Genomic DNA, 57,671 nt, shown 5'->3' with positions numbered 1-57,671 from the left:
TCCTTTTTTGGCTCACTATGCTTTTTATAATCTTAACTGTCACTGTAAGACCATCAATCATAGCAAATCGGATAAAAAGAGTTTTGGGGAGTGGGTTCATCCGGATATGGTAGGTTGTGTTTTTCCAATTGATGAGTGGGATAACGAAGTTTTAGAATTAAGTTCGGCTGTTGGTAATACATCCGTGAAATTCATCTCTTTTGAATTAAAAAGGGAATTGAACCTTTCAACTTTAAGAGAGAAATTTTTCCAGACAGTTTCAAATTCATCTTGGGCAAATGAAAGTTATATCGTTGCTGCCGAAATTTCAAAGAATGAAGACTTCCTTGCAGAACTTGCCCGACTGTCATCATCTTTTGGCGTTGGTGTAATTGAACTAGATGTAAACGACCCAAATTCAACTTCCATCAGATTCCCGGCACGATCAAGGGGAGACCTAGACTGGGAGACAATGAACAAGTTGACAGTTATGAATAAGGACTTCAAACAGTTTGTAAAAAGAGTTCGTATAGATTTAAAAAGCAACGAAATAAGGAAAGAGAAGTACGACCCAATTTTAGACGAAGATCAATTGGAGAAAACAATCAAAAATTAGCCGGAACAATCGGTACAACTTGCCGTTTTGTTTCTATTTCCGCCGAACCGCCGGGGGGCTCAATATGACAGTCCCATATTATTTGGATTTTGGTTAACACCAAGGAAGATAACAATTAGAAAAATGACCTATAAAAACGTATTTAAACAGGGCGCCATCTCGTCGGAATTCATTGCGGAGTCCATCGCCAAGCACCAATCCAAGACCAACATTGGGGCCCACAATATCTTTTTGGGCCAGGTGCGGGCAGATCACATTGACGGGAAAGCGGTCACGGCCATTGAGTACACGGCCTACGAGGACATGGCCAACAAAAAATTCCACGAGATCCGGGAGGCCACCTTTGCCAAGTTCAACCTCACCTGCATGCACATTTACCACAGTCTGGGAGCGGTGAAAACCGGTGAGATCTGTCTGTTTGTCTTTGTGTCATCGCCCCGAAGAAAAGAAGTCTTCAAAGCCTTGGAACACGTGGTGGAGGCCATTAAGGCCGATGTGCCGGTTTTTGGAAAGGAACTTTTTGAGGACGATTCGCACCAATGGAAGGTGAATACGTGACCGGGGTGGGGCGATTGGCAATTTGCAAGAACCAAGAGGTAGGATTTAGGAGGTAAGACATAAGATGTAGGACGGAAGAATTTTTGAGAAGTACCTAGGCCGTAAGAGGTAAGACAAAAAATAGAGGATGCAAGTAGAAAAGTAAAAAGAGGAAGGTAAAAGTGGGAAGAAGTAAAAAAGTTCCTCCCCTTTTTTCAAGGGGAGGTGGCTTCCGACCTTTTTCGGGAGGAAGACGGAGGGGTAAAACGCAAACCATCACCCTAAGCACCAAAACCAAGAACAAATCGCTTTTTTACCGCATCCTTAAAAGAAAAACGAAAAACACAGATGCCCCGCAAGGAGCCCACAATGACATTATGGTAGATATTACACACAAAAGCAACACCCTGAGAACGGCAACGGCCCAGGCCATTGTAAAGGTCGGTACGGAAGACACCATTGCCGCCATCCGCAACAACACCGTGCCCAAGGGCGATGTCTTTGCCATGAGCAAGGCGGCCGGGTTGTTGGGCGTTAAAAAAACGCCCGAGCTGCTCCCGGATTGCCATCCTTTGCCCATAGAATTTACCGGCATTGATTATGAAGTGGAGGGCTTGGAGATCAAAGTGCTGGTCACCGTGAAGACCATTTACAAAACAGGGGTGGAGGTAGAGGCCATGCACGGCGCAAGCGTTGTGGCACTGAACATGTACGATATGCTGAAACCCATTGACAAGGGCATTGAAATACACCAGATCAAACTATTGGAGAAAAAAGGGGGAAAGTCCAGTTTTCAGGACAAGTTTCGGCGCGATTTGAAGGCGGTGGTCATTGTCTGTTCCGACTCCATATCCGAAGGAAAAAAAGAAGACAAAGCCGGCAAGGCGATCATGGCCAAGTTGGAAGCTTGCGGGGTTGCCATACAGGATTACATCATTATTCCGGACGAAACGGACGAGATTCAAGAAAAAGCAAGGCACTACCAGGCCGCGGGAGCGGACCTGATCATTTATACCGGGGGCACTGGCCTGTCGCAACGCGATGTAACGCCCGAAGCCTTGAGACCTTTGCTGGACAGGGACATTCCCGGGATAGAGGAAGCCATACGGAAATACGGCCAGGACAGAATGCCCTACGCCATGCTGTCCCGGAGTGTGGCGGGCACCCTAAAAAACACCTTGGTCCTGGCCTTGCCGGGTTCCACCAACGGGGCAAGGGAGTCCATGGAGGCCATTTTTCCCTCCGTACTGCATGTGTTTAGAATTTTAAAAGGTGCGCGGCACGACTGATATGACAAAACCCAATACCATATTGACCGACACGTTCGGCAGGGAACATACCTATCTGCGCATTTCGCTCACGGAGCGCTGCAACCTGCGCTGCACCTACTGCATGCCCGCGGACGGGATTGCGCTCTCGCCAAAATCCCATATCATGACCTACGAGGAAATCTACACCATTGCCAAGGAATTCGTGGAGCACGGTGTAACCAAAATAAGGCTCACGGGCGGGGAGCCACTGGTGCGCAAAGATGTGGGGCGTATTCTGGAGCAATTGGCCACGCTTCCGGTGGAGCTCGCCATTACCACCAATGGGGTGATCGTGCACAGGTTCATCGACCTCTTTAAAAAAATAGGGCTACAGAAAATAAACGTGAGCCTGGATTCCCTGGACAATGACAAGAACACCGCGATAACGCGGCGGGATTATTTTGCCAAGGTTCATGACAACATTCAGTTGTTGGTAAAAGAGGGTTTTGAGGTAAAAGTGAACTGTGTGCTCATCAAAGGCTTTAACGACAATGAGATCGTGGATTTTATAGAGTTGACCAAAACCCAGCCCCTGCAGATCAGGTTTATAGAGTTTATGCCCTTTGATGGCAACAAATGGAACCTGGATAAATTGGTCTCCTTGGAAGAAGTGCTCAAAGAGGTGTATGCCCATTATGACGCCCAAAGTTTTATCAGGTTGAAGGATGCCCCCAACGATACCGCCAAGAACTATCAAATAAAGGGTTATGCGGGTTCCTTTGCGGTGATCAGTTCGGTGACCAATCCCTTCTGCGACAGCTGTAACAGAATACGATTGACCGCCAACGGGCAATTGAAAAACTGCCTGTTCTCCACCTCGGAGACCGACTTGCTCACGCCTTTGCGGGAAGGGAAGTCCATTGTGCCCGTCATTCAAAAAGCGGTAGGGTCAAAAAAGAAAATCCGCAGTGGTATGGAGACCTTGGAACAGTTCAAGGACCCGGATTCCCATAATAATAGGAGCATGATCGCCATTGGTGGGTAAGGAAACCACAGCCTTCAATTTAAACACCGGGGTTCCACCCCAGTGCAATGGCCACCTGTTGGTTCTCCTTGATGATCGCGCGGATCATATAGGGCCTGTCCTGGCCCACGTTCTGGATGTTGTTTGCCAGGGGTTTCCCGTCTATGGTCACCTCCCCCTTAAAATTCTTCTTGGGTTGGTGGCCCAGGCCGTAGCGGTTGTCTTGCACCAAAAGGAGCATCAACATCTTCTCGGGGTCTGCGCTGGCGCAGTAGATGCCCAGCTCGTCCCAAAGGTACACCTTGTTCTTGGTCTGCTTTATGGGCTCTATGCGGGAGGCCTCGCCCAAGATGTCCCTTAAAAGGGTGTATTGGGCAGGGAATTCAATGGGGGTGCCATTCAGGTGTATGCCCGTGGCGGAACACGACACCACCGTGCCGTCCCGTTTCTTCTTCCGTTTGTTCACGTCTCTAAAATCGAATAGTCCCATAAGGGGCAAGATATGGGTTTTTTGCAGTACGGGGAAACCTTTGGGATCAATCCTTGGGAACAGGACCACGTGGCATTTGCCCAAGTTTGGCGTCATAACCACCTTGATGCCAAGTTCTCATAAGGTATTGAACCCAAAACCGGCCGCAATACATTGCGGCCGGCTTTGGGTCAAAGAAAAAAAGACAAGAGGTCAGTTCCTTCCAAAGGTCAATTTGTCGTCGGCCTCGTCCTCATCGCGGTCTATGAGCTCTATCCGGGTATCGGTCACGGAAACAATGTCCCAGTCGTCATTGAGGACGTCAAAAATACTGCTCTCCGGAACGGGGAAATTAATGATGAACTCCACATCGTCCACCCGGTCATCGCTATCCCGATCGTTTCGCACGGACCAGCTTCCCGTTTGGGTGCTGCTGTTGTTGGTGGCGGTCAGTTGGCCGTTCTCTGCAAAGGTAAAGGTGTAGCCTGCGAAATCGGCCGTTTCGTCCTCACCGGAGTCCTCGAGCAGGACAACGCGCCATGTGCCCAGCTGTACCGTGGCTTTGGTGTCTTCCACTTCGGGGATGTTGTTCACGTCCTCCTTGTCGCAGGAGACGGACAGTAGGGCCAAGGTCGTGCCCAAAAGGGCCATTTTTTTTAGGTTTTTCATAGGGATGTTTTTTGAGAAGTCATTTAAACTTTTTCCGTTAGCTAAAAAATTGCTCTTTTTCGCCCATTTTTTGTCTTTTTTTCTTTCCATAGCTATGCTATGCAACTCAAAAAAGCCTTCAAATGGTCATAAAATTTCTAATTTTCACTTGAACGCGAAAAGTTTAAACCACTTCTAAGTTAACGTTGTAAAAATTGTTTTAAATAGGTCAGTAGATAGTTGTTTATTTTAAATCGGGTTGCTAGCCAAAATGTCAGGCTGAGCGCCCGCCTGAATTGTGGTCGAGGCAGGCAGTCGAAGCCTCCTTTGGCTCACGAATGGTTCTCGACTGCGCTCGAACTGACAACTGTAGAATTTTTTTTGATAACCACATAATTATCTTTTTTAATCAATCCGTATTTATCTACTGAACTCTAATTTTTTATTCATTGAAAAGGGTAAAAATGGGCGTGGTCTTTTGCCGTTCTGTAAGGAAGGCCAACCGATCCGGAAATCGGTTCGCTTGTGCCCACGCCCCATTTTAGTTTTATGGCTTGTTGAGAACCATCCATTCTCGTGCCCTGGGGGTACCCGCTTGGGGCTATTGGCGGCTCAGGGTCAAGGTGGCTTCCACGTTCCCGTTGTCCTCGTCTATGTCTTCCAGGCGTATTTCGGTGGCGGAGACGGAGACCACTTTCCAGTCCTCGTCCAGCTCGTCCAAAATGTTCTCGGTATCAAAGTCCATTTCCAGTTCGGCCCCGTTTTTTCTGGAAGACCAGGTCCCGTTTGTGGTGTTGTTGCCGTTCTGTGCGCTAAGGCTGCCCGTAGTGGAAAAGGTGAGTTCAAATCCGTTGAAGGAAGCCGTTTCGTTATCGCCCTCGTCCACAAAACTGCTCACGGTCCAAACGGCGTTCGCGGCGGTGAGGGTATCGCTCAAGGCATCCCCGCTATTGCTTTCTGTGCCACAGGAACTGCTAAAGCTCAACTCGTCCTCTCCCAAGAAAAGTTCAAACTCCACTTCGCCGTCTTCCCGCTCTATCTCCTCCAGGTTCCACGTTCCGTTAAGGTCGGTCAGGCCATTGATATTGATGCTCAGGTCTATGGCATTGCCCGTGCCCGTGGCGCTCCAGGTGCCGCTTTGGGTATTGTCGTCTTCGGTGGCGCTCAGGGTGCCATCTGCGTTGAAGCTAAAGGTGTAGCCATTGTACTGTGCATCCAGGTCCGTATCGTTGCGCTCCAGATCCTCAATGCGCCATACGGTGCAGTCGGCAAAAAGGCCTTCCAGTTCGGCGGTGGTGCAGTTGTCGCAATCGTCGTCGTTATAGTCATAGTCATCGTCCTCGTCGCAACTGTCATCGGCCAGTTCTATTTCGCGTTGCAGTTCCTGTATGGTGTTGATCACAAGTTCGCTGCCATCGGCCAGGATCACGGTAATGGGGAAATCAATGGTCACCGCGGCAAAATCATCCAAATCGTCCACAAAATTGTACATCTCGTTGTCGCTGTTGATGATGATGGTGTTGATGACCTCGTTGTTCTGATTGAAAACGGACGCCGTTATGGGATATTTAAAATCAATGCATTCAATATCATCGTCCAGTTCGTTCTCTGCCGGGCAGGTGGCCGCCAGGGCCAATAATTCGTCATCCGAATTGATGGTTTCTCGGGAATAATCGGCTTTGATGATGGTAATGGGGTAGCTAATGACCACCACGTCCGTATCGTTGTCAAAATCGTCAAAAATATCCTCTACCTCTTCATAGCCATCTTCATCGTTAATGGTCAAAGGGTTGCCGTTTACGGTAACATCAATGGGGAGTGCAATGCTGATACAGCTGGCATTGTCCAAGATATTGTCCTTGGAACCGTCGTTCAGGGCCGTTCGGTTCAATAAATTGGCCAGGGTGGATCCGGCGTTGAGCGTCTCGCCCGTGGGCGGATCAATGATGATCTCATCTTCCGTTCGGCAAGACGTAAAGAGTAAGGTGGTACTTACCAACAAAACTAATAGGGATTTTAAGGTGTTCATGGCGTTTGTTTTAATTCTTGTTATTTTTTGTTTCAATTTTAGATCTGACGTTATCGTGCAATTGTACAGTTGCTTTATACTAAAACAACCAAGTCCTGAAAAGTCCCGGAAAAATTTTAAATATTTTTTGTTCACCTTTGCAATTCACTAACAAACACATCTTTGGCACAAGAACTATATCGGGACATCTGCGACAAGTTTCGCTTTTCAAAAGTTTATGAGCAGTATGCGGGGGACTTGGGCAATTTCCTTTATTACAAATACGGGGAAGCCCTGAACCCCACGGATGTGATGCAGGATGCCTTTGTAAAACTCTGGGAAAATTGCGCCAAGGTAAAACCGGACAAGGTAAAGTCCTATTTGTTTACCATAGCCAATAATATGATGCTGAACGCCCACAAACACCAAAAAGTGGTCTTTAAGCACCAAGGGGTAAAGCCCAAGGACTACACCAATGAATCGCCCGAATTTTTAATGCGCAAGGAAGAGTTTCTCACCCGCTACGAAAAGGTCCTTGCCGGCTTAAAGGAAGAGCATCGTGTGGCATTTTTGTTGAGCAAGGTAGAGGGCAAGACCCACCAAGCCATTGCCGATATGCTGGGGGTGACCAAAAAAGTGGTGGAACACCGTATTTATACCGCATTCAATACCTTGAGGGAACAGTTGGAGGATTTTAGGTTGAGGTAGGTGGTTTTTTATGTTTTAGCGAGCTGCCGGCGACGAACTTCCCTCCTCCGATCAGGAAGGTATGCACCATCTGTTGGCGCGGTTCACCGACAGGGCCATACAGATCTACCAGACGATAAGGCAAAGGGTCGCCGCTCCTGAGGTGCTCGGAGCCGAAGAGACCGGATTAATGGTAAACGGAAAAAAATTGCTTCTTGGCCTGGCATAATCAACTGCTCACCTATATCGCGCACATTGGGAGACCAGGGAAAAGTTTGCCGTAGCCCCCCATCCGCAGTGTCATCCTTGTCCGCCATGGACGGAGGCCGCAATCGGGGACCTTAGCCCAATGCCTCCAAATCTACCTAGCCTATCTGCTTTTGATTCTTAACGGCCTCTTCCAAAAGTTTCTCTGCCCCATGCCTTCGGGACTTCAGAATATTGACTCTCGACGCCATCGACTCGGGAGGAGAGCGTCATACGAAAAGAGTTGAGCCCAAAGAACCGAAATCGAACATCAGCCGTAAAAGTTATTGGGGGAACCAACGAACAAAAGCACAAAGAGCTCCATACAGACCACCAGCGCATGTGCAGGGAAAGGCATAACCTTTTCACGTTTCTGTATATGAGGGGGAGGTCTTCCACCAACAACAACGTTTCCGAACGTGCCGTGCCCCACGTAAAGGCAGAACAGAAAATATTGAGCCGGTTCAATAACTTATGCACGGCGCAGAACTTCTCAAAATCAGGTCTGTTTTCGAAACTATGATGAAAAACGGTATGAAGCTATTGGACGCCCTTTTCCTTGCGGTTAAACCGCAGCTTCGATAAGGTGACTGAATATGGATCATTTACTCCACCTCTAACAAGTACAATCCCTTTAACAGCGCATTCTTTTTAAAGTCTTGCAAACGCCTTTCCGCTGTGGCTTCATCAAAATCGGAGTCTATGTAAACATAGAATTTTACATCAGTTTCGGTACTACCGATAAGTGCGTTAAGGCCGTTCTCTTGTAAATTTTCCTTGTATAAAAAGGCATCTTGATACGCCGTAAACTCTTTGGCCACCAGGTAATATCTGGGTGCCATAGAGATTACGACCGCGCGGTGCACAGGTATGTCCACTTTTTCTTCAGCGGCCAAGACAGCCTCTATTTCTTGTTTCGGGTCATCCGCCACCTCTGGTCGTTGCTCATTGTGTTCTGGTTTCTCTACCGGCGTCAAAACAGGATTCTCATTTTGTATGTTCTCTTTGATTACCTTAGGTTGGCGCTTCTCTTTTTGTTTTGGCTTTTTCTTTTTAACTGCATCTATTTTAGCAATATTCTCCTTTGCGGTCTCCATCCATTCGGGTTCTTCATATGCCTTCGCCTTTTGAAATTGGTAGCTTAAACTGAGGGAATGAATATCGTCAAAAACCAAACCGCCCAAGGCCTTTTCATACGAATATCCTAGCGCTAAGGACTTGAAGAAATGTACCCGCATCGCCGGATTAAAGGAATAGTCGTTCCGATAGGCCAAGGTAAGTTCCAAAATATCTTTCAACTGTAACTTTACACTGCCTTCGTAAATGGCATTGTCCTTAAAACTTAAGTACCTGACCATTGGGCTTACGGCAAAATGGTCACCCAGGGGTATCCGATAGCCCAAGTATCCTGTAAAACCGGTTGATAGCTCGTAGCTTAACAAGTCTTGTTGGCCTAACTGTCCAGTGACGTTCTGTACCGGAAGAGACGTATAATAGCCGCCGATCGTAAGGTTCCGGTTACTATAGTTAAGCCCGGCCCGGTAGGTAAAGGAAATATTGTTATCGTTGATATTCGGTATTAAATCGGGGCTTTGTTGCGCAAGTGGTACACGGTTGGTCCTGAAGGAATCACCGCCACCGGAAAGACCTATCCTAATACCACCGTTGGTTCCCACGGGCACCTCAAAGGCGGCAGACAAAAGTACTTGCGAATAATTCAGGTAATCAAAGGTATTATTGAAATAATCCACCCCAAAGGAAAGATTGTCATATAGAGGTAACTGTGCATTCACGTACTGTGTTGCCCTATCGGAATTGAAATCTACAAACTGCCCGACCGCCGTAATCTGGGTTCGCCTTTGTTTACCGTTGAACGAAGGATCCATAAGGTTCGGGTACAATAACTCTTGGCCCGGTAAGACCAAGCGGTCCTGCGCATACCCTAGGGTCGTTAAAAGCAAAAACGCCAAAAGCCAACTTCTGTTAGATAGTACTACATTGGTTCGTTGGGCCATCTTCATTGGTTATTCGATTAAAATCAGTTTACTGGCTGCACCTTCAAAATTGGTGATGCGGTAGATGTACGAACCAACGGACATGGTATCAAGGTCTAGGTGGTCTTTGACCGTAATTTCATGCCTGCCTTCATCAACAAAATCACTGAATATGCTACCCATGTGTTGGCCCAGCATATTGTACAGCTGCACATCAATATGCATGGCCTTATGTGCCGTGATGGCTATGGAAGGACCGTTTTCGTTATAAAACGGCGCGTGCGAAAAACTTTCAATAGCATCAGGCAGATCCGAATTTTCCTCCGCGATGGGGTCAATGGGTTCGCCAGGTTCAATGGGGTCCGTAGGATCCACAGGTTCGATTTCCGTTGTGCAGGCGAATCCTAAGTCAAGATTATTGTAATTACCTGAGAGGGCATTTTGCACTTGACCTAAATCAAGGCACATCCATTGAGAAAGTACCGTGGCATACAAGTCCCTAAAATCGATATTGAATTTTAAGTTGGCGTTGTTGTCAAGATCGGTTATGTCGGGGTGCTGCCCCACAAAATCACTGCCTTGTAAACTTGGGCCAAAAAACATGGTTTGCGAGGCGGTACCATGGTCTGTTCCTGCTGAACCATTTTCCCTTGGTCTTCGACCAAATTCTGAAAAGGTCATTGCCAGTACATGTTCATCATGACCTGTTGCTTTTAAGTCGTCAAAGAAATTCTTTACGCCCGAAGAAAGCTCTGTCATTAATTCTTGATGCTTATCGGCTTGTTTTACGTGCGTATCGAATCCGTTGAGTGTAACCAAATAAACTTTGGTTCCAAGATTACCTTTAATAAGCCGGGCCACGATACGCAACTGTTTTGAAAGGTTATCGTTTTCATAGCTAACACTGTTACTATCCGTTTGGGAATAAGCATTATGGATTACACCCGCGTAGTTGAATGTTGCATTGGTCTGCTGTCTTAAAAATTCTTTTTGGAGACCCACATGACAACTCGTATCTATATTATCGAGACTAAATTGTGTTCCCCTCTCGGCAAGCAGCCTTAATTGATTCGGATTCGAAACTAAAAAAGAGTAGTTGGTCTCATCGTACTCAAATAGGTTATTCCCAATACTCCCAATTTGTATGGCAAGTGGTTTTTCAGGTGGGTTGTTGAGGTAATCGGGGTTATAAGAATGGAAATGCCTACCTAAAAAACCTTCAGACCCTTGGGTAAATTCGTCAGCGGATGCCCAAATGTCAGAAGATGTAAAATGCGAAAGGCTTTGATTCTCGTACCCGACACCATGAACTACCTTCATCTTACCATCGCCCCACATACTCTCTAAAGGAGACATGAAATTTGGAATGGAAAATTCATCGTTCAACGAAATAAGCTGGTTTTCAAGATGATACAAGGTAGGCCGGTAATTTGCATATTCATCATATTGTGTCATCGGTATAATGGTATTTAGACCATCATTACCCCCTTGAAGGCGTATCAACACCAAAACACGGTCGTTATCTTGTTGATTCAATGCTAACGACAACGGAGAAGTAGTAGATGCATGCAAAATATTACCACCGAGCAAGAGACTACCTGCACTGCCAAAACCTAAAGTTTTAAGAAATGAGCGTCGGTTCCAGTTTTCGTGTTCAAGGTCGTGTTTGGTTCCTAGTCCTTTGGTATATTCGTTGTGGTTCATAAACGCTATTTTAGTTGAAATTCGGGTTGTTTGGTAATGTGAAACAATAAGTCATAAGTTTGTTTCCGCATCCTATGGAATGTAAGGCTCCATGTTCCATCTTCAAAATAGTTTTGCGGCAAGGAAGACTTAAATCTTTCTAAGGCATTTTCATAATCGAGATCAGTGAGAAGTTCACTTGGCAATAAAGCTTCGACAACTTTCCTCATTACCAGCTCGACATCACTTTCGTTGGGGTCCTCCACCAATGAGTTAACAAAGTCTGTAAAAAGGTGTTCCCCGAAAGCTATGGGAAGTCGAATCAAAAGAATTTCGAGCCCTCTCCACCTATCCAACAAGGTTTTTGAATTGATCCAGGTTTTATCTCCTTGCCATCCCGCAACATTGGGAGGGTCAAAAACGAGTTGGCCCATATCACCAATAGCTTTGAACACACGGCTAGAAAGTCCATCTTCTATGTCGGGATACGGTATGTTACAATCGTTCAGAAAGCCCAAAACCAAATCTACGGGACTCTTGATAATTACCCACCGGGCGTCAACATCAAAGAAATGTTCACTTTTAAAAAGTTTTCTTAAAACAGGTTCAAGTTCAAAATCCGCATTCAGCAAATCAGAGGCAAGTTCATTGATAATAGATTCATCCGGGAGCATTGGATGAACGAAGTACCGATATATTTTTTGTACGATAAACGTGGCTATTTCATTGGAGCGCTCTTCAAAAAGGATATCAATCACATCATCGTAGTTCCAGTTTCCCGTTCGTCCGAAAATGGTTTTCTGTTCCGTATTGAAGTCGTTTTCTACAAAGGTAATAGGCAAACAATTGTCAGGCCCGGCGTAGTTATAGTAAGAAGTATATCCCGTAAGGGCTTTTGCCGTATTTTCTATATCCGACTGGGTGTAACCGATACCCTCCCCTAGGGTGAACAATTCAAATAGTTCACGTGCGTAATTTTCATTGGGCCCGTCCTTTTTATTTTCATTACCGTTCAAGTACACCAACATTGCCGAACAAAGACCTATCTCATGAACAAAGGTTTTTACATTTCCCAATGCCTGACGTTGTAAGATATTTACATATTCATGAAGGTATGATAAACAGTTATAAACATTATATTCCGTAACAAAATGATTGCTCCAAAATAAAGTCAAGCGATCCCGAAGACCGTTCGATTTCATTGCTGAAAGATACGTATGACGCATCCTACCAAGTTTTTCGGACTTTGTGTAAGAACCTACTGGCTCAATGGATAGCGGTGTGTTCAGAGCAGCATCAACCAAATCATCAACGGCTTGTGCCGGGGTCTTGGTTAGCACAACACTGATATCTTCGGTAGAAATACCAAAAGCAGCTCTGCGATATAGATGCCTGACCTCATCAGCGGTCCATGGTCGGTCTGCGCCGTAAACGTTCAAAGAGGATGAATTGCAATTTGTGCTCATAGGTGTAAGATGTTTGATCATATCGGATTTTTAAACCGACGTCTTACCAAAAACACAAAAAGTTTGATGTTATTATATTTTTTAGATGAACGGCATATATTTCGACATCCTACCTATATTAATGACTAATTTCTTGACAAACAATAACTTGTTTGTCAAGAAATTACCAAATCTTCATAATTTCGCTTCGTTGAAAATCTTTGATGATCATTTTAAAGTTGCCTAGATTCTCGATGGTCAAATCAATGTATCATAACTTGGAAAAGTTTGGGATATCCTAAGGTATTGCCTTTTGTTTAAGCAAACTTCAATGCACCAGGCATCCTTTGACATATTTATCCCTGGCTGGCGTAAGCAGCCTGTGCGGAACCCGATTCAGTATCACGCTTGTCCCGGTCCAAGTAAGCAGAATGCAGTCTGGAGCGGCAAACAGCATGTAAAGCAAGATTAGCCAGCTTGGATATTGGAAAAGTAATACAGTGAGCAGAGAATAAGAACAGTAAGGGAACCAAACAGTCAATTTTGATGATGACACATTAAACCTAATTGCGCTATGAACCGAAAAGGCCCTAAAGCAGATGAACATCGTATGGATGACAGTCTGTTGTGGATCGATTGAAAAAAACTACATTTAAAACATGATTTTATCTGCAGCATGTATTGTTGTGGGCTTTGCCAGCCTAATATTTGGGGCGAACTGGCTCGTTGACGGCGCTTCTTCATTGGCGAAAAAAAATAAGGTTTCCGATTTGGTAATCGGATTGACCATTGTGGCCTTTGGCACGTCCGCACCTGAATTGGTGGTTAATTCGGTAGCCTCATATAACGGGTTTTCTGACATTGTGTTTGGGAATATTATTGGAAGCAATAATTTTAACTTGTTTGTAATTCTTGGGCTGGCAGGTTTGATCTATCCCATAAAGGTTCAATCTTCAACAGCTTGGAGAGAAATACCCATTTCGTTGTTGGTAACATTGTTCTTGTTTGTTATTGCCAACGATTTTTTTATCGGTCAACATCCTAAAATTTCAAGAGGGGATGGATTTTTTTTGTTCATGGGCTTCATTGGCTTCCTATATTACGTTTTTAAACAGTTGCGTTTTGAAAAAAAGGAAGCGATTGCCCCCATCGACTCATCCAACTACAAAATTTGGGGATTGATGGTCATTGGTATTGCCGGACTTTTAATAGGTGGCAAATTAGTCGTTGACAATGGCATAGCCGTTGCGACTGAATTGGGGGTGTCTCAAAAAATAATTGGTTTAACCATCATTGCGGCTGGAACCTCACTCCCGGAACTGGTTACCTCAATGGTCGCTGCTTTAAAAAAGAATAGCGATATCGCCATTGGAAACGTAATAGGCTCCAATATTTTCAATATCCTCTTGATACTGTCCATAAGTTCATTTGTAAGTCCAATGCGATACAACCTGAACTTCAATACGGATGTGTTGATGCTCATGGGCGGAACGGTTTTTCTAATGATCGCCATGTTCACAGGAAAACGAAAGAAGCTGGACAGATGGGAAGCGTTTGTCTTATTAAGTTCCTATTTGCTATACACCACCTATCTAGTAACCAAGGAAATATAGAAAATGCACCACAACGATCCTTGCCAGCGCCAACATTACGCAAGTGCCGTGAAGTGATGGCAGGTCCAATAAAAATTTTTGGCTTTGCGGGCACGAGCGTGACGCTCGCGCCAGCGATGGGAGCTGGCAAAAATCTCAAAAACATACAATTAGCATAAATTCTTAAAAAACGCAACCCTAAACAAATCTTGGCTCAATCTGGGACAGCATAATTGTATTTTTAAGGCGTATTCAAACTATTTTAATTTTTTTTCGGGATATTGTGGCCCAAAGTTGTTTTAGTTATAGACAAGGTACCGATGGACAAGGAAAAACTGATACAAAAATGGCTGAACAACGAATTGACGGCGGACGAGCAGGCCGCTTTCGATGCGATGGAGGATGCCCCATTCTTGACCGAAATATCCCAAGAGGCGAAGCGTTTTGGGCCTAAGCACAGCACGCCCTCTTTTGAAAGTCTGGAGAAAAGATTGGCCCACAAAACCGTAAAAAAGACTAATTGGTCAAAGCTGCTGCCCAGAATCGCCGCGATCTTCATCATTGGCTTGGGGCTGTTTTACCTAATGAATTCCAATAGTGGCCTTACCACCACCACCCAATGGGCAGAAAACACCAACTTGACCCTTCCGGACAACTCCAAAGTGGCACTGAACGAGGCTTCTACCTTGACCTACGACCCGGATTCCTGGGCAACCAAACGCGAGCTCAGCCTAGAGGGCGAGGCCTTTTTTGAGGTGGAAAAAGGACAGCGTTTTGAGGTGCGGACCTCCTACGGCACCGTGAGTGTCCTGGGAACGGAATTCAATGTTACCGCCCGCGATGGTATTTTTCAAGTGGTGTGCTACGAAGGTTTGGTAGCCGTTTCCCTGAACGGAAATACGACCGAACTCCCGGCCGGGAGCGCCCTGGTGCTTAAAAATGGAAAGATCGAGGAGCAAGATGTGGCCCTGCGAAAACCCCAATGGCTCAACGGGATGAGCGTTTTTGAAAATGCCGCCCTGACCACCGTGCTGGCCGAACTGGAAAAGCAGTACAACATTTCCGTGAGCACCAACAATGTGGACCATCTGCGGTTTACCGGTGCCTTTGAACACAACAATCTGGAAAATGCCCTTACCGCCATTACCCAGACCTTGGGGCTACAATACACGATCAAGGGCGATAATGTAACCATAGGCCATGGCGCACCCTAGGCTTTCCAAATTCTTGCTTCTAGGGGTCTTGTTGGCAACGGGATGGCTTGGCGCCCAGGTGAAAGTTACCGTTCCGGTATTACAATTATTGGAGACCATACGCACGCAGCACAATATCCAGTTCAATTACGAAAGCAGTTTGTTGGAAGGCCTAACGGCCCGCCCTTTTTCGGGCAAACCTTCCTTGGAAAAAATGCTGCAATGGTTGGAGAACCAGACGTCCCTGCGCTTTTCCAAAGTGGGTGAGCGCGTGGTCACGGTGACCAAGGCCGTGACCATCTGCGGTTATCTAAAAGACGCCCAATACGCGCAGGTGCTGCCGGGCGCCACGGTGCAAAGTGGGGGCACCTATACCATCACCGACCAAAATGGTTATTTTGAACTTCTGGTGGACACGCCCCAACAAGAAATTCGTATCGATTATCTCGGCTTTTTGCCATTGAAAAAGTCGGCAGCGGAATTTCAACAAAATGAATGTGCCACGGTGAAAATGCGCGAGGAACTGCAACAACTTTCGCCCGTAACGCTTACCGGGTATTTGGTGCGGGGAATCGATAAAAAAGCGGACGGCAGCACGGTGGTCGATTTTTCCAAGTTTACGCTGTTGCCCGGACTTTTGGAGGCAGATGTATTGCAGACGGTACAGGCGCTCCCTGGGGTGCAGAGTGTGGACGAGTCGGTTTCCAACATCAACATCCGGGGCGGGTCGCACGACCAAAACCTGATCTTGTGGGACGATATCAAAATGTACAAATCGGGCCATTTTTTTGGGTTGATATCCAGTTTTAATCCCCAGATCACCAAAACCGCCTTGGTGATGAACAACGGCACCGACGTTTCCTATACCGATGGGGTTTCGGGCACCATCAACATGCAGACCGATACCCGTGTACAGCGGGAGTTTAAGGGAACGATAGGCTTCAATTTTCTGAGTGCCGATGCCTTTGTGGACATCCCGATGGGCGAAAAATCATCCGTACAGGTTGCCGCCAGGCGTTCCTTGGACGATGTGGTGCGCACGCCCACCTATCAGAATTATTTTGACCGTATTGTACAGGAGACCGAAGTGGGGCAAAACGAGCGCAATGTGGTGAATACGGACCAGCGTTTTACCTTTTACGATACCTCTTTGAGATGGCTCTACAAACCGTCCGAACGTGATGCCCTTCGGGTAAATTTTATCCTGCTCAACAATTCCTTGGAGTTCAACGAGACCGCCACCTTGGGTGCGTTCTCCCAAACGCGGCAAAGCAGCCTGTTGCAGTACAATATTGCGGGCGGCATCCATTACCGCAGGGACTGGACCGATGCCTTTGCCACCGTACTGCACGTCTATAATACCGATTACAAGTTGCAGGGCATCAATGCCAATGTTTTGGAGCAACAGCGTTTTTTGCAGGAGAACATTGTTTCCGAAACGGGTACGCGCTTGGAAGGCATCTGGAAGAAAAAGAACTTCCAATTCAAGGGCGGCTACCACTTTGTGGAGTCGGAGGTGACCAATGTGAACGATATTGACCGCCCCAGGTTCAAACGCCTAAATTCGGACGTGATACGGGAACACGCCGTGGTGGGGCAGGTGAACTATCGGAACGTGGAAAAAGGCATCAACCTGACCACCGGGGCGCGCATCAATTACATCGAGAAGTTCCATCTGTTTCTGGCAGAGCCGCGCATCAGCCTACATAAAAAATTGGGTAAATATATCGAAATGTCCCTTTTGGGGGAGTTCAAACATCAGAACAACTCCCAGATCATCAATTTTCAGAACGATTTTCTGGGGATAGAACGGCGGCGCTGGCAACAGACCGATAACGACAGCATTCCCATCCTCCAAAGTCAACAACTGTCCTTGGGCCTCAATTACAACAAGAACGGCTGGCTGTTGGACCTTACCGGCTACCATAAAAATGTGGACGGGATTACCACCCAGAGTCAGGCCTTTACCACCAAGTACGAGTTTACCAGGGCCAAGGGGAGTTATGCCGTGCGCGGCCTGGATGTGCTGCTGCGCAAAAAATGGGGCCAGCTGAGCAGTTGGCTCAGCTATTCGTACATGGACAACCAATATACCTTTGATACGCTGGAAGAAGTGCAATTTCCCAGTAATTTTGATATTGCCCACGCCCTGACCTTTGGCAGCACCTACGCCACCAAGGCCTGGCATTTTTCGGTGGGCCTTAACTACCGCAGCGGCGCGCCCACGTCCCGGCCCGAACCCGGCAACGAAGTGGTGGGCAACAGCATCAATTTTGGGGAGGCCAATAGCGTTCGCTTGCGGGACTACCTGCGCTTGGATGCGTCCATGCTGTATAAATTTCAACTCAGCCAAGGACTGCGTACCGAGCTGGGCGCATCGGTCTGGAACCTGACCAACCGGGAAAATACCATCAATAACTTTTACCGGGTGGGAGCGGCGAACCAGGCGGACGAATTTTCGCGTTTCTCTTTGGGCCTGACCACCAATTTTATGTTGCGGGTGTATTTTTAGCAAAGGGGTGGCCAGTGGGAGAAAATGGGGTGGATGGCACTTTTCCTCAGCAGTTGTCATTGGTTTTCCTGGGGTGATGCGAAGGGCCGGGAAGGCTGACAATTTTAATTAGGATATTTTTGTCCTAATTAAAATATCGTCCTATATTTGCATTCAAATCCATTGAGGTGCCCATGTTTTCAAAAGCCTGTGAATACGGAATTAGATCGGCAACCTATATTGCCTCGCAATCCCTACAGGGGAGAAGGGTGAGCCTAAAGGAGATCGCCGCGGCCATAGACTCGCCCGAAGCCTTTACGGCCAAGACCCTGCAAATCCTATCAAAGAACAACATTGTGTCCTCCGCAAAAGGGGCCCAAGGAGGATTTGAGATCGGCAGAGATCGGATGGACACCATAAAACTGAGTCAGATCGTCAATGCCATTGACGGGAAAAAGATCTATGCCGGTTGTGGCCTTGGCCTTAAGGAGTGCAATGCGGACAAGCCCTGCCCGGTGCATGACAAATTTGTGGACATAAGAAATGACCTGGCCCAGATGTTGCAGCGCACCAGCCTGTTCCAAATGACCGAGGGTCTTCAGACGGGGCTTACCCATCTAAAGCGATAAAAAAATTTGAACATAAATAGGATGTTTTTGTCCGATTAAAGAAAGAAACCTATGAACGTATTGGAGACACCCACCTTGAACCCTTTGAAAATGGGACAACAGATGAAGCTTATGACCATCACCGGGCGTGCCGGTATGCGAATGCCCCCGCACCACGGTACTTCGGAGGCGGTGATCATCGTGGAGGAGGGCACAGCGCTGCTGACCATGCCCGAAGGAAACGTGCCGCTCAAGAAAGGGGACACCTTTATCATTCCCACAAAAAAAGAACATACCTTAAAAATCATATCAGACTTCATGGCCTTGGCGATCATGGCCGCAACCTCAAAAATTAACTTTATATGACAACGATTATGGAAAATACCATGGAAATGACCATTGGCGAAATGGTGGCACAGGATTACCGGGTGGCACAAGTGTTCAAGGACCACAAGATCGATTTTTGCTGCAAGGGCAATAGGAGCTTGGCAGAAGTGACGGAGAAACACGGGCTGGACTTGGAAAAATTCCTGGGAGAGATCCAGAAGGTGCAGTCCCAAGAGAATAATGACAATGCCGATTTTACATCTTGGCCCTTGGACCTGCTTGCCGATTATATTGAAAAGAAGCACCACAGATATGTAGCGGGGCGCATTCCGGTTTTAAAGCAATATCTTGCCAAGCTCTGCAAGGTCCACGGACAGCGCCACCCGGAGCTTTTAAACATTTATGAACATTTTATGGCCTCTGCCGGCGAGCTGGCCATGCACATGAAAAAGGAAGAGCTGCTGCTCTTTCCCAGGGTGCGGAAAATGGTGCGGGCCGAACAAACAAACGAGCCCTTGGAGGCCCCGCACTTTGGTACGGTAAAAAACCCCATTGCCGCAATGATGCAGGAACATGAGAACGAGGGGGAGCGGTTTAGGATCATTGCCCAGCTCAGCGATGATTACAATCCTCCCGCCGATGCCTGCAATACCTACAGGGTGGCCTTCTCCCTTTTGAAGGAGTTTGAGGAAGACCTGCACAGACACATTCATCTGGAAAACAACATCCTGTTCCCCCAAGCGGAAATTTTGGAGCAAAAGCTGAACGCTTAGTTGGGGAGCCATGCAGCATAAGCCCATAAAAAGGCACAAGGCCCTTCAGGGAATAAGCCGTGAGCACCATCACGGCTTGCTCCTTTGTTGGAAAATTAGAATGGGGTTCAAGAACGGTGTGGATCCCGAGAGGATCAGAAAATATGCGGACTGGTTCTATAAAACCCATTTGGTGCCCCATTTTGAGCTGGAGGAAAAACATGTGTTTCCGGTTTTGGGCAAGGACCATGCCTTGGTGAATACCGCCCTGGGGCAGCACCAAAACCTACACGAACTTTTTAAAAAAGGGAAGGACCTGGCCCTTTTGGAAACCCGGCTGGAGCAGCACATACGTTTTGAGGAACGCGTGCTTTTCAAGGAATTGCAGGAACGGGCCACAGAAGAACAATTGAGCCATATCTCCAAAATGCACCAAGAGGAAACCTTCTGTGAAAACACCGATGATCCGTTCTGGCTGCGTTAGGGAAACGGAAGGGATTTTTCCAAATGATGGATGGTCAAAGGCATCACTAACGATTAGGACGAAGCACTGCAGCGGGTTGTGCCCGTAAATTCCAGCAAGCAAGAGACAACCTCATACTGCATCAAGGAGCTCTGTTTGGTTTCTAGAAAGGGGTTTGAAAAGATTGGAACAGAGTCAAGGGTAATGAATTGTAACCTTTGCGCCTTGGGTTAACATCTTACAGCGATTTGTATCTCCATTTATCTTGGGCGAAACCTCCATCTAAGAAAGTGTTCATTAGGCACTGAAAAAGAAGATGTGCAACCAACTATGGTGACTGCACTGGTGTTTTTTTTTGGAAGCAAGAATATCTTCAATGGTTTGGTGTGGTCATTGAATGGTCAAATCAAGATTTTCATTCATAAATGTGCCGCGGACTGTTGTCAATTTGTTAGTTTAGGATATGTATAAGTTCTTTAAATGAAAAAATGGATTGGATATTGTGTTTCAAGCATTCAAAGATGCCAGTTAAACCATAGGACACTGTGGTTCAAATTTTTATTGATCAGTACTGCGCTGATCTCATGCAAAGAAAATGGTACCATGGAGATCGGGCAACCCGATCCAGTGGCTTCAAATGAGTCCGGAGCGCAGATGGCCAAGCTATATTGTGGCGGTTGTCATCTTTTTGTTGAACCAGAGAAACTGCCAAAGGCCATTTGGGAAAACGACGTGCTCCCCGCTATGGGCAATAGATTGGGAATATACCGAGATAGCCGTGAGTATGATAGTATCTCTGGCTCCCTGCGCTATGCCAGTGTGGTAAAAAAGGCAAATATCTTTCCCGAGAAACCCGTTTTGGCCAAGGAAGATTGGGAAAAACTAGTGGCATACTATCTGCAAAATGCTCCGAAGGAGATACTGCCCACCCAATCCAACATAAAAATTAAAATGGAACTAAAACATTTCAAGTACACCGAAGCAGCTTTTGCGGACCGCCCCCCGCTTACCTCAATGGTGAAGATCCTGGCCGATCAACAAGGCATTGTTTTCAGTGATAGTAAACGCAACAATAACAGCCTAACTTTTTTAACTCCTGGGCTGGAGAAGGCTTATGGCCTGCGATTTAATGACACGCCCATACACTATTGGGGCAAAGGCAGCGACTTCTTTGTTACCACCATCGGAAAGAATGTGTTTCCCAATGATTTTTTTCATGGTGCCGTATATAGATTTAGGGCAGCTGAAAGTGCCTCAAACCGTTTGGATGGGAAACTCTGGATTTCCAAATTACAACGGCCGGTGGACATGGTTTTTGCAGACCTTGACAATGATGGCCTGGATGACGTGCTCGCCTGTGAGTTTGGCGATCGTACGGGCAAACTGGCATGGTACCAAAATTTGGGCAACGGAAAGTTTACGCAGCGCCTGCTCAAAAATACTCCGGGTGCCATAAAGGCCATCATAAAGGACTACAACAAAGATGGATTCAATGATGTGTTTGCGCTGATGGCCCAGGGCGATGAAGGTGTCTTTTACTTTGAGAACAGTGGAAAGGGAACTTTTACCGAAAGGCGCTTACTGACCTTTTCACCCCTTAACGGCAGTCAATATTTTGAGCTTGCCGATTTCAACCAGGACGGCCACGACGATATTCTGTATGTCTGCGGGGATAATGCGGATAAAACCCCGATTTTAAAACCGTATCACGGCAGCTACATTTTTTTGAACGACGGCAACCTGAATTTTGAGCAGGCCTATTTCTATCCTCAAAATGGCGCATACAAGTCGATGGCGCGAGATTTTGACTTGGATGGAGATTTGGATATCGCCAGCATTTCATTCTTCCCCGATTATTTGAATGCCCCTGAGGAAAGCTTTGTGTATCTCGAGAACCAGGGAAACATGACATTCGAGGTTTTTTCTTTTCCGGAAGCGGCAAAGGGTCGGTGGATGGTGATGGATGCAGGTGATGTTGATGGGGACGGTGATCTTGATCTTGCTTTGGGCTCTTTTGTCCAGTTCTTGGCAAAAGGGGATACCACCGGGCTGAGCAAACGATGGTTGACCGATAGTCCGTCCGTTATCCTATTGGAAAATACGGTTAGGCAGTAGGTTTCCGTGCACATGATCAGGGTCAAGCTCCATTCCGATGACTTGTTTTAAGCCGCTCGTCTTCCCAACCATGATCAATATATTCCCAAGAGAACTCTGTGCCGGTCACCTTCACCATTACAAATCCTTCCTTGGTATTGTGTCTTCTTCCTTTCCACCCATTGCCGGCAATGGAACCTCCGGTAAGAAAATGGAACCGGTCATTGACCTGGCCGTATTCTTTCCAATGGATATGGCCTTGGAGTATCAGTTTTAAATTATGGTCTTCAAATAGTTTAAAGGCTTCTGGAGCGTTTTTTACCGTTCGTGTGTTGTCTCCCCCGTTCAATTGGGAATAGGTACATATCATCGGTATATGTGTCGTTACCACGATGGGTGTTGTCCTTTCCAGTTTTCGCAGGTCTTCTTTTAACCATTGCATTTGTTGCTGGTGAAAGACCGCTTCGTACCTTTTTTTCTCGGTAACATCCAAGGAGTTTAGGGTGATGAAATGCCACCCCTTATGATCAAATGAATAATAGGTTTTGCCAAAATGCCGCTCCCACATACCATATTTGTGATCTGGATGGTTTTCCGTTTCCGGACTTTCTTCATAAATACCGAACAAATCGTGGTTGCCTATACAATTATAAACAGGCATCTGAAAACCTTTCGCCAAAGACTTGTACAAGGTAAAAAGCGATTCACATTTTGAATGATTGCCGCGCATTGCATCATATACCAGATCCCCGCCCGTTAAGACAAAGTCCGGGCTCAATTTGTTAACGGTATCGATCGCCATCTGGAATCCTTTGGGTGCGTTCATCTCAGGTTTGATATGGATGTCGGTCAGAAAGGCAAATTGAAAGGAATCTGTGGGCAGTTCCTTAACCTTATCTTGCGTGGTTTCGTGGCAGGAGAAGGGCATAATGGGCAAAGCCGCTGCCCCCAATCCTGATCTGATCAAAAACTCCCTTCGCCCTTTTTGTCTATTGCTTTTCATCTTCATTCCATTAATTTCCCGTTAGTTAAAAAATACCTTCAATCCAAAGCTTAGCAAATATAGCTTGGCAGTGCCGGCTTTGTTTAAGTAATATAAACCAGTTTACATGGTATTTTGATAATGGCACATAAATTTTGCCAGCCCGGGCAATCTGCAAACTCCTTGGCCAACCGTTACAACACGAAATTTAATAGGTTTGCGACATCACCGCCTGGTCCATGAGAGGCCATTGTCAAAACTACGGCCCAAAGTTTAAATGGTATCCCAGTTTTTGCCACGTAAGCAGGGTTTGGGAACTTTGGTCAAAATTCAATGTAAAATGCATAACATATTGGGAGTTTGCCAAGGCTTAAAATGCTTAATTCGTTTAGACGTGATTTTAAACCGAAACCGCAGTAACCAATAATCCTTTTTAAAATGAAAAGATCATTGATTCATTACCTTTTTGCCTTGCTCCTGCTTTTTGCGAGCTGTTCACAGACACCAAAGGAAAACACCGGACAGACCATTTCCTTGCCGGTTTACGAAGATGTGCCCTACTTGCAGGACCATGCCATAAAATATGGTATTCAAAAGGAGGGTATGGCTCTTTCCAAGGCTTTCATGGACAGGAATATGGTGGTCCAGGTGGCTTCATCGCACGGGATTCTGCGAACGCACGATGGCCGGTTTCTCTATCCGGGCACATTGGTGCAGGACAAGACCTACAGGCCAATCACAGACAAGGACTTGGGTGGTATGACGGTCTATGAAAATCAGTTTGTATATGTAGATGACAAAGCGGTGCTCAGCAATGCCTGGGCCGGTAGCCTCTATTTAGAACATAACTTGCCGGAAGCTTTTATTGTAGCTGCGGGCGATGATTTTGGGTTTATGGTCAGTGATGGAAATGCACTGCAATTTTTGTCACAAAGCAAAATACCTTGGCAGGGCCTATTGGAAAAAGATACCGTATTGGATGTTCTTTATGCCAAACCAGACAATGTTTTTTGGGTCTTGGGTCAGCAATCCGTGGCCCGGTTTGATTCTGACACAAGGGAATTAAGAACGATGGTAAGGGGAAATGGTTTTACCGCTTTTGCCAGTTACGACGACAAATTGGTGATTGGAACCAACTCGGGCTACCTAACCTTTGATGCCTCAACCGGAAAACAAGTGGGTACCCTGAACAATAAATTGCCAGTCACGGCAATAACCGCGGTAGCTGCCATTGATGGCCACCTATGGTTCGGATCTACCGAGGGGGCCTTTAAACAACGAAAAGATGGTACGTTCGATTATTACTATGGAAAGCGCTGGTTGCCCGGGAACGTGGTGAAGCACATCTCGCAGGGAACAGATGGTTCTGTTTTGATTTTGACCGATGAGGGACTTGGCCAATTGGTCTTCGAGAAAATGACGCTGTTCGATAAGGCCCAGTACTATGATCGTCAAGTGCGCAACCGGCATATCCGTCTGGGTTTCAATGCTACTTTGGTGGATATGGAAGACGGAGATTTTGATTCTGGAAGGCTTAGCGACTCTGATAACGATGGTCTTTGGACCAGCATGTATTTGGCAGGGGAAGTTTTTAGATATGCCGTCACGGGATCGGAGGATGCCCTGCAGAACTGTAAGGAATCCATGGATGCCATGGAGCGTCTGTTCAGTATTAATCCGGTGCCCGGTTTTCCCTCACGTTCTTTTGAGAGAAGCGGCTATATTGATCGGTTACACAATCCAGAACGCTGGCAACATTCAGATGATCCCGAATGGGATTGGAAAGCGACTACCAGCAGTGACGAGGCTATTGGCCATATTTTTGCCTATGGGGTCATGGCCGAACTGATGGACAATGAACTCAAAGATCGGGCAATAACCTTGATAGATACCTTAATGGGCCATATTGTGCGCAATGATATGTACTTGGTGGACTTTGACGGTAAACCCACGACTTGGGGCAAGTGGCATCCCGAATATGTGAATGCGAGGCCCGAAATGGTGGGGGATCGGAAATTAAATTCCTCAAATATCATAGGGATGTTGCAAACGGCCTATCATTTTACCCAAAAGGAAAAGTATAGGGAAAAAGCCTTCGATCTAATGGATAACCACGGCTATCTGGAAAACCTGATGCGCCCAATGGACGGGATTTCTTCGGCACCTGAAAATACAGATGATTGGAGTAAAATGTTATCCCAATCTTGGAACCATTCTGATGATGAAATGTATTTCCTGGGCTATTGGGGCCTTTATAGATATGCGTTGAACGATACATTAAAGGACAAGTATAGGGAAGCCATCATTGATCATTGGGAGATTGAACGTCCTGAAAAGGACGGTGCCTGGAACATCATGACAGCCCTCACGGGCATCCAGGATTTTGACCTAGATAAAGCGGCATGGTACCTTAGGGAACACCCAATGGATATGGTGGCTTGGGACATTAAAAACAGCCACAGAAGGGATATTGAGCACATAACGCTCAATTTTAGGGAGCAGACGATCAAAGAGGTTTTGCCACCGGACGAGAGGCCCGTACAGCGGCACAACGCCAACATGTTTCGGCTGGACAAAATGGGAAGTGATGGCACCCAAGAATTTTCCGCTGGAGATATCTGGTTGTTGCCCTATTGGATGGGCAGGTACTTGGGGGTAATCAGTGAGCCCAAAGGGTAGTGCCAATAGTACAAATCCCCAATCTTCCCATTAGGCAAAAATTTCAATTATGCCTGGCCGGATCCCGGGATTCATTGGCCAGTAGTTCTTCCAGGGCCATTTCCGTTTTAATGTACCGAGTTTCCAATTTTTAATGAACTTTGTCAAATTCAATGATGGGTTCCCTTACCTCGGGCTTGCCATATTTTCCTTATTGGAACAAGAGACGTTTAAAAAAATGGACGGAAAAATCCAAGTGTTGGTTGGAAAAAGCCCGAACGGGAAGAATTTTATGGAATGGTTTTTCAGCTTCTTCTTTGTTCCCGTTCCTGAAAAGGCGGTAAACTTTTGTGTAAATGTAGAGCATTTCCTGCTTTTGGCCCTCCAGTATTTGGGACACCGCCCAGCCTCAGCTTAAATGGATGCTGCCTTCCGTCAAGGCCAACAATCTTGAATTTTTTGCCCCTGCGGGTACCGTTTCCACTTTTAGACACCTGAACGCTGCATACGTAGCAAAGAGATGGCACATAAGCCCATCGGGCAGCCCAACACCGGAAGCATCCCAATCTTGGAGCATGCTCATTTCCGGCCGAGTGCTAGCAAGTTCTGAAAAATGAGCCTTGAACTGGGCATCATTTTCATAGGGTATACGAAAGAGTACGTTTCTAAATCCAAGGGCCAAATACAATCGCAATAGCTCTTTGTGATCTATAAGCCCAGCGGAACCCATACCAAGTCGCTCATAAATTTCCAATTTATGAACTTTTGCTGCCATTGCTGGAACAAGAAAACCCACCACTCCGGCCTCTATGGGGTAGGCCAAGTTTTTTTAGGACGGGCAGGTCTACCAAGTCCTCTTTGGTAAAGGGGGTGTTCAGCACAGTGATGATGCCGTCCAGCGGAAATAGTTTTTTGATCATTTTTATTGTTTCAAGAGCCACGCGTCGGTTACCCTGGATTGTTCACGCCAGTTCATATGTTCCTCATCTGGCGTGTCAAAGGTGATGTTTAGTTTCCCATTGGGAATCAATTCTTTTGAAAGTGGAAATTCTTTAAATTCCTCGAACCCCTTTTCATATTTGGAGGGAATTAATCTTTTGCCGTTCGCTCTCAACAGTGCTTCCCCATATCCGGAAACGCGAATAAGGTAGTCAGAGCCAGAATCAAGATTTTGGTAGGCCAAGGTAGGTGTGAACTGAAAGAGTTGCGTGGATAAACGTTTTCTGCTCAGACCATTGTTTTCCCATAAGTAGTCTATTGCATCATTGGTTTTTGAGGTTACATGCCGGGCACTGGCGCTGGAAACGTTGTCGTAGAAACTGCCCTCGCCGGGATCCTCATAGGTGCTAATGAACTCCAACCTTTTCAATTGTTCATCCTTGGTTTTCAATTCTTCAATTTTTTTTAACTCGTCTTCCAGCCACCACCTGTTGTTCAATGGGTGGTCTATAAAATCCAGTACCGCGCCCCTTTCGGCTCCACTCGCATTGTATTTTGTCACGCTAGTTTGGGCTCCCACCGTATTGAACAAAGCTTCCGCATAAGCGAATACCTTTTCTCTGAGATCTCGGGAAACGGGTACCGAATCTGCTTTTTTAAGATGTGCCAACGCTTCTTTTATGGCCTTTGCCACGCCTTTGTCCCTTGCGGTTTTAAGTAGGGCATAGGCCTCATCCTCAAGTCTTTTCTCGTAGGCCAGTCGATCCTGGATGTAGGCATCATAATAGGCGCGCATCATCAACTGCTGCCAACGCCAGTTGGATTGAAGATTCGGGTTTTCGACTTCGAGTTCTTTCCAAAGATTCAAAGTCTCCTTTACAACGGGATTGTTCAATAAAGGACCTTCCCAATTTTTCTCGAGTGCCAGAATTCCCTGTGTGGCCTTTTTTGCCACCTCCGAACCGAAAAAAAAACGACAGTATTCCAGAACAACTTGTGCCACATTCTTTTTTGATCCCCAACCCAACTGGCTCCATACTATTTTGTTCACATCATCATGTACACCATCCGAGTAGGTGATAAAGCCATCGGTAAATCTAACGTCCCGTTCAAAAAGTCTTGCGTAGTGTTTCGGCTGCGGGTTGCAGGGCTCGCGGCCCAAGGTTAGTGCAAAGGCCTGGTCCCAGTTAGCAACGGGATAGTGGCAACGTACCGTATGGGTGATATCTGGATAAAAGCGATAGGCATACCTTAAGGGAAGCCTTTCCCTTTCTGCCTGTAATGGGGGACTACTAGGCCCGTTTACCAGTCCTCTGAGCCATTTTGGTTGGTGGTTTTCTAGGTACTCAAAGAAAAAATCCGTTTTTTCTTGGTTGAAACCCTGTAAAGAAACCCAAATACCGGCATTTGGATGATGTTTCTTAAGAATGGCAGAGAGATCTTCCAAGTATGGAATCAATGCGGAAGGATGATTGTTGCCAGGATCCCCTCCGGGTACAAAAACACCGTTCAATCGTGGACATCGGACATAAAAGGCTTCTTGTTCGGCAAGCCCCTTTTCATGTGCTCCCTCTGAGGTCAGGTCTTTTGGGGCAGGTGTCCATACCCAATAATCTGCCTGGTATTTATCGCAGATTTTACTGAGTGCAACTTCCATTTCTTGCGGATCGATTTTAAAATGTATACTGGATCCAGGTTCCTGAAAGGGAATGTTCTCAAAGCTATTGGCGCCGAACAAAACTTGCTCACGAAAGTGTTGGTCAAACTGTGCCACCGTCCAGGCATCCCAAGAATTGGCGGTATTCCTGTAGCCGAACTGGTGTCCTCGAAGGCCGTATTCAGGAGTTTCGGAAATGTCAATGGTGCTGGGCACGGACAATTGGCCTTCTTTCATTTGGGCCGTGCGGAGGAACTTGCCTATTCCGTACAAGAGGCCCCTGGAATCGGCGGCGATGATCCAAAGGGAACTCCTACCGTTTTTGGATTCGTGAAAAATCCTATATCCTTCCCTTTTGTATTCTGGGTGAGATTGGTTTCTGCGGGGAACATTTAGGCCATAGAGTTCTTCTTCCCCGCTCAGCACCAAGGCAATTGTGGTGGGGCAATTGGGATCTTTGGTCACGGGAGGTCTTATAAGACTTCTTTTTTCTATTTCTTGGGCCATGACGGTTTTTACCGTTTCCTGGAAATCTAAATCCAGGGAGGGAGATATCAACATCCCGGCCTGAGAAAGGTTCAGTGGTTCCTTCAATTCACTTTGGCACGAAAGGACTGTGGCCAATACAGCACAGAACAGCATGGTCTGGATGGTCCCGATTACTTTGAATCGTATCTTTACGTTTAAATAAGTTTTGGTCAACTTATAAGGCATTTAAGACAAATTAATGGGTTGCAGGTCTTCCTAAAACTTCCAAGGAGGCCTCTCCTGGGCACAGGCTCATTCCAAATCTTCTATGACGTAAACGAGTGCACGGTAAATAAAGGGTCCCGTTTCGGGCCCCAGCGAGTTCTCTTCCCCATAGGTGTCCCTTTCGTCATTGTACAAATAGGGCTTGCCCGTATCCCATTCACTTTTGGGAATTATATAACCAATACCATCGTTGGAAAGGCCCAGATAGAATGTATACCTATCTTTTATAAGGGTTTCAATTGGGGGGACTTCCACGGGGCCAATATCAAATTCCCTGCCCTCTGGTGCCTCAACCCCACCGAAGATGATCTCAGGATAGATTTCTCCTGGAATACTCAAAAAAAGTGCCGGACCAATTCTAATGGCAGCTATCTCCGTCCGCGTTTTAAAGTATTCGGGGACCCCTAGTTTGATCAATCCAATGCCACTTGCAATTATAAACTTTGTATTGTCCAGTTCCGGAAAAACCGTTTTTGCACGGACCGAAATATTCGAGGTGCTCAGGGTGTCCCCATGCTTTTTTAGGGCTTTCAATGACATCAGTGCGATTTGGTCCCCCAGGGCCTTGGCTTTCTCAAAGCTCGGCTCGGAATACTCAATGCCAGTGTATGGATCTGGGATGGAAATGGTGGGGTGTGGGGCCATTAGTCCACCAAGGGCCCCTGAAAAGTAAATTGCAATGCCACCCAAACCGTCCTCCATTTTTGTTGTACCGCTATAAATGCCATTTTCAACGGCTTCCCTCACAAAATGTGGAAAATCGGAACTGATCAGTAGATTTTGGCTCCATAGGGTCTCCGGGTGGTTGGACCAATTGATCAAGGTGCCCAGGGTGGTATGGTTTTCGGCATCCAAAACCTGCATCAAGTGAATACCGGTGGCTTTTACAATGGGTTTTCGGGTATCCTTCATCAGGGGGGCATCTTTTCCTGAGCGGTCTTCTGCAAAGACCAATTTTGCGGGACGTAGGTTTTTGGCGGCTTCAATGACCGCAGCCACGGTTTGGGCCTTAACATATTCCATCAAATCAGGGTTCACTCCTGAGGTGAACATATTTTTGCCCCAAATGCCAACGAGATCATTGCTTTCATGGGTATGGGTGGCAGAGATGAGGGTGTAGTCAATGCCGAGCTCTTCGGGAATACGGTTTCTGACATCGATCACATCGCCGTGCAAGAAACCAATGGCGTCCATTGAAATCATCGCAATTCTGCTTTTGCCATCGTCCAGCACCATGACCCTTGACCAAACATCGTCATGTACTCCCTGCGCAGGTTTGGCATTGCTCATTCCGGCGATCCAAAAGGCATCGAATTCTCCATTGTCATTATTGTCATTGTATGTGTCCCCATCGCCTTCGTTGTACTTATTGTCCCCGTTGGCATCGTTCCAAGTGTCCACAATGGTTGGGGTAATGGCTTTTTTGGCAAAACCGGCTTGGATTGGCATTTGGTCGGGATTCACCCGTTTTAAATCAATGGCATAATCAGGATGGCGATCGCGCCAATTGTAAATGAATAGGGTAGCCATCGCCATTATGGCCAAGAGGGCAAACAATCCCAATACTTTCAAAACTTTTTTCATCAGGGTCATTGTTTTATGTTAGTGGGTTTTATTGGAACATTCATTTGCCGTACGTTAACCTTGTGTTGCCCCGGGCTGCTCCAGTTCTTTGGCTCAAGCACAAGTTCTTTCTTTTTGGTCAACAGTGGCCTATAATTTTGTACCTGTAAGCCCATTGGCCAATCTAAACTTTAACTCCATAAGATAATCTCCCATAGTTGGACCGTACCAGCCCATGAGCCTGGGTTCATAATGCTTAAAATAATAATATTTTTGAGGTACGATATACCCCAAATATTGTCCGTTGAAACTGGTCAAGGCAGATTTGTATCCTTCTACTGCCAAGGCGTTTTTGAGGTCTATGCCATATTCGCCACTTAACTCGTAGGGCATCGTTATCCAGACCAGATCGTTTAAACGGATGCCCTGTAAGTGAATCGACTTCATCTTGGGCATCAATTTACCGGCCAAAAAGGGGGAAAGCCGAAGCCTGTCCGTAACATAAACAGCCTGTAGTTCCGGAACCTCCAAGGCAATGGTTGCCGAAATCATCGTGATGATCGAATCATGTTGCATCGTTTTAAGGCGTATATGGGCAGAATCTGCAAGAGTTTCACCTACGTACCTGGCCCTGTCAAACTTCTCTCCTTTCCCATTATGGGAGTGGCTGCCCACTGTTCCCGCAAAAAAGAGGGCCAGGTCAATGCCCTTACCTTCCAGGTTTCTTTGAAAATAGCCCGGATAATCACCGCTGTACGTGTTGTTCCAAGAACCTATGGTGGTCGCATGGGCGGCAAAAATACCAACTACCGCTTTTTTGCCACTTTCTTGCTCAAAGGACACCAGGCTGAGCCTGTCATTTACTCTGCCCGTCTCCCCAATGATACGGTTGCGCACCAAATTGGGCGTTCTAATGGTTCCTGATGAGAACCTTGCGATTTTTTTATCTTTTCGTGCCTTTAGAATAAGCTTTACAAAGGCATCGCCTAGCCACGCCACCACTTCGGGCCTAAAGTCACCGCCAAAACTTTCCCCTACAAAACCTGGAATACAATGGCCAATACTGGAATGGGTATGGGTGGCCCCAAAGAAAAGCTGTTCCCGTGAAAGGTCTCCCCCCAAATTGGCGGTCACGTGCGCAACAACGGTTTCCGGTATGGACAGCAGGTCCGCACTTATGAAAATGATTTCCTTCCCGTTTACTTCCAGGGCTATGGCCTTGGCAAAAATGGAATCATGGACGCCCACAGCTATTTTCCCATCACCAAACCCTGCCAATTTAAGGGCATTGAACTTTCCCTTGGAAGGTTCGGGAACGTCATTTACGGTATGCGGTGTGATGTTTATGCGGGCAAAACCGGCCAAAAGCCCTCCTTTGACTTGCATTGTGTTCTTGAAGGTGTCATCCATCTTTTTGATCGTGTTCCTGTAATAGGAAGTCTCAAAGTAAGGCGTAGTGTCTATGGTGGAGGTAGAGGTGTAAAAAATGAGCAGTACCCCTAGGGCCAAGGCACCCATAATACCCATTGCACGTCTATGCCATTTCTTGGTTCTCATTCAGTGGAGTTTTTTTGGGTCCAGCACTACGTATTTTACGGTTTTTCTGTTCCAAGTATAAACAATGTGCACCTTACCATCTTCACTTTGAATGACGGTGGGGTAGGAGTACTCTTCTCCCTCCCGATCTGTGGCTTCCGTAAGGGGCTCTAGATCTAGCACACGGTACCAATCCTTCCCGTTCTCTGAAAGCGCAATACTGAGCGGTACCCTATCGCCCCAATTCTGGTCCGTGGGGTTGTACACCAAAAGATGGCGGCCATCTTTCAGGGTCACCCCATCTACACCGGAATTGGGATTGGGAAGCGAGGTGGCCACCATTTTACTCCAGGTCTTTCCATAATCTTCCGACCAATTTTCAGAAACCACACTGTTCTTGGTCCGGCTCACCATCTGTAATCTTCCATTGCCATGATTGAAAAGGGCCGGTTGTATGGCGCCAAATTCATTGGGGTCGTTCAAGGGTTCGGATTTGGTCCACGTGGCACCCATATCGTTGCTGGTCTCCAAATGTATGGTCCAATTTCCGTCCAGGCTTTCAGTGCTTGAGGGAGAGAGTATTGTGCCATTGGCCAATTCTATGGGCTGGTTCTTTATGGGCCCCAGAATTTCGTCTTTCAATTTAATGGGATCGGACCAGGTTTCCCCGTCGTCTGTGGAGGTCATATAAAGCCCCCACCATTCTTGCGGACTGGGGCCAACTTTGTAGTATAGATGCAAGGGTCCGCCCTTTGGCTTGAACAGCACCGGATTCCAGCAGGGATAGCGCATGCCGTTGTCCTGCACGCCATTGACCACTTCTACCGGTACCGTCCACGAACCATTGGTTTTTCGTGAAACCCAAATGCCAACATCCTTGTTCTTCTCCTCGGTCCCGCCAAACCAAGAGGCCACAATGACTCCATTGCTTACGGCTACCGTGGAGGCATGGCATTCCGGGGTAAGGGCGTCCTCAATTTCGTAAATGAACGCTTCGGTAATTACCGCAGTGGGTTCTTTTTTGTCCATACTGGAGTCATTTTTTGCCTTGTCTTTACAGGAAAAAACTAAAAAGATGATCAAATAAGTTAAAATTTGTCTCATAGTACCGCAGTTTACAAAAGTTAATGTTTTGGGATGTATTTTTCAAAAAACCGATCCATCTGGTATTGACAAAAGGCGTTTACTTTCACGGACATGTCCATGGTATGCGGCCAACCTTTCAACTTATGATAATAGGAGGGAACCCCTTTCTCCTTTAGTTTTTCGTGTAGCCTGTCTGACTGCCCGTAGGGAACAAGTTCGTCCAAAGTGCCGTGAAAGGTGATCGTTGGCGGGGCGGCCTCCGTTACGGCATAAATGGGAGAGGCCCTTTTGTAGGCTTCGGGGGCCTCTTCAAACGTTTTGCCCATCAGGTATTCAACCGGGGGCTTGTCCCTTGCCTCTTCGTGTACAAGATCGGAGGGACCATAAAAGTTGACTATGGCTTGCACATTTGAAGAAAAACCATTCTCGCCAAGGCTTTGACTGTTAGTGGTGTACGCATTCATCATCACAAGGTGGCCACCTGCGGAGCCACCCACCATGGCCACTTTTTTGGGGTCTATGTGATAGTGTTCCGCATGCTCTTTCAGCCATTTTACAGCAGATTGGACGTCCAAGAGTTGGGCGGGATATTTTGCGGTGCCGCTCAATCTATATTGTATGGTTGCCGTGACATAGCCCTTTTTGGCATAACTGATCAAGTAGGGCAAGTAATCGTCCTTATCGCCTTTTTTCCAAGCCCCGCCGTGGACAAAGACAATCAGCGGGGCCTTGCCTTTGAGTTCCTTTGAATGATAGATGCTCAATGTCAGGTTCAATGAATCTATTTGCTTGTAGCGTACGTCCTTGAACTCCATGATGTCATCAGGAACGGTAAGGTCGGTCTCTATAAGTTTCAAGGCGCCCGTTACATATGCAGCTTTTAGAATCGTGTTGTTGGGATAGCCCTTGGGGGCCACGGATATTGGGTGCTCACTTTTGCAGCCTAAAACAACCAAAAAGCATATGATTGTTTTTATTGTAAATAACTTGGTGTTCATCTTTTATGCTTTGTACGGTTATTTTGAGTTCTTTGGTCGTTTCCAATCCCAGGGGGCCAACCCGAGTAAGTGCTATTGCCGATTTATATGGGTTTTCGTAGAAAAATGATGACCGCCGCCGTTACGAACATCAGTAGTCCATAAATGGCCGGGACAATGGCATACTCTGCATTGTTCAGGGCAATAGTGGCCAGGGTTATGGCCAGGGTGCCATTTTGTATGCCAGATTCTATTGAGATGCTAATGGCCTGAGGTTTGCCCAGACGAAAAAGGACAGCCATGAGAAATCCTGTTGCCATTGTACAAATGTTCAAGGCTAACGCAGGTATTCCGGCCTCTTTGAGATACTCCATAAAAACATCCTTCACGCTATAGGTTACACCGATGATGACAAGTACAAAGATGATGGCAGAAGCTATTTTGACCGGGTTGGCCAACTTCTCCGAAAACCGGGGAAATTTCGTTCTGGTCCACATACCAAGACCCACGGGAATGAGCACAATGAGCAGTAATTGGGAAATCATGGTCATGGCGTCCACGGAAACATCTTGAGCATTGTTGGCAAACTCCATCATTGAGAGTTTCATGACAATGGGAATGGTGAATATGCACAAGACGCTTGCTACGGCAGTCAGGGATACAGATAGGGCCAAGTCACCTTTCGCCAAATAGGTCAGTAGGTTTGACGTGGGGCCCCCAGGACAGGCGGCCAGCAACATGACCCCAATGGAACTTGCGATGGAAAGATCTAGAAGGGAAGCTATGGAGTATCCCAAGAGGGGCAAGACGATCATTTGACTGATCACCCCGATAATAACGGCCTTGGGGAAAACAATGACTCTTTTAAAGTCGGCCAAGGTGAGGGACAGTCCCATGCCAAACATGATCACCATCAGGGACATTGCCAAGATTATTCCAGAAGTAGCGTTCATAAAACATCAAATTAGTGCTGTTTGTTGCGACGGACCCACTCCTTGAACCGTAACGCAAAACAGGTCTGTTCATAGGTCCTGGGGCATATAGTTAGGGGCCCTACCCATTTTTTTCCCAATGAACAAGACATTTTTTGGCCTGCCTTTGTTTTTGAACAAGAACCATCTTGGTCCGTTACACCTTAAAGTTCAATTTTTGCCCTGTCTCGTTGGTCTTATAAAGGTTTGATCCAAAAGCTTAAAAAGTAGCTTGGATGTACCTGTCTTTTTCTTGAGTGCCGGGGACTATATGCCAACTGCGTCCTTTTTGCATTTCAATCTTAGGCCATTTCCTTCTGTCCGGAACTTGTTTGTCTTTTCAATGCTCGTTGCGTAATTTCTTGCTCAATGTTGGAACTCATCTTTCCATCTCTTAATGATTGCTTGTTTTGTTAAGGTCGTCCCGATGCTTAGGGAGTAATTGATGTCATTGGAAATGATTGCTGTTCAGAGGTGTTCATGAATCTTCGGTTTCGCCACCCTACCTTCAGTCTAGGATTTCATTTTATCCTTAGGTGTTCGTAGATCTTTATGGTTTGGCTTGGCACCAATAAATGTTAGGGCTCATTTTATCCGGTCAAATCGTTCCATGATCTCCTTCCAGTTGGTAAAGATAAGTCCTTCGTCCTCAAAGAATTTGATGAGGTCCGGATCAGAAAACATTTCTGCCTCCCAAGCGCGTTCCTGCCAAGAACCGGTAATGCTCTTGAGGTTATCGGTTAGGACGGAAGGGTGGAAAATGATTTCCGTCAGTCCTGGCTCCAGGGCCAATATCAATTTCTTGAAGTTATCAATTTTTTCCTCATAACTCTTCGCTTTTGGGGCGCTGGTAAAAAAATCGAGCTTAGGAAGGGTGTACCCTTCCACCATACGAACCACTTCATCGTTCAATGGATAGCCCTGCTTGCGAAAAATTGCCAACACCTCTGGTTTGGAAAGGTCAACGATGTTTGCAGGAATGCCATACTCCTCTGCCATTTTTATATAGGTCTTTACAAAGGCAGGGTCGCCGTAAAGGGTGCCCATGTGGGTATCTATATGATCAGGTCTATAACCCCAGGCCAAAGACTGTTCAATTTGCGCACGTATTTCCTTTTCCACCTCTGCAGCAGATGCGTTCTGCACTACCTGCCGCACAGAGTGCCACATTTTGTTGTCCGGGTCCAACAGGCCAGGGACTTCTTCAGCAGGGGACACAGTGCCCCAACGGTAGGTCTTCCATTCGCTGGTAAGGGTTAAATGTAGGCCCACGTCCATTTCCGGATGGTCTTTGGCCCACATAATGAAGGCTTTTGCGTTGGGGCAAGGAATCATAACGGCAGCGGATTGAATGACTCCTTCCGTCATTTGTTTTTCGGCTGCTTGGTTGGCCTCAGGACACATACCTATGTCATCTGCGTGGAGCATGATCACTTTTTTTCCGGCGGGCCAACCCAATTTCTCGGCCCATGTCTTGGGGACTTCTGTTGTTGTTTCCTTTGTTTCCTTTTGGTCTGCGAGTTCCGAAACGTTTTTTTTCTTTTCGCTGCAAGCGCCGATCAAAAGGGAGAGACAGCATGCAATGGTCATTGGATTTAAAAATGATTTTTTCATGTTTTTTGCGTCATTGTTAATATGGTTTTATAATAATCTATAAATCATTTATGCCCGTGTTAAAGGAGGATAATGACTTTTCATTTTGATGTCTGCGCAGATGCGAGAACAATTTTTGATTGGTGATGTCATCATTTTTAATTCAATTATAGTGCATTTCCGTTCCACGTTGCCTATTGCAAAGGGAGATGAACAGATCTATAAATGTTCCCGGAACCAGTTGAGACCATCTCCATAAATTGTCTCCAAGGGCGCATCCTTATGCTTAACGTTGTACCATATGATGTCTTTCGGTTCTTTGGCCGCTTCAAAAAGAATCCTGCTCATTGTCGGTGGCACAACTTCATCGTTTTTGGCATTGAGCATAAGAAATGGTCGGGGCGCAATGTGCTTCACAAAGTTGAGCGGTTCTATGATGCCCACAAAGTCCTTGGCCTTGGATGAAAGTGCATTTTTCCCGTAGAGGAGGTTCAACTGGCCGCCCGCTAAGGCAATGACAGGCACTTTTACCCTTTTTTCAATACCACAAAACACCGTGCCCAGGATGCCGCCAAGGCTAATGCCGTAATACCCGATACGCTTGGAATCCAGTTCTCCTCGTGTTTCTATAAAATCCACTGCACGTCGAAGGTCAAATACCGTTTGGGAAAGAATGTTTCTGGACCAATATCTATGTTCGCCGGTCAGGTCAAAATCGTACGTGTCCTTTTTTCGTTCTCCATGGCCACTAATATCAATTCGCAGTACGGCATAACCTTTATCTAGAAACAGATGGTTTCCGTATTCCACATAATCAACCGCTTTGTGGTCTCCGAGTCCGTGCATCAAAATGACAACGGGCAAGGGTGCCACGCTATGTTTAGGCACACTTAAAAGGCCGGTGCCCCTCTGGTCATTTACACTGCTGTACGCCACCGAGTACAATTTAAATTTGTTGGTGTCCATCATTTCCCCAACGGAATCCTTTAAGGGAATGGCTTTGTCATAACCGTAATATGAGGTTACCGGCATACTCTCGCTGGTGGTTGTTGCACGTATGATTCCAGTGAGACATAACAAAACAAGGGCCGCAATGGCAACACTCCATTTTACCCTGAGCTTAGAGGATTTCGTCATCATCGGCCAAGTACATTCTAGTGCTTTTTGTATAGGTGCCCCCGTTATCATCGCTATATTCCATATCAATGTAGAACGCCTTGTACCCTTTTTTTGGGAAGCGGATTTTTTGCGTTGTTTTGCTTCCTTCCAATGGAGTTACCTTGACCGAGATCCATTTCTCGTCCCGGAAATCACGGTCCTCGGAATCTGCATACCAGAGATAGGCATCCTTGAAGCTGCCCGAGTTCGAGACCACCGAAAGAGTGGCGGAGGTACTGTCGTTCTTTATGTCATAAGTAAGGTCTGCGTAGGGTTTCTTGGCCAAGGTCTTGCCCCAAAAGCCGCTCAAAGCCCTTAGCGCCTTTGCACCGCCGTCCAGGTCATGTCCTGCATTGGGGGTGTAGTGGACGTAATTTTCCCCAGGAATGTCCTCCAGATAATTCTTTATGGCATCAACGGGCCAATACTCGTCATTGGTACCAATGAATATGAGTTTGGGCATGGTTAGGTTTTTGCGATACGAAAAAGGATCGATCATCTGCGTTAGTGCATTACCGTCAGGGGTATTCACCGTTTGCGGGATTTCCAGTTTAATGTAGTCATTGATCTGATCACTGTACTTGTTCCAAGCTGTGAGATGGTAGTCCAGGCTAACGGGCATGTTCAGCACGTCAATGACCATAGGGCCTATGGCTTCCACACGCTGGTCACTTGCGGCCGTCAACCACGTGGTCCATCCTCGTTTGGAGGCCCCGGCCAGGGTAAATCTTGAGACGTCTTTTTGAAGCTGTTGTTTTGAAAATTCTTGCACAGCGTCCATTCCCTTTACCGCACTTTTCACCATTGGAAAAAGTAAGGGCCAGGTATGGTCTTTTTCCTGTTTGTATTTGTGCAAGGTATAGGAGATCAATTGGTCTTCCACAAGGTCTCCTTCATATAAGGGTTGCATCGGTACCTGTCTCAAGATTGAGACAATGGCCTTGTTCTTTTGGGCCATCTCCGCCATTGGCGCGGACTCGCTGCCGTTCTTTTCCTTTTCCTTCCAATTGGGCAGGCCATCGGTCAATCTACCGCCGGTAATGAACAGCAACGCCCCATCATGAACAATTTCATCGGGCACAAACAAGGTCAATTGATGTTTCCAAGTATGTTCCCGCCATTTTTGTGAGGTCAACAACAAATCATAGGCCGTGACGGAGCCCACCGCAAAGGAGTCCCTGAGTTCCCAGTGGTAGTTGTCATCTGTTGTCTTTAAGTAGCTCATAAGCGCGTTTTCCGGCACGGTGCCCGTTTTTTCCACGACGTCGTGGGATACTTGTTTTCCTGGGTTTTCCTTGCAAGCCATAGTACAGGACAGGACAAGGAATAAAATGATGGCAGGGTATCTAATCATAATGCTTTCATTAGAACAATTGATCGCTTGGGCTTGGCATTCCAAAACTTCCCGATGGGCCGTGCCAAAGCATTCATTTTTTTTGGGAAACATATTGTTTGTCTTTGCACCGGAGCCGCCACCACGAACCATTGTAGTAATGGGCCGGGACTTAGCTTCGAAACAAACCAAATAAATAAATCACATTAAAAACATAAAATTAAAGGTAAAAAACGAAATGAGAGGTTAAAATTCAATGTACATTGAATAAGATAAATGAATGTATTGAGGATTTATAAATTTAGCTTTAGAATGTTTAAAAGTTAACTAAATCTTAAAGATGACTTAAATCCAAACTATGGTTAGGGCTCTAGTTTTGACAATAATAAATATGAATATGGGAAAGTGTTTTAAGATTAAGATTGGCGCGTTTTTTTTATTTACGTTAATGCTGTCCTTATCCTCTTGCGATAGCGAAGATCAAGGAAACCAGTTTCCGCTTTCTGCTATAATATCTCAAAGTTCCAATGGTAAGAAGGTGGCTTTTCAGGGCTTAACACACAGCGCCGTGAGCTGGGAGTGGGATTTTGGAGATGGCAATACCAGTACGGCCCAGAATCCGGTGCATGTATATGAAGAGGGTGGCTATTACCTGGCCACATTGAAGGCCACCGATGAAAACGGAGCCCAAGTAACGGCAGAGGTGCGTTTGGCACTGGATTTAACGCCCTATGCCCTGCTCACGGGAGACCGGACCGCCGAGGGCTATCAAGGAAAGACGTGGAAATTGGCCAACAGTCATTCTGAATTTGACTATTTTGCCACCGCGGACCCGGACCTTACACCGGTTCCCGGCACCCCGGTCCCACTGTCTGCCGGTATCTTTGGCGCTGGACTGGGCATGGGAGAAGTGTATCAAGATGAGTTTACCTTCCATTTTGACGGCACATATCGTCATGACGTTAAGGAAGACGGGGCCTCTTTGGGCGGAATTGTGTATCAATTTGTGACCACTCAGGGTGCGGGCATAGTCAATGCCAGCGGTGCGGATTTTGGCCTTTGCACCGGAGCCTACACACCGGAGGACAATGCTACCTTTACCTTTGTGGAGAACGAGGATTACACAGTTTCTTCGGTTTTTGGGCCAAACGGAACCTTGACCTTTAACAATGTCAGCACCCTGGATTTCTCCGGTACCGAGTTCATTGGTTTTATGGATTTTGACAGAAAAGTGATCGTGCAAGAGTTGACGGATAGCTCCATGCGGCTGATGATGTTCATGGCCGCGGGGCAAGAACCACCCATTATAGGTATCAATACCAATGCCCTGATACTCACTTTTGAAGTTGTCCGGTAAGGACTTGTTCCCATCACTAAAAAGCAACCAGCCAAAGAAAGTACTATGATTATGAAAAGGAACCCTCAGAACAAACATAGGAGTTATTTATTGTTTTTTATCATTTTCCTAGTATTTGGCACGGGCCAAATATGGGCGCAATCCAATCAATTCGCCGTATCCGGAAATGTAACCTCTTCCCAAGACGGAACTCCCCTCCCAGGCGTGAGCATAGTCCTCCAGGGTTCAACCAAGGGTGTGGTGACCGATTTTGACGGAAACTACAGTCTGGAGGTGCAGGATGGCGAAGCTGTGTTGATATTCTCGTATTTGGGCTTTAAAACACAGGAAGTGCCCGTAGGCGGCCGGTCAAGGATAAATGTTGCCCTTACCGAAGACGCTCAGGCCCTGGATGAGGTTGTGGTCACTGCCCTGGGCATAAAGCGCGAAGATAAGTCCTTGGGGTATTCCGTTGAAAAAGTACAGGCAGAGGAACTTACAAGGGTGGTGAACGAAAATGTCCTGAACTCCATTTCTGGCAAGGTATCCGGCGTTACGATCAATTCTACCGGCGGAACGGGTTCTTCCGTTAGCATGGTGATCCGCGGGGCCACCTCGCTAAGTTCTGATAACCAACCATTGTTCGTGGTAGATGGTGTCCCCGTGGTCAATACCGTGAACAACGTTGGCGGATTCGGTGATCGGGTTCGTGTGGATTATGGAAATGCCATTTCCGACTTGGATCCAGAAAGCATAGAAAACGTTACCATTCTCAAGGGTCCAAGTGCCGCGGCCCTGTATGGCTCCAGGGCAGGAAATGGCGTGGTGCTCATTACCACCAAAAGTGCCGAGAAGGGTAAAAAAATGAAAGTTTCCTTTACCAATAATACGGTGGCAGACATTCCTTTTAGGTATTTGAACGTTCAATCCCGGTTTGCGTCGGGTTTTTTCTCGTTTCGCCCGGAAGATGTGGGGGGCGGCGTTTTGCCCAACGTATCAGCAGAGGACGGCACGGGTGCCGGACCGGAACTGGATCGAGGCTACTGGGCGGTGCAGTGGAATGCACCCTTGGATGCCAATGGACAGCCCATACCCACCGAATTGAAGTCTTACCCCAACAATATCGGGAGATTTGTTCAAACGGGCCTCACAACCACCAACAGTCTTGCCATTACAAATAGCTCCGATCTGGTGAATTACAGATTGGGTGTGTCCAACATGACCCACACCGGAATGATTCCCAACTCTGATCTGAACCGGAACAGCTATTCCTTATCGGCGTCTTCCAGTTTAAATGAAAAACTTACCATAAGCACCAACGTGAACCTTAACCACTCATGGGCAGATAATAGACCGGTGGGCAACAGGGGCGCCAATCCGCTCCAATGGGCCTATGCCGTGCCTGCCAATATTGATATTAGGGAGCTTGAGGATTATTGGGTGCCCGGTAAGGAAGGCCTAGAGGTGAGAAGCGTCTCTTCCAACCACGAGAACCCTTATTTTTTGGCCAATGAAGTGAACAATAGTTTCAACAGGTACCGCATTTTTGGAAATGTAATGGCAGAATGGGAAATATCCCCTGCCGTAAGTTTAATGGCTAGGTATAATTTGAACAAATATGATGAGACCCGTGAAACCAAAATGGCACCCGGCTATACAAGGGAACCGAACAATGGTGCTTATGGAATCTCATCCAATACCGGTCTGGAGCGCAACATAGACTTTTTGGCCACCTACCGGAGGGATTTCGGAAAACTCGATATCTCCGTGTCAGGGGGAGGTAACTTAATGTACCAGAAAGATTTTGTGATCACCAATTCATCCCTGAACGGAACGGGTCTGGTGGTGCCAAACCTCTACACGGTGAGCAACATCAGCCCAACCTCACTTAATTTTAGGAGCGTATTGAACGAAAAGTCCATTCAAAGTATATACGGGTTGGCCAATTTTGGTTGGAATGATATGCTGTATCTCGATCTTACCGCCAGAAATGACTGGTCCAGTACCTTGCCCGTGGAAAACAGATCCTATTTTTATCCTTCCGCCTCTCTGAGCTTTTTGTTGAGCGAGGTCATCAAAATGCCCAAACTGGATTTCCTAAAGTTAAGGGCTGGTTGGGCCCAAGTGGGGAATGACACCTCCCCATATCGTTTAAACCCCGTGTTTGTGAACTCAGGGCAGTGGGGAGATGTTGTCCAGGTAAACGTGCCTGGGAACATCCTTACGCCAGAGCTAAAGCCCGAAGAAGCCACTTCGCTGGAATTTGGTATGGACATGAGGGCGTTTGGTAACCGTTTTAGGTTTGAGGGCACCTACTACAACTTGGAGAACAGGAACCAGATTATCGGGAACATTCCCTTGGCCGTTTCTTCGGGGTTCAACAGTGCAAACATCAACGCAGGTCTCATTGAAAGCGAGGGCATTGAAATCTTAATTGGCTTTACCCCCATACAAACCAAAAATTGGCAATGGGATCTTGATTTTAACTTTACGCGGAACGTTTCAACGATCATAGAGCTGTCCGAAGGTGTGGATTTCATTGAATTTTGGAGTGACAACAGAAGTAGATCCCTGGGCTTCGCCAAGGATCTCGCAGCCGGCCAAGATGGATTGGTGGGCAATATCTATGCACCAAAAATAAGGCGTGTCACAGACACCAATTCACCCTATTTTGGCTATCCCCTCATAGGCCGGGGCTTGGATGCAGAATGGCTGCCAGAGGAAGAACTCAGCAAAGTGGGCAATTATAACCCTGACTTCATTATGGGGCTGCAAACACAGCTCCGTTTCAAAAACCTGTCATTGAACATGACCTTTGATTGGCGTTCTGGAGGGCAGTATATGTCCCAGACACATAGGTACATGTCCGAAAGCGTACTTACACAGACTTGGTTGGATAATTTGGTGAATCCTGGCGATCTACGACCTGGACAGGAATTGCGGGATTGGGTCATTGCAAACGAAGATGAACTGTTGCTTGCCGAAGACTTTAGGCCGGTCGGTGGGCCCACGCCCGAATATGGTGGCTTTCCGGAAGAATTTAGCGGTGTCGTGGTAAACGATGGCACATTTGCCCCGGGAGTGGTGGGTTCGCATGACGAGAACGGTAATTTTATTTTGGAACAAGAGAACCTTGGAGGCGAGGGTACGGTCTTCCTACCTTATGTGGTGAGTTTTCCTTGGGATTTTGGAACCCCCAACATGTTTGATGCAGATTACATCAAATTGCGCGAAGTTGCCCTAACGTACACCATTCCAAATAAGATTTTCAAAAGAACGGGACTGGACAACATGACCTTTTCCATCTACAGCAGAAATATCATGCTGTGGACAAAGGATTCCGACTTTGGCATAGACCCCGAAAGGGCCTTTCAGATAGAATCCAGCACCGGGAACAGGGGCACCCAATTTAAACAAGGGATTGAGCGGTATAATGTAGATCCCTGGGTGGTGCCCATTGGTTTTAAGGTGGGACTTACTTTTTAGTGTTAACAGAAATAAGATGACTATGAATGTGTTAAAAAAGTATTTTGGAGTAGGCATTTTAAGCTTGGTCTTTTTTGCCGCCTGTGAAGATTTGGAAGAATTGAACATTAACCCCAACGGGGTGGATCCCGCTGTGGCAGATGCCAATCTATTAATGCCGGCCATTATTACCCGTACGGCACAAAATGTGGTTTCGCTGGGGTTTGGGAATGTTGCAGGAGTAATGCAGCACACCCAAAAAGATGGTTGGTCCGGTGGGCACAACAATTACGAATGGGACGTTAACAGCCAAAGTTGGCGAAGTTATTACGACATTCTGCGCAACAACGAGGTTTTTTATGACAAGTCCGTCCAAGCTGATCTTGAGTTCCAGCAAGGCGTGGGCCTGGTCATTAAATCCTTTGTTTTTGGGTTGATTACCGACTTGTGGGGAGATGCGCCCTACTCAGAGGCTCTTGGGGCAGATGAGGGCCCTGAGTTTTACCAACCGGTCTTTGATGACCAAAAAGACATCTATATGGGCATATTGACGGATTTGGAAAAGGCGAACACCCTATTGTCCAAAACTTCCTATGAGGGAATTGTACCATCACAGGATGTGCTCTATAATGGTGATGTACAGAAATGGAGAAAATTTGCCAATTCCTTAGCCTTGCGCTATTTCATGAGGTTGTCCGCCAAAGACCCTGGAACTGCTGAGGCAGGAATTCGAAAAATCACCTCTAATCCAGGGAAGTATCCCGTTATAACCAATGCGTCAAACGATGCCCAAGTATTCTATCCCGGTGATGCCCCGGCCAATTCCTGGCCCAGTAACACGGTATTTGACATTAGTGAGAATGGGGAATATTTCAGGACCAAAATGTGCGCAACCCTTGTGGAGACCCTTCAGGCCTTGGAAGACCCCAGATTGTCCGTTTGGGCAAACAAAATAGCAATTCCGCTAGTGCTCGATCCCAGCGCTCCGGATGATACCGATGAAATTGTTGATGGGGTAAGGCGGGTTTCGCAAAAAGTGGTGGATGATTATGTAATGGCCTGGCAGACCCCTGTGGATTTTGATGCAGAATACGTGGGCATTCCTCCTTCCACCTTCGCGGCGCCTTCTTATAATTTAAACCCCAATCTAGAGCAAGGGGTCTTTAACCCCCATGCCTCCCAGCTCAATGATCGGTACCGGCAGACCGAAGGGCCGTTGTTGTCTTCCCGCCTGCTGTCTGCCGCTGAGGTACATTTTATTCTTGCTGAGGCGGCCCTCTACGGTTGGGCCCCGGGTGCTGCGGAGGCGCACTACAACGAGGGCATTAGGCAATCATTGAATGCCTGGGGCGTGGGCAGTTCCTATGATGCCTATATTTCAAATGCAGTTTTTACGGGACTGGAGGATATTTTAACGCAGAAGTGGATTGCCAGCTGGACCACCGCGCATGAATCTTGGTTCGATTATAGGCGCACCGGTCTGCCAGATCTTCAGACCGGGGTGGCAGCGATAAGACAGGCGGTGCCACTTCGTTTTTACTATCATTTCAACGATGAGATTTCAGTTAACACCTTAAATGCGGAAGCGGCAATAGAGAAATTACAGCCTACGCAGTTCAAGGGTGAAGACATAAGCAACAATAGTGCCTGGTCCAAAATGTGGCTCCTGCAGGGCACAAACCTACCCTATTGAGCCTCGCCAAAAGGTAGTTTTTTTCCTTTATGGGCAGCTAAGGCAAGCCTTCAGAGCTTTGCCGAGTGCCCTTAGCTTTGTCATCTGCATGGGAGTTGGGATGGACCGGTATCTAGATGGCACAAGGAATTTGGGAACGGACAGTGGAACCCCCAGGGACCTAGAGAGAAGTACAATGGCCAGTGAACTCCTTAAAGTGGGTTTGTTGCCCAAGAAGTTCCCCTGAAGTAACGATACGCAAATGTTCGGCCTATGAAATTGCCACTAAGAGGTGTTGTACCACCAATGGTAACCCCACTGTTGCCAAATAAACAATTGGACAGGAGGGGTTTGAAAAAACTCATAGAGCATCTTTTAAATGGAGGAGTTCACGGCATATTTGTTTTGGGCACCAATGGAGAGGGCCCAAGCCTTGGTTATGGCACAAGAAAGGAATTGATCACCGAAGCTTGCCGAATTGTAAGCAACAGGGCCCCCGTATTGGTGGGGATAACAGACACCTCTCTAGAAGCAAGTTTGGAGATGGCCCGTTACGCCAAGACAGCGGGTGCAGACGCCCTGGTTGTGGCACCGCCCTTTTATTTTCCGCTTTCAGAAACCGAAACGGTTGGCTATCTACAAGAGCTGGCCCCGCTCCTGCCGTTGCCATTTCTGGTGTACAACATACCGAGCTGCACCAAGGTGGCACTCTCCGTAAAGACCATAAGGAAGGCCAAGGAGCTGGGAGCAATAGGGGTCAAGGACAGTTCAGGAGACCCCGTTTTTTTCCGGGCCATTCTAAAGGAATTTAAGGCAGATGGTGATTTTTCCGTAATTGTAGGAGATGAACTCTTCTTGTCCACTGCCATCTTGAACGGAGGGCACGGCGGGGTCACTGGTGGGGCCAATGTGTTTCCTAAATTCTTTGTTGAACTCTACAAGGCTTCCCTTGTCAAGGATATGGACCGGATAGCACAACTTCGGTCAAGCCTTATTGAAATACACAGCACCATCTACAGCGTGGACGATTCACCCACAAAAAGTATTAAGGCCATAAAATGTTGCCTTTCCTTAATGGGGATTTGTGAAGATTTCATGGCGCTTCCCTTGCATAGGTTGGCCCCCGGTAAGCGTGATGCGGTCAAGGGCTTTTTGTATCAATTCAAACACAGAACCAACCAGGATTTTCTTTTATGTGAAAAACCCTAGAAAGAATGTAGATATGAAGGGTGCCGTAACACGAAGATATACCGTTCTTATTTTTATCCCGATCATTGTGCTCCTCGCGTGGGGCTTTCATTATGAAGTGCACTTTGAAGATGCTTTGGCATTGGCTCCGGACAAGGAGTATAGGGTGGCCATTTCTTTTTGGCGCATCATTTTTGAACCCTTTGTTGGCCCTGTCTTGTATTGGAACAGAAGCATTTATGTGTTGACAGAACTTCCATTGACTTTTTTTTGGGCATTGGTGTTCTATCTGGCTGCCGGCACGGTGGAAGTTTTCAGAAATACTTTTTCCAAAAAAGGGATAATCATTGAAAAACTGACCAACATACCTATGGTTGTTGGTATTTGCTTCGCCATTTTTGTGGCCATACTATTTCTTCCGTTGCCCAACAATACCATAGAGAACAAGTCGGAAAACGGGGTTTTGGTAACCACCCACGCCCATACCCAATTTAGCCACGACGGGCTTATCACTCAAGAAAACCTCTGGAAATGGCACAAGAAAAATGGTTTTGATGCTTTTTTCATTACTGACCATAACAACCATTTAAAAACCCTTGAGTTTTCCAAAGAGCAACGGTTGGGAAAGCTGCCAATGCACCCATTGGTGATGGTTGGGGAAGAGTTCTCCGGCTCCAATCACATGAGCCTTCTCGGACTCCACGGATCATTCAATACAAAGGGAATGACAGACAAGGCGGTTATTGATTCCGTGCATTACCACGGTGGCGCAGTGATCATAAATCATTGGTTCGATGGCAAGGGCAAAGAAAAAGAACACTATGAAGCCTTAGGTGCCAACGGTTTTGAAATTGAGAATGCGGGCAAGGCTCTTTACTATGATAGGGCACTCTTTGCCCAATTGAGAAAGTTTTGTGAGGACAAGGGGCTCACTATGGTGGGTGGGTTGGATTTTCATGGCTATGGCCGGGTGTGCTCGTTGTACAACGCCTTTCAAATTCCATATTGGGACACTTTGGATGCCATCGCAAAGGAGAAGGCCATCATCGATATCCTGAAGAATGGTCCACAGGAAAAGCTTAAGATACTTTTGTACAAGGACAGGCCTTTCTACGAGGAGTCTAGTTTGCTCTTTAGGCCTTTCATAACGCTCGTAAACTATTTTAGGACGTTGAACGTTGCCCAAGTGGCGTCCTGGATTTTTTGGTTGCTCATTTTACAGGGGATGGCCAATCGGTATCAAAAAAGACCGGTATGGTTAAAAGGAAAAGCAACCCTCATCTTTTCTTTTGCCAGTGCTCTTTTTGTCCTTGTCTTGGGTATGGCATATTATCTAAGGGGAAAGGCGGTAGTGGGCTACAGTGATCTTTATTCAGAGTACAGTGTTGTTTTGATCCCAACCGGGCTAGGCCTCTTATTTTATGGTTTGGTCATTCTTTACGCCAGGCAAGTTCCCTCCAGGAAAAAACGACGCCCGGAAAATTGAAAGTTACCCTTGTCCCTTGGTTGTCTCGAAAAGCTCTGCTCCTTTCCCGCTCCCAGTATAGACCTAGGGAGCATCAATTGTAAACACGTATGGCTTTTCTGCAACCTTGGCCAGATTCTGGGCTTAAGGCCATGCCATTTTGGACCTAGACCTCTATTGCGTCAATGCCAAAAATGGTTTGGGCACGCTGATGCCTTTTTAAGTGTTGGCTACCATCCATGCTTACATAAAGGGTCATCTAAAGATCTTGCGATAGTCAGATGGGGTCTTTCCCATATTTGCCTTGAAATAATGATTGAAATTGGCCAGGTTGTTATACCCGCTCTCAAAACAGATTTGGGTAATCTGCTTATCAGTCTCTGCCAAGAGCTTTGCCGCTATGCCCACCCTAACCTTCTTCACATACTCCATAAAGGTCTGCCCCGTTTTCTTTTTAAAGAAACGACAGAACGAACTAGGGGCCATATTGAGTACAGCAGCGGCCTCTTCTAGCCTAACGCCTTCTTGAATATGTTGAAAAACATATTCATACACCTTGTTAACCTTTTCAATATTCTTGGAGAATACGGAAGAGCGGTTTATGGGGTTGGACAACTGCTCCTTTTCCTCGATTTTGATGAGGCTATTAAAAATTTTCAATAATCCAATGTAATATTCCAAGCCCTGGCTTACGGACATTTCCGTTAATATCTGCCTGATTTCCGTGTCGTCGGCGATTTTAAAACGGATACCCCTATGGGACAATTTAAGCAGTGCAACCACTTTTTGGAGCTCGGGCATTTGAAAGAAGTCCGAATCGATAATGTTCTCTGAAAAATGGGTCACGATGCACATAGGCTGTTCTCCATTTTCAGTATCCAAGACTTCCCAGCAATGTGGTAGGTCAGGCCCCAAAAGTACTAGGTCCCCTCTTTTGAAACCGGAGATATGGTCGCCCACTATCCTTCTGCCCACTCCCGATGCTATATAGTTCAGTTCAAAATTCTTGTGTGAATGTATTCTAGCATCTGATGACAAAGGAAGTTTTCTGGATATAAAAGAATGATTGCTGGGTACGAAAATCTTTTCACAAACAAATTCCATTATTTCAAATGTTAACTCCTTTACCAATGATAGCCAATTTTTTTCATATTTTAAGTTAAAATAGTGTAGGATTTATGTAAAATAAACGTGGTTTTGCAGTATATTTTAACTTTTCTTTAGGGTATAGGGATATGTAGATATGCATTTGGAACTTAAAGGGATAATTCCGCCGATGGTCACGCCTTTGACCAAGGATAAAAAGCTTGACGACCAAGGACTGCAAAGACTCATTGAACACCTGATATCGGGTGGGGTAAACGGCATCTTTCTTTTGGGTTCCAACGGTGAGGCCCCAAGCTTGTCTTATGGTTTGCGAAAGGAACTTGTAGTCAAGGCCTGTCGTCATGTGGATAAAAGGGTGCCCGTTCTGGTGGGCATTACCGATGCTTCTCTTGAAGCTTGCCTTGAGATGGCCAATCATGCAAAAACTTCGGGTGCCGATGTGGTCGTGGTGGCCCCTCCGTATTACTTTCCTATCACGGAAGCTGAAATGCTGGATTATTTGAATATCTTGGTACCGCAATTGCCCCTTCCCTTTCTCCTGTACAACATACCAAGTTGCACAAAAATGCAGCTATCCGTGAAAATTGTTGAAAGGGCCAGGAAATTGGGAGCATTGGGAATAAAGGACAGTTCTGGGGATATTGCTGTTCTGCACACATTTTTGGAAACTTTTGCCCACTTGCCCCAATTTGTTGTTTTTACCGGTACGGAGGCCTTCTTGCCCGAAACCATGGCCAATGGGGGCCACGGTGCCATTGCTGGAGGGGCAAATTTCTTCCCAGCAATGTTTGTGCAGTTTTATGAGGCTTGCATAGCAGGGGATAAAGCTAAAATTATTGACATCGGTACAATGGTTAACCAACTGTACCATACCGTGTACAGCGTGGGCAAATATGGTTCCAGATACACCATGGGCATCAAATGTGCCGTTTCAATACTGGGCATCTGTGGGGATGAAATGGCACCTCCGTTTAAAAAATTCAGCCCAAGGGATAGAAAAAGGATCAAAGACCTCATCAACGGACTAAAGAAAAAAGGGGCAAACTAAAAAAGAAGGGCCATGACTTATGAACTGGGAACCATTGATACTGCCATCTTGGTCATCTATGGGTTGGTTATGATCGTAATGGGCTTATATTTTCTGGGAAAGACCAAGACCTCCGAGGATTTTATGATCGCCGGTAGGGGCATTCCGGCCTGGGCAGCTGGCATTGCTGTAATGAGCGCTTACACGAGCAGTATTTCCTATATTGCCGTGCCGGGAAAAGCTTTTGACGAGAACTGGCATCCACTCATATTTGCCCTTACGGCCATTCCTGTGGCTTGGTTCGTCACGGAATATGTCATTCCACATTACAGAAAGCACAAAATCATATCCGTTTACCAATACCTCGAGGATAAAATCGGGACTTGGGGCCGTATTTACGCTTCCCTGTCCTTTGTGCTCTTTATGATAGGGAGAACTGCCGTGATACTCTATCTCTCATCACTTTTGCTAACCACGTTCATCGACGTTGATATCCGTACATTGATTTTGATAATTGGTGTTCTGACCGTTGTCTACACTTTATTGGGGGGTATGGAAGCAGTTATTTGGACAGATGTCATGCAATCCATCATTATGATAGGTGGCCTCTTGTTCAGCGCCTACGTACTAACGACCGAGATTTTTAGCGCACCGGATTTTCTGATCACAAATGCATGGGAAGCCAATAAATTCAGTTTGGGAGATACATCTTTCTCACTGGAGAGCAGAACAATTTGGGTCATGATCGTTTATGGTCTCACAGAGAACATTAGAAATTTGATGGCCGATCAAAACTATACCCAAAAGTACAGTGCTGTGGCGTCCGAAAAGGCAGCCAAGAAATCGGTCTGGGTCGCTATGTTGATTTATTTGCCATTGACCGCCATTTTTCTCTATATCGGTACCGCCATGTTCGCCTTTTATTCGGCTTCCTCCAACATATTGGATCCCGGAATCATCAAGGGAGATGAGGTTTTCCCCTTTTTCATCGCTACCGAATTGCCAGTGGGCTTAAAGGGATTGATCATAGCTGCCATACTTGCGGCGTCCATGAGCACCATTGATTCCGCTTTGAATTCATCTGCGACCGTGCTGTATTTGGACTATTTTAAGAGGTACCTAAGGCCAAAAGCACCTGAAAGAAGCAACATTGGCTTTCTTCGGCTAACCACAGTGTTTTGGGGGCTTTTGGGGATAGTGTTTGCCCTCCTGCTGATTGATGCCGAAAGTGCGCTCGATGTCTGGTGGCAAATATCGGGCATCTTTGGTGGGGGGATTTTGGGCCTTTTCCTTTTGGCTATTTTCAATGTGAGAATCAACAGGGTACAGGGTGTCATATCTGTTGTATTTAGTATCTTCATCATTGTTTGGGGCACTTTCTTTCGCAACCTGCCGCAAGATTATTCTTGGATGGAATGTAGCTTGGATCCAATAATTATCGGGGCGGTGGCTACGATTGGTTTGTTGCTTTTTGCATTGCTTTTTGTGGCTTTCAACAAGTACGCTTTCCCGGCAGCGCAACCGCCTTCAAAATAGGGCGATGGTTTTTGGCCTAGAATGCAGAATGCAAAAACGGGCCAAGTAAGTACGGGACAGTTTTTGGCAAATGCAAGTTAAGTTCAATACTCTAATACAAATGGATAAAATGAAACGAATAATTGGAATTGTATGGTTGGCACTAGCAATCACAGTAAATCTATACCCGCAGCATGAGGGCCATCACGGCCACAGCCATTATGCAGAGCATGATTCTGTGGTGGCACATAAATTAATGTTTCCTTCGGCAACACCAGACAGGATCATTGCCAATCTTACCGTTGATCCGGCTCATAGTTTTGCCGTGAACTGGCGAACCGACCAACAAATTGGTGTCGGGGTTGTGGAGCTGGCCTTGGCCACGGACGGGCCAGAGTTTTTGTTGCGAGGTGTGCGAAAAATAAAGGCTATTTCACAAAAGTTCCAAAACCAAAACAGGAGGGAGCCCTTGGTTAAGGCCACCTACCATTCCGCTGTTATTCATGATCTGGAGGCAAACACCACCTATGTGTACCGGGTTGGCAACGGATCCGATGATGATTCCAAATGGAGCGAGTGGTTCCAGTTTACCACCGCCCGGAATGATATGGAAAAACCCTTTAGTTTTATTTATTTTGGTGATGCACAAAACAATGTAAAGTCTTTATGGTCCAGGGTCATCAGGAGTTCCTTCAGGCAATTTCCACAGGTGAATTTTATGCTGCATGCCGGCGATCTGATCAATGATAGGGACGCTAATTTGGAATGGGGAGAGTGGTTTCATGCGGGCAGTTTTATCCATGCCACCGTGCCCAGTATGATGACCCCTGGAAATCATGAATACCGTGATGGAGTCTTGTCCTCACTATGGAGGCCACAATTTACCTTGCCGGAAAACGGGCCAACGGAAGGCCTTAAAGAAACGTGCTATGCCTTGGACTACCAAGACATGAAACTCATTTCCATAGATGCTGAGGGTTTTGATGAGCATCAAGAGGCAAGAACCGCCCAAACCAAGTGGTTGGATTCGGTTTTGCGTACCAACTCAAAGAAATGGACGGTAATGACCATGCACTATCCTATTTATTCTACAGTGGAGGGCAGGGATAACCGGGAGCTGAGGGAAGCACTGAAACCCCTGATAGACAAATATGAAGTGGACTTGATTTTACAAGGACACGACCACACTTATGCCAGGGGTTATGCGGAGAACAAAAGCAAGGGACTTACCGTGGTGCAGGATGCAGGCACCATATACGCAGTTTCGGTGAGCGGCCCAAAAATGTACGAGTCAAGGAACCAGGAATGGATGGTGCGAAGAGGAGAGTTTACCCAACTTTTCCAGATCATCACAGTAAGCAATGACACCATAAAATATGGGGCATATACACCCATAGGCACCCTCTACGATGCTTTTGACCTGATTAAAAAGGACGGAAAAAAGAAACTGATAAACAAAATGCCGAAAACTCCGGTGCGATTAAAGAAGGATTTTGTTAAGGAAGAATAGCGGTTCGCGCGGTATTCATTCCGGTTTCACCCAACAAAATATCTGGTAGGGCATATGCAGCCTGTAAAGAGTGGGCTTAAAGCGTTCCTGTCCAGTTCGGAGATATCTTTAGGACAATACCTAAAGCTTTCAAAATGTGCGTATAACGGGTTGTTTTCAAGAATGTAAGGTCAATAAGACACCGGTTTAATCTGCTGGACAAAACTATGTGCCAATTTAAAGTACATTAGCCTTGTTGAAGATTTGTAGCTGCCTTAAGCCAATTCAAATCATATGATGGGTATTGGACTAAAATGGACTGTTTAAAGTGATCGCGACAGGATTGAATATCCTGATAACGATTTCGGTTGCAAATAACAAACCAGGGGCTATCGCCCTAGTTCTTTGTTTCCTTTCAGAATTACAAGGCCATTGCCTTGCATTCTTCCAGAAAACAAAGAACCACGCCAAAATGGGCGTGGTTTGTTGAGTGGAGTGATCGCGACAGGATTGAATATCCTTAGAACGATCTCGGTTGCAAATAACAAACCAGGGGCTATCGCCCTAGTTCTTTGTTTCCTTCCGGAATTACAAGGCCATTGCCTTGCATCCTTCCAGAAAATAAAGAACCACGCCAAAATGGGCGTGGTTTGTTGAGTGGAGTGATCGCGACAGGATTCGAACCTGTGACCGTCTGCTTAGAAGGCAGATGCTCTATCCAGCTGAGCTACGCGACCCAATATTTTCTTTCCGTCTGCTTAGAAGGCAGATGCTCTATCCCCACCCGTTCTGAAAAGGAACGTTCGGGCGGGCAGCTGAGCTACGCGACCTTGTTCTCTGGTTCTGGGGCAAAGTTGCTCGTTCCTGTTTTTTCAGAATCCACACCACCCCTAAGCGCGTGCAAATGTATTAAAAATTACAAAATGCGCGGCCTAAATGGAGCAAAAGATTGGTGGGCCGGAGATGTTCCTTATCAATCGGGAAAGGACAGTGTTTGCAGTTTTTCCCAGTAGGCCTGGGCGTAGTTTAGCATCCCGTGGTCGTTGGGATGGGTGCCGTCCACAAAACTGTTGGCATCCAAGGCCAGTTCTTCCTTGGACAACCGGTACAGCCCGGGCACACCTTCCGCCCGCAGCATGCCAATGGCCTCTTGGGTGGCACGGTTCAGTTCCAGATAGATCTGTTTTCTTCCGGGTTGTGCCTGCCCATCGGCATAGCCAGCGTGCTCTGCGATGATGATGGGCGTATTGGGCCTGGTTTTTCTTATTTGGCGTACCGCTGCGATCAGCCGCTCTTGGGCTGTTTTGGGGCCAAGCCCCTGACCCGATGTAAAATTGGGCATACAGTCCAACACATAGGCCGCACTGGGTACCTTTGCGATGGCTTCAATGAGTTCCGGTTCCAACCGGCCGTTTCCCGAAAAACCTAGATTGATCACGGTCCGGTCCAGTTTTCTGGACAAAATGTTTGTCCATCCCATCCCCGCCCGGCTGGCGCAGGCCCCTTGCGCAATGCTGGTGCCATAGATCACTAGGGGCGGCCGATCGTCCCGATCGGTGACCAGTTGCAAGCTGTGGCCCGCCGCAATCCCTATTTCCATCCAAAGAACGGTGTTGTACAAAGGCAGATAGAGCCTGTGGTGGTTGGTTTTTTCTTTGGGAGGGGCCATTCCCTGAAAACGATAGGAAACGGTATCCGCAAATTTATAAAGGCCGCGCACCCATTGCCATTCCTTGTTTTTTCCCTTTAGGTACAGGTCCACTCCGCTCACCCCCGTGGCGGGCATGTGCGGAAAGGACAAGGTGCCCGCTACTTGATAACGCACCTCTACCGTGGGGCTATTGGTCTCAAAGTCTATATGGAGACCGGCCGAATTTTTAGAGAGTTCCCAAACCGGTTCCCGTACCTTTTCTTGCATGGTACCTGGCAAGCGTTTAAAGGTTTCCGTGGTCTGGGGCGCCATTTTGCCCTGAACTTGGGAGGCCCGTATTTTGTGCCATACCATTTCTTGTGCCGCCGAACCATAGGGGAGGGCAAGTAAGAAGAGCAAGGAGAACAAAGGCTTCAATTGGGTCATCTCATTTCATTTTTAGGGTGAAGGTGGAAGCGGGCAAGCCAAGGCTGTTTTCCAGGTTGCCCAGGGCATAGGGCTGCCAATTATAAAAAATGGCCTCCGGCTTTTTTGTGCTTGGGATGCGCACGGTGTGTCTGTGAAGGAAGGCCTTTGCGGGATGTTCTCCATCCAAGGAAAAGCCCAAGAGAGGGCCGTTGTTGGTTGTTTTCAATCCGTTGGCCGTGTGGTTGAAGCGTATGAGTACCCTCCCTTTTTTATAGCGCACGCTTTTGGGCAATGGGCCGGAGGGCACTGTTTTCTTTCCATAGGTCTGGTGCAGGGCCCATCTTGCCAAACGTTGTCCCACCACTTTTTTGTTTCTTGGGTGCACATCGTCCTTGGCGCCCACATCACTGCTCACGGCCATGCCGCCATACGGAATGTCTTGCAACAATCGGCGTTGTTGGTCCCGAAAGGCGGGCCATAAGTGGGATTTGTAGTTCAGGGTATCGATGGACGACAGTTGCACCCAGTAAAAGGGCAGTTTTGGCTGCGCCCACACGGAGCGCAGGTCACGCACCAGAAGACGTTGCAGATCGGCGTATTCACGCACCCTGTCCCATTCTTGGGCGTTGCTCTCGCCTTGGTACCAGATCACTCCCTTTATGGGCAGTTTGCCCAGGGGAGCAATACCGGCGGCATGGGCAAAACCGGGCTTAAAGGCGTGGTTGGGGCCAAGATCGTCTTCTTTATGTGTGCCCCGAAGGTGGCCCACGTTCTGCCTGCCCCGCTCCCGAATCCATTTGGGAAGGGCATCGTTGGTTAACCAGGATGTGTTCACCTTAGCCGAGAAAAGATCACTGTTGGCCATCGCTTTTCTGCTCAAAAAAGCTTCTAAGGGCGCACCGCCAATGGCCAGGTTAATGAGTCCCACGGGTACCGCTTCACGCTGCACAATGGCCTTGCCAAAGAAATAGCCCACAGCACTCATTTGCGCTGCGGTCTCCATATTGCTTTCGGACCAACGGCCTTGGTAAAACCGATCGGGCCGCAACCGCCGTACAATGGAATCTGAAAAAGGAGCGTTGTACACGCCCTTACCCGCATAGGTTGGGTTGAAAAAGCGGAGCAGGTGCTGCTTCAAATGGGGCATTTCTTCCTTAAAATGAATTTCCTTTTCCAGGGGCCATTCCATATTGCTCTGCCCAAGGCAGAGCCAGACATCGCCCACCAAAATATTTTTTAGGTGAACGCTCTCTTTGCCATCGTTTATACGGATGGAAATGGGGGTGGTGCTGTGCCTTCGCTTTTTAAGGGAAACCTGCCAACTGCTGTCCTTGCCCACAGTGGTACGGACCAACCCCCGTCCTAATTGAACGCTGACCATAGTGCCCGGGCGTCCCTTGCCCCAAATGGGTATGGGTGCATGGCGCTGCAGCACCATGTGGTCCGAAAGTTGCGGGGCCACCCGCAACTGCCCGTTCACAAACGCTGTCAAAAAAAAAGACAACAGCAGAAAAACAATCCCTTTTTTCTTTTCCATTTCTCACTTCTCACTTCGTACTTCCCATTTCCTGCTTCCAACTTATGGCTTCGTCGCAACAAACTTAGTTCTTGTATTTCACCACCACAGAGGCTCCGCGCCATGACGTTTGGTTCAAGTGAAACTGCAATTTTTCAACCTAAAACCGGAGCGATGGGGCCCCGTTGAAGCCCGCTCTGGGAACTAGACCGCAAAACCACCCAAAGCACCCACGGAACGGACCCCTCCGCTTTTCCACAATGAAGTGGAAAACCACCTCCCCTTGACCAAGGGGAGGAGCCGCCCTTGGCTTTCAATTCAACCTAAAGCGAAACCGCACCCTCATTGCACCGTACGGAGCCATCTGTTGATCTGCGCTCATAGGCTCAACGGATGACCGAGTCGCCATCGGCCTTTGCCCGGAACTTCACCACCAAGGTGGCTCCTCGCCATGAGGTTTGGTTCAAGTGAAACTGCAATTTCAACCAAAGACCGAAGCGATAAGGCCCCGTAGAAGCCC

General features: G+C 46.9%; 44 protein-coding genes and 1 tRNA gene (1 of these 45 running past the window's edge). 24 read left to right on the top strand and 21 right to left on the bottom strand.

Annotation, left to right across the window (positions count from 1 at the left end; genetic code table 11):
* The 4 genes from ACKWCC_RS15255 to moaA all read left to right on the top strand — a co-directional run.
* Positions 1 to 595, top strand: partial view of a COG2958 family protein gene (locus ACKWCC_RS15255; protein ID WP_413996821.1) — the 3' portion only. Its footprint begins 338 nt before the window's first position; 595 of the gene's 933 nt are visible here — the last part of the coding sequence; its start codon lies beyond the left edge, outside the window; the stop codon is at positions 593 to 595.
* 123 nt (positions 596 to 718) lie between these two features.
* Entirely contained in the window at positions 719 to 1,153 is a 435-nt protein-coding gene (locus tag ACKWCC_RS15250) for a molybdenum cofactor biosynthesis protein MoaE (RefSeq protein ID WP_413996820.1), read from the top strand.
* A gap of 356 nt (positions 1,154 to 1,509) precedes the next feature.
* A complete protein-coding gene (gene moaCB, locus ACKWCC_RS15245) occupies positions 1,510 to 2,421 on the top strand; it encodes a bifunctional molybdenum cofactor biosynthesis protein MoaC/MoaB (protein ID WP_413996819.1) in 912 nt (303 codons plus the stop codon).
* Between the two features lies 1 nt (position 2,422).
* The gene (moaA, locus tag ACKWCC_RS15240; RefSeq protein ID WP_413996818.1) at positions 2,423 to 3,427 is read left to right on the top strand and encodes a GTP 3',8-cyclase MoaA; all 1,005 of its coding nucleotides are present in this window, start codon (positions 2,423 to 2,425) and stop codon (positions 3,425 to 3,427) included.
* A gap of 19 nt (positions 3,428 to 3,446) precedes the next feature.
* Here the strand turns inward: moaA and ACKWCC_RS15235 are convergent, their stop codons facing one another.
* From ACKWCC_RS15235 to ACKWCC_RS15225, 3 genes are all read right to left on the bottom strand, one after another.
* Positions 3,447 to 3,992, bottom strand: a complete 546-nt coding sequence (locus ACKWCC_RS15235; RefSeq protein WP_413996817.1) for a DUF7738 domain-containing protein — start codon at positions 3,990 to 3,992, stop codon at positions 3,447 to 3,449.
* A gap of 96 nt (positions 3,993 to 4,088) precedes the next feature.
* On the bottom strand, positions 4,089 to 4,544 hold the full coding sequence (locus tag ACKWCC_RS15230; protein WP_413996816.1) for a hypothetical protein: 456 nt from the start codon (positions 4,542 to 4,544) through the stop codon (positions 4,089 to 4,091).
* 580 nt (positions 4,545 to 5,124) lie between these two features.
* Complete coding sequence (locus ACKWCC_RS15225) at positions 5,125 to 6,552, bottom strand: hypothetical protein (RefSeq protein ID WP_413996815.1); 1,428 nt, start codon at positions 6,550 to 6,552, stop codon at positions 5,125 to 5,127.
* Between the two features lie 162 nt (positions 6,553 to 6,714).
* On the opposite strand from ACKWCC_RS15225, the gene ACKWCC_RS15220 reads away from it, so the two are divergent.
* Positions 6,715 to 7,239 (top strand): RNA polymerase sigma factor, encoded by a 525-nt coding sequence (locus ACKWCC_RS15220; protein WP_413996814.1) that lies wholly within the window; start codon positions 6,715 to 6,717, stop codon positions 7,237 to 7,239.
* Positions 7,240 to 7,300: 61 nt separating this feature from the next.
* Positions 7,301 to 7,447, top strand: coding sequence for a hypothetical protein (locus tag ACKWCC_RS15215; protein WP_413996813.1), 147 nt, complete (start codon positions 7,301 to 7,303; stop codon positions 7,445 to 7,447).
* A gap of 622 nt (positions 7,448 to 8,069) precedes the next feature.
* On the opposite strand, the gene ACKWCC_RS15210 is transcribed toward ACKWCC_RS15215, so the two are convergent.
* From ACKWCC_RS15210 to ACKWCC_RS15200, 3 genes are read right to left on the bottom strand one after another with little or no spacing between them, the layout of a single operon-like run.
* The gene (locus ACKWCC_RS15210; RefSeq protein WP_413996812.1) at positions 8,070 to 9,479 is read right to left on the bottom strand and encodes a PorP/SprF family type IX secretion system membrane protein; all 1,410 of its coding nucleotides are present in this window, start codon (positions 9,477 to 9,479) and stop codon (positions 8,070 to 8,072) included.
* Positions 9,480 to 9,488: 9 nt separating this feature from the next.
* Positions 9,489 to 11,162, bottom strand: coding sequence for a DUF1501 domain-containing protein (locus tag ACKWCC_RS15205; protein WP_413996811.1), 1,674 nt, complete (start codon positions 11,160 to 11,162; stop codon positions 9,489 to 9,491).
* 5 nt (positions 11,163 to 11,167) lie between these two features.
* Positions 11,168 to 12,628 carry a DUF1800 domain-containing protein gene (locus ACKWCC_RS15200; protein WP_413996810.1) on the bottom strand — a complete coding sequence of 487 codons (1,461 nt, stop codon included), beginning with the start codon at positions 12,626 to 12,628 and terminating at the stop codon, positions 11,168 to 11,170.
* A 617-nt stretch (positions 12,629 to 13,245) separates the two neighbouring features.
* On the opposite strand from ACKWCC_RS15200, the gene ACKWCC_RS15195 reads away from it, so the two are divergent.
* The 8 genes from ACKWCC_RS15195 to ACKWCC_RS15160 all read left to right on the top strand — a co-directional run bounded on the left by ACKWCC_RS15195 (position 13,246) and on the right by ACKWCC_RS15160 (position 22,127).
* On the top strand, positions 13,246 to 14,199 hold the full coding sequence (locus ACKWCC_RS15195) for a calcium/sodium antiporter (RefSeq protein WP_413996809.1): 954 nt from the start codon (positions 13,246 to 13,248) through the stop codon (positions 14,197 to 14,199).
* Positions 14,200 to 14,498: 299 nt separating this feature from the next.
* Positions 14,499 to 15,392 carry a FecR family protein gene (locus tag ACKWCC_RS15190; RefSeq protein ID WP_413996808.1) on the top strand — a complete coding sequence of 298 codons (894 nt, stop codon included), beginning with the start codon at positions 14,499 to 14,501 and terminating at the stop codon, positions 15,390 to 15,392.
* The gene (locus tag ACKWCC_RS15185; RefSeq protein WP_413996807.1) at positions 15,379 to 17,883 is read left to right on the top strand and encodes a TonB-dependent receptor; all 2,505 of its coding nucleotides are present in this window, start codon (positions 15,379 to 15,381) and stop codon (positions 17,881 to 17,883) included. The genes ACKWCC_RS15190 and ACKWCC_RS15185 overlap by 14 nt, the downstream gene beginning before the upstream one ends.
* A 173-nt stretch (positions 17,884 to 18,056) precedes the next feature.
* Positions 18,057 to 18,491 carry an RrF2 family transcriptional regulator gene (locus ACKWCC_RS15180; protein ID WP_413996806.1) on the top strand — a complete coding sequence of 145 codons (435 nt, stop codon included), beginning with the start codon at positions 18,057 to 18,059 and terminating at the stop codon, positions 18,489 to 18,491.
* A 51-nt stretch (positions 18,492 to 18,542) separates the two neighbouring features.
* The gene (locus tag ACKWCC_RS15175; RefSeq protein WP_413996805.1) at positions 18,543 to 18,836 is read left to right on the top strand and encodes a cupin domain-containing protein; all 294 of its coding nucleotides are present in this window, start codon (positions 18,543 to 18,545) and stop codon (positions 18,834 to 18,836) included.
* Positions 18,833 to 19,570: an iron-sulfur cluster repair di-iron protein gene (ric, locus tag ACKWCC_RS15170; protein ID WP_413996804.1), complete on the top strand. Its 738-nt coding sequence runs from the start codon at positions 18,833 to 18,835 to the stop codon at positions 19,568 to 19,570. Before ACKWCC_RS15175 ends, ric begins: the two co-directional genes overlap by 4 nt.
* Before the next feature lie 10 nt (positions 19,571 to 19,580).
* The gene (locus tag ACKWCC_RS15165) at positions 19,581 to 20,033 is read left to right on the top strand and encodes a hemerythrin domain-containing protein (protein ID WP_413996803.1); all 453 of its coding nucleotides are present in this window, start codon (positions 19,581 to 19,583) and stop codon (positions 20,031 to 20,033) included.
* A gap of 582 nt (positions 20,034 to 20,615) precedes the next feature.
* A complete protein-coding gene (locus tag ACKWCC_RS15160; RefSeq protein WP_413996802.1) occupies positions 20,616 to 22,127 on the top strand; it encodes an FG-GAP repeat domain-containing protein in 1,512 nt (503 codons plus the stop codon).
* 22 nt (positions 22,128 to 22,149) lie between these two features.
* Here ACKWCC_RS15160 and ACKWCC_RS15155 read toward each other — a convergent pair whose 3' ends face one another.
* Entirely contained in the window at positions 22,150 to 23,109 is a 960-nt protein-coding gene (locus ACKWCC_RS15155) for a metallophosphoesterase family protein (RefSeq protein WP_413996801.1), read from the bottom strand.
* 417 nt (positions 23,110 to 23,526) lie between these two features.
* On the opposite strand from ACKWCC_RS15155, the gene ACKWCC_RS15150 reads away from it, so the two are divergent.
* Complete coding sequence (locus ACKWCC_RS15150; protein WP_413996800.1) at positions 23,527 to 25,767, top strand: hypothetical protein; 2,241 nt, start codon at positions 23,527 to 23,529, stop codon at positions 25,765 to 25,767.
* Between the two features lie 217 nt (positions 25,768 to 25,984).
* Complete coding sequence (locus ACKWCC_RS15145) at positions 25,985 to 26,164, top strand: hypothetical protein (RefSeq protein WP_413996799.1); 180 nt, start codon at positions 25,985 to 25,987, stop codon at positions 26,162 to 26,164.
* Here ACKWCC_RS15145 and ACKWCC_RS15140 read toward each other — a convergent pair.
* The 10 genes from ACKWCC_RS15140 to ACKWCC_RS15095 all read right to left on the bottom strand — a co-directional run bounded on the left by ACKWCC_RS15140 (position 26,156) and on the right by ACKWCC_RS15095 (position 39,204).
* The gene (locus tag ACKWCC_RS15140; protein WP_413996798.1) at positions 26,156 to 26,569 is read right to left on the bottom strand and encodes a hypothetical protein; all 414 of its coding nucleotides are present in this window, start codon (positions 26,567 to 26,569) and stop codon (positions 26,156 to 26,158) included. The two genes, ACKWCC_RS15145 and ACKWCC_RS15140, sit on opposite strands and share 9 nt — an antisense overlap.
* A 99-nt stretch (positions 26,570 to 26,668) precedes the next feature.
* Entirely contained in the window at positions 26,669 to 28,558 is a 1,890-nt protein-coding gene (locus ACKWCC_RS15135; protein WP_413996797.1) for a hypothetical protein, read from the bottom strand.
* Positions 28,559 to 29,122: 564 nt separating this feature from the next.
* Entirely contained in the window at positions 29,123 to 30,679 is a 1,557-nt protein-coding gene (locus ACKWCC_RS15130; RefSeq protein WP_413996796.1) for a hypothetical protein, read from the bottom strand.
* A gap of 129 nt (positions 30,680 to 30,808) precedes the next feature.
* Positions 30,809 to 32,215 (bottom strand): neutral/alkaline non-lysosomal ceramidase N-terminal domain-containing protein, encoded by a 1,407-nt coding sequence (locus tag ACKWCC_RS15125; RefSeq protein ID WP_413996795.1) that lies wholly within the window; start codon positions 32,213 to 32,215, stop codon positions 30,809 to 30,811.
* Positions 32,216 to 33,223, bottom strand: coding sequence for a sialidase family protein (locus tag ACKWCC_RS15120; RefSeq protein WP_413996794.1), 1,008 nt, complete (start codon positions 33,221 to 33,223; stop codon positions 32,216 to 32,218).
* 95 nt (positions 33,224 to 33,318) lie between these two features.
* Entirely contained in the window at positions 33,319 to 34,137 is an 819-nt protein-coding gene (locus ACKWCC_RS15115) for an alpha/beta hydrolase fold domain-containing protein (protein ID WP_413996793.1), read from the bottom strand.
* A 224-nt stretch (positions 34,138 to 34,361) separates the two neighbouring features.
* A complete protein-coding gene (locus ACKWCC_RS15110) occupies positions 34,362 to 35,210 on the bottom strand; it encodes a bile acid:sodium symporter family protein (RefSeq protein WP_413996792.1) in 849 nt (282 codons plus the stop codon).
* A gap of 603 nt (positions 35,211 to 35,813) precedes the next feature.
* A complete protein-coding gene (locus ACKWCC_RS15105; RefSeq protein ID WP_413996791.1) occupies positions 35,814 to 36,842 on the bottom strand; it encodes a polysaccharide deacetylase family protein in 1,029 nt (342 codons plus the stop codon).
* Positions 36,843 to 37,040: 198 nt separating this feature from the next.
* Positions 37,041 to 37,853: an alpha/beta hydrolase gene (locus ACKWCC_RS15100; protein WP_413996790.1), complete on the bottom strand. Its 813-nt coding sequence runs from the start codon at positions 37,851 to 37,853 to the stop codon at positions 37,041 to 37,043.
* Positions 37,854 to 37,941: 88 nt separating this feature from the next.
* Positions 37,942 to 39,204 (bottom strand): PhoPQ-activated pathogenicity-related family protein, encoded by a 1,263-nt coding sequence (locus ACKWCC_RS15095; RefSeq protein ID WP_413996789.1) that lies wholly within the window; start codon positions 39,202 to 39,204, stop codon positions 37,942 to 37,944.
* 466 nt (positions 39,205 to 39,670) lie between these two features.
* Here ACKWCC_RS15095 and ACKWCC_RS15090 point away from each other — a divergent pair, with 466 nt between their 5' ends.
* The 5 genes from ACKWCC_RS15090 (at position 39,671) to ACKWCC_RS15070 (ending at position 48,459) form a co-directional block, all read left to right on the top strand.
* Positions 39,671 to 40,669 carry a PKD domain-containing protein gene (locus tag ACKWCC_RS15090; RefSeq protein WP_413996788.1) on the top strand — a complete coding sequence of 333 codons (999 nt, stop codon included), beginning with the start codon at positions 39,671 to 39,673 and terminating at the stop codon, positions 40,667 to 40,669.
* Positions 40,670 to 40,720: 51 nt separating this feature from the next.
* Complete coding sequence (locus ACKWCC_RS15085; protein ID WP_413996787.1) at positions 40,721 to 44,134, top strand: SusC/RagA family TonB-linked outer membrane protein; 3,414 nt, start codon at positions 40,721 to 40,723, stop codon at positions 44,132 to 44,134.
* Positions 44,135 to 44,150: 16 nt separating this feature from the next.
* Entirely contained in the window at positions 44,151 to 45,806 is a 1,656-nt protein-coding gene (locus ACKWCC_RS15080; RefSeq protein WP_413996786.1) for a SusD/RagB family nutrient-binding outer membrane lipoprotein, read from the top strand.
* A 252-nt stretch (positions 45,807 to 46,058) separates the two neighbouring features.
* Positions 46,059 to 46,994: a dihydrodipicolinate synthase family protein gene (locus ACKWCC_RS15075; protein WP_413996785.1), complete on the top strand. Its 936-nt coding sequence runs from the start codon at positions 46,059 to 46,061 to the stop codon at positions 46,992 to 46,994.
* A 13-nt stretch (positions 46,995 to 47,007) separates the two neighbouring features.
* On the top strand, positions 47,008 to 48,459 hold the full coding sequence (locus ACKWCC_RS15070; RefSeq protein WP_413996784.1) for a PHP domain-containing protein: 1,452 nt from the start codon (positions 47,008 to 47,010) through the stop codon (positions 48,457 to 48,459).
* 234 nt (positions 48,460 to 48,693) lie between these two features.
* On the opposite strand, the gene ACKWCC_RS15065 is transcribed toward ACKWCC_RS15070, so the two are convergent.
* Positions 48,694 to 49,476 carry an AraC family transcriptional regulator gene (locus ACKWCC_RS15065; protein ID WP_413996783.1) on the bottom strand — a complete coding sequence of 261 codons (783 nt, stop codon included), beginning with the start codon at positions 49,474 to 49,476 and terminating at the stop codon, positions 48,694 to 48,696.
* A gap of 205 nt (positions 49,477 to 49,681) precedes the next feature.
* Between ACKWCC_RS15065 and ACKWCC_RS15060 the strand changes: the two genes are divergently transcribed.
* The 3 genes from ACKWCC_RS15060 to ACKWCC_RS15050 all read left to right on the top strand — a co-directional run bounded on the left by ACKWCC_RS15060 (position 49,682) and on the right by ACKWCC_RS15050 (position 53,597).
* Complete coding sequence (locus tag ACKWCC_RS15060) at positions 49,682 to 50,593, top strand: dihydrodipicolinate synthase family protein (RefSeq protein ID WP_413996782.1); 912 nt, start codon at positions 49,682 to 49,684, stop codon at positions 50,591 to 50,593.
* 12 nt (positions 50,594 to 50,605) lie between these two features.
* Positions 50,606 to 52,108, top strand: a complete 1,503-nt coding sequence (locus ACKWCC_RS15055) for a sodium:solute symporter family transporter (protein ID WP_413996781.1) — start codon at positions 50,606 to 50,608, stop codon at positions 52,106 to 52,108.
* 109 nt (positions 52,109 to 52,217) lie between these two features.
* A complete protein-coding gene (locus ACKWCC_RS15050; RefSeq protein ID WP_413996780.1) occupies positions 52,218 to 53,597 on the top strand; it encodes a purple acid phosphatase family protein in 1,380 nt (459 codons plus the stop codon).
* A gap of 642 nt (positions 53,598 to 54,239) precedes the next feature.
* Here the strand turns inward: ACKWCC_RS15050 and ACKWCC_RS15045 are convergent.
* The 3 genes from ACKWCC_RS15045 to ACKWCC_RS15035 all read right to left on the bottom strand — a co-directional run bounded on the left by ACKWCC_RS15045 (position 54,240) and on the right by ACKWCC_RS15035 (position 57,172).
* Positions 54,240 to 54,313: transfer RNA gene (locus ACKWCC_RS15045), tRNA-Arg, on the bottom strand.
* 236 nt (positions 54,314 to 54,549) lie between these two features.
* The gene (locus tag ACKWCC_RS15040) at positions 54,550 to 55,653 is read right to left on the bottom strand and encodes an SGNH/GDSL hydrolase family protein (protein WP_413996779.1); all 1,104 of its coding nucleotides are present in this window, start codon (positions 55,651 to 55,653) and stop codon (positions 54,550 to 54,552) included.
* A 1-nt stretch (position 55,654) separates the two neighbouring features.
* Positions 55,655 to 57,172, bottom strand: coding sequence for a sialate O-acetylesterase (locus ACKWCC_RS15035; RefSeq protein ID WP_413996778.1), 1,518 nt, complete (start codon positions 57,170 to 57,172; stop codon positions 55,655 to 55,657).
* Positions 57,173 to 57,671 lie beyond the last annotated feature (499 nt).

Source organism: Maribacter aquimarinus (genome assembly GCF_047345505.1).
Taxonomy (GTDB): domain Bacteria; phylum Bacteroidota; class Bacteroidia; order Flavobacteriales; family Flavobacteriaceae; genus Maribacter.
This window is presented reverse-complemented; position numbering and strand designations above follow the sequence as displayed.

Excerpts from the sequence above, each read along its gene's own strand:
- ACKWCC_RS15090 (WP_413996788.1), top strand. The coding sequence starts at position 39,671 with ATGGTTAGGGCTCTAGTTTTGACAATAATAAATATGAATATGGGAAAG.
- ACKWCC_RS15160 (WP_413996802.1), top strand. The coding sequence starts at position 20,616 with ATGGAGATCGGGCAACCCGATCCAGTGGCTTCAAATGAGTCCGGAGCG.
- ACKWCC_RS15175 (WP_413996805.1), top strand. The coding sequence starts at position 18,543 with ATGAACGTATTGGAGACACCCACCTTGAACCCTTTGAAAATGGGACAA.
- ACKWCC_RS15215 (WP_413996813.1), top strand. The coding sequence starts at position 7,301 with ATGCACCATCTGTTGGCGCGGTTCACCGACAGGGCCATACAGATCTAC.
- ACKWCC_RS15070 (WP_413996784.1), top strand. The coding sequence starts at position 47,008 with ATGAAGGGTGCCGTAACACGAAGATATACCGTTCTTATTTTTATCCCG.
- ric (WP_413996804.1), top strand. The coding sequence starts at position 18,833 with ATGACAACGATTATGGAAAATACCATGGAAATGACCATTGGCGAAATG.
- ACKWCC_RS15200 (WP_413996810.1), bottom strand. The coding sequence starts at position 12,628 with ATGATCAAACATCTTACACCTATGAGCACAAATTGCAATTCATCCTCT.
- ACKWCC_RS15075 (WP_413996785.1), top strand. The coding sequence starts at position 46,059 with ATGAAATTGCCACTAAGAGGTGTTGTACCACCAATGGTAACCCCACTG.
- ACKWCC_RS15185 (WP_413996807.1), top strand. The coding sequence starts at position 15,379 with ATGGCGCACCCTAGGCTTTCCAAATTCTTGCTTCTAGGGGTCTTGTTG.
- moaCB (WP_413996819.1), top strand. The coding sequence starts at position 1,510 with ATGGTAGATATTACACACAAAAGCAACACCCTGAGAACGGCAACGGCC.
- ACKWCC_RS15055 (WP_413996781.1), top strand. The coding sequence starts at position 50,606 with ATGACTTATGAACTGGGAACCATTGATACTGCCATCTTGGTCATCTAT.
- ACKWCC_RS15130 (WP_413996796.1), bottom strand. The coding sequence starts at position 30,679 with ATGAAAAAAGTTTTGAAAGTATTGGGATTGTTTGCCCTCTTGGCCATA.
- ACKWCC_RS15100 (WP_413996790.1), bottom strand. The coding sequence starts at position 37,853 with ATGCCGGTAACCTCATATTACGGTTATGACAAAGCCATTCCCTTAAAG.
- ACKWCC_RS15125 (WP_413996795.1), bottom strand. The coding sequence starts at position 32,215 with ATGAGAACCAAGAAATGGCATAGACGTGCAATGGGTATTATGGGTGCC.
- ACKWCC_RS15165 (WP_413996803.1), top strand. The coding sequence starts at position 19,581 with ATGCAGCATAAGCCCATAAAAAGGCACAAGGCCCTTCAGGGAATAAGC.
- ACKWCC_RS15040 (WP_413996779.1), bottom strand. The coding sequence starts at position 55,653 with ATGACCCAATTGAAGCCTTTGTTCTCCTTGCTCTTCTTACTTGCCCTC.
- ACKWCC_RS15085 (WP_413996787.1), top strand. The coding sequence starts at position 40,721 with ATGAAAAGGAACCCTCAGAACAAACATAGGAGTTATTTATTGTTTTTT.
- ACKWCC_RS15095 (WP_413996789.1), bottom strand. The coding sequence starts at position 39,204 with ATGAGCTACTTAAAGACAACAGATGACAACTACCACTGGGAACTCAGG.
- ACKWCC_RS15035 (WP_413996778.1), bottom strand. The coding sequence starts at position 57,172 with ATGGAAAAGAAAAAAGGGATTGTTTTTCTGCTGTTGTCTTTTTTTTTG.
- ACKWCC_RS15150 (WP_413996800.1), top strand. The coding sequence starts at position 23,527 with ATGAAAAGATCATTGATTCATTACCTTTTTGCCTTGCTCCTGCTTTTT.
- ACKWCC_RS15190 (WP_413996808.1), top strand. The coding sequence starts at position 14,499 with ATGGACAAGGAAAAACTGATACAAAAATGGCTGAACAACGAATTGACG.
- ACKWCC_RS15250 (WP_413996820.1), top strand. The coding sequence starts at position 719 with ATGACCTATAAAAACGTATTTAAACAGGGCGCCATCTCGTCGGAATTC.
- ACKWCC_RS15205 (WP_413996811.1), bottom strand. The coding sequence starts at position 11,162 with ATGAACCACAACGAATATACCAAAGGACTAGGAACCAAACACGACCTT.
- ACKWCC_RS15235 (WP_413996817.1), bottom strand. The coding sequence starts at position 3,992 with ATGACGCCAAACTTGGGCAAATGCCACGTGGTCCTGTTCCCAAGGATT.
- ACKWCC_RS15225 (WP_413996815.1), bottom strand. The coding sequence starts at position 6,552 with ATGAACACCTTAAAATCCCTATTAGTTTTGTTGGTAAGTACCACCTTA.
- ACKWCC_RS15105 (WP_413996791.1), bottom strand. The coding sequence starts at position 36,842 with ATGAAAAAATCATTTTTAAATCCAATGACCATTGCATGCTGTCTCTCC.
- moaA (WP_413996818.1), top strand. The coding sequence starts at position 2,423 with ATGACAAAACCCAATACCATATTGACCGACACGTTCGGCAGGGAACAT.
- ACKWCC_RS15210 (WP_413996812.1), bottom strand. The coding sequence starts at position 9,479 with ATGGCCCAACGAACCAATGTAGTACTATCTAACAGAAGTTGGCTTTTG.
- ACKWCC_RS15080 (WP_413996786.1), top strand. The coding sequence starts at position 44,151 with ATGACTATGAATGTGTTAAAAAAGTATTTTGGAGTAGGCATTTTAAGC.
- ACKWCC_RS15145 (WP_413996799.1), top strand. The coding sequence starts at position 25,985 with ATGGACGGAAAAATCCAAGTGTTGGTTGGAAAAAGCCCGAACGGGAAG.
- ACKWCC_RS15110 (WP_413996792.1), bottom strand. The coding sequence starts at position 35,210 with ATGAACGCTACTTCTGGAATAATCTTGGCAATGTCCCTGATGGTGATC.
- ACKWCC_RS15230 (WP_413996816.1), bottom strand. The coding sequence starts at position 4,544 with ATGAAAAACCTAAAAAAAATGGCCCTTTTGGGCACGACCTTGGCCCTA.
- ACKWCC_RS15050 (WP_413996780.1), top strand. The coding sequence starts at position 52,218 with ATGAAACGAATAATTGGAATTGTATGGTTGGCACTAGCAATCACAGTA.
- ACKWCC_RS15120 (WP_413996794.1), bottom strand. The coding sequence starts at position 33,223 with ATGGACAAAAAAGAACCCACTGCGGTAATTACCGAAGCGTTCATTTAC.
- ACKWCC_RS15195 (WP_413996809.1), top strand. The coding sequence starts at position 13,246 with ATGATTTTATCTGCAGCATGTATTGTTGTGGGCTTTGCCAGCCTAATA.
- ACKWCC_RS15155 (WP_413996801.1), bottom strand. The coding sequence starts at position 23,109 with ATGAAAAGCAATAGACAAAAAGGGCGAAGGGAGTTTTTGATCAGATCA.
- ACKWCC_RS15060 (WP_413996782.1), top strand. The coding sequence starts at position 49,682 with ATGCATTTGGAACTTAAAGGGATAATTCCGCCGATGGTCACGCCTTTG.
- ACKWCC_RS15180 (WP_413996806.1), top strand. The coding sequence starts at position 18,057 with ATGTTTTCAAAAGCCTGTGAATACGGAATTAGATCGGCAACCTATATT.